Annotated in this window: 40 protein-coding genes and 1 pseudogene (1 of these 41 cut by a window edge); 17 read left to right on the top strand and 24 right to left on the bottom strand. The window is 71.3% G+C overall.

The window, feature by feature from the left end; translation table 11 throughout:
- Nucleotides 1–98: 98 nt before the first annotated feature.
- On the bottom strand, nt 99–629 hold the full coding sequence (locus AB0G11_RS11550; RefSeq protein ID WP_219509845.1) for a TetR family transcriptional regulator: 531 nt from the start codon (nt 627–629) through the stop codon (nt 99–101).
- Nucleotides 630–705: 76 nt separating this feature from the next.
- Between AB0G11_RS11550 and AB0G11_RS11545 the strand changes: the two genes are divergently transcribed.
- Nucleotides 706–2,907: an MMPL family transporter gene (locus tag AB0G11_RS11545; protein ID WP_357585418.1), complete on the top strand. Its 2,202-nt coding sequence runs from the start codon at nt 706–708 to the stop codon at nt 2,905–2,907.
- Between the two features lie 3 nt (nt 2,908–2,910).
- On the opposite strand, the gene AB0G11_RS11540 is transcribed toward AB0G11_RS11545, so the two are convergent.
- Together AB0G11_RS11540 and AB0G11_RS11535 are read right to left on the bottom strand one after the other, a co-directional pair.
- Complete coding sequence (locus AB0G11_RS11540; RefSeq protein ID WP_357585416.1) at nt 2,911–3,711, bottom strand: DUF4037 domain-containing protein; 801 nt, start codon at nt 3,709–3,711, stop codon at nt 2,911–2,913.
- A 42-nt stretch (nt 3,712–3,753) separates the two neighbouring features.
- Complete coding sequence (locus tag AB0G11_RS11535; protein WP_219509841.1) at nt 3,754–4,215, bottom strand: MarR family winged helix-turn-helix transcriptional regulator; 462 nt, start codon at nt 4,213–4,215, stop codon at nt 3,754–3,756.
- 89 nt (nt 4,216–4,304) lie between these two features.
- On the opposite strand from AB0G11_RS11535, the gene AB0G11_RS11530 reads away from it, so the two are divergent.
- A complete protein-coding gene (locus AB0G11_RS11530) occupies nt 4,305–5,147 on the top strand; it encodes an NAD(P)H-binding protein (protein ID WP_357585414.1) in 843 nt (280 codons plus the stop codon).
- 14 nt (nt 5,148–5,161) lie between these two features.
- A complete protein-coding gene (locus tag AB0G11_RS11525) occupies nt 5,162–6,544 on the top strand; it encodes an MFS transporter (RefSeq protein WP_246646008.1) in 1,383 nt (460 codons plus the stop codon).
- Here the strand turns inward: AB0G11_RS11525 and AB0G11_RS11520 are convergent.
- Nucleotides 6,541–6,834 carry a hypothetical protein gene (locus AB0G11_RS11520; protein ID WP_357585412.1) on the bottom strand — a complete coding sequence of 98 codons (294 nt, stop codon included), beginning with the start codon at nt 6,832–6,834 and terminating at the stop codon, nt 6,541–6,543. The two genes, AB0G11_RS11525 and AB0G11_RS11520, sit on opposite strands and share 4 nt — an antisense overlap.
- 144 nt (nt 6,835–6,978) lie before the next feature.
- On the opposite strand from AB0G11_RS11520, the gene gdhA reads away from it, so the two are divergent.
- Nucleotides 6,979–8,322 (top strand): NADP-specific glutamate dehydrogenase, encoded by a 1,344-nt coding sequence (gene gdhA / locus AB0G11_RS11515; protein WP_219509837.1) that lies wholly within the window; start codon nt 6,979–6,981, stop codon nt 8,320–8,322.
- Here the strand turns inward: gdhA and AB0G11_RS11510 are convergent.
- Nucleotides 8,319–8,810, bottom strand: a complete 492-nt coding sequence (locus AB0G11_RS11510; RefSeq protein WP_219509836.1) for a cupin domain-containing protein — start codon at nt 8,808–8,810, stop codon at nt 8,319–8,321. The two genes, gdhA and AB0G11_RS11510, sit on opposite strands and share 4 nt — an antisense overlap.
- A gap of 75 nt (nt 8,811–8,885) precedes the next feature.
- Nucleotides 8,886–10,739, bottom strand: a complete 1,854-nt coding sequence (locus AB0G11_RS11505; RefSeq protein WP_357585409.1) for a CHAP domain-containing protein — start codon at nt 10,737–10,739, stop codon at nt 8,886–8,888.
- Between the two features lie 303 nt (nt 10,740–11,042).
- Between AB0G11_RS11505 and AB0G11_RS11500 the strand changes: the two genes are divergently transcribed.
- A complete protein-coding gene (locus AB0G11_RS11500; protein ID WP_357585407.1) occupies nt 11,043–11,690 on the top strand; it encodes a PaaI family thioesterase in 648 nt (215 codons plus the stop codon).
- Here AB0G11_RS11500 and AB0G11_RS11495 read toward each other — a convergent pair.
- From AB0G11_RS11495 to AB0G11_RS11485, 3 genes are all read right to left on the bottom strand, one after another.
- Nucleotides 11,675–11,998: a VOC family protein gene (locus AB0G11_RS11495; protein WP_357585405.1), complete on the bottom strand. Its 324-nt coding sequence runs from the start codon at nt 11,996–11,998 to the stop codon at nt 11,675–11,677. The two genes, AB0G11_RS11500 and AB0G11_RS11495, sit on opposite strands and share 16 nt — an antisense overlap.
- A 78-nt stretch (nt 11,999–12,076) precedes the next feature.
- On the bottom strand, nt 12,077–13,795 hold the full coding sequence (locus AB0G11_RS11490; protein ID WP_357585403.1) for a serine/threonine-protein kinase: 1,719 nt from the start codon (nt 13,793–13,795) through the stop codon (nt 12,077–12,079).
- Between the two features lie 58 nt (nt 13,796–13,853).
- Nucleotides 13,854–15,062 carry a serine hydrolase domain-containing protein gene (locus AB0G11_RS11485; RefSeq protein WP_357585401.1) on the bottom strand — a complete coding sequence of 403 codons (1,209 nt, stop codon included), beginning with the start codon at nt 15,060–15,062 and terminating at the stop codon, nt 13,854–13,856.
- Nucleotides 15,063–15,184: 122 nt separating this feature from the next.
- Between AB0G11_RS11485 and AB0G11_RS11480 the strand changes: the two genes are divergently transcribed.
- Genes AB0G11_RS11480 through AB0G11_RS11465 form a run of 4 tightly spaced genes read left to right on the top strand, consistent with a single transcriptional unit; the run spans nt 15,185 to nt 19,996 of the window.
- The gene (locus tag AB0G11_RS11480; protein ID WP_308126003.1) at nt 15,185–16,120 is read left to right on the top strand and encodes a hypothetical protein; all 936 of its coding nucleotides are present in this window, start codon (nt 15,185–15,187) and stop codon (nt 16,118–16,120) included.
- Nucleotides 16,117–17,211, top strand: coding sequence for an FAD-dependent oxidoreductase (locus tag AB0G11_RS11475; RefSeq protein ID WP_219510144.1), 1,095 nt, complete (start codon nt 16,117–16,119; stop codon nt 17,209–17,211). Before AB0G11_RS11480 ends, AB0G11_RS11475 begins: the two co-directional genes overlap by 4 nt.
- Nucleotides 17,212–17,213: 2 nt before the next feature.
- Nucleotides 17,214–18,458 carry a cytochrome P450 gene (locus tag AB0G11_RS11470; RefSeq protein WP_219510145.1) on the top strand — a complete coding sequence of 415 codons (1,245 nt, stop codon included), beginning with the start codon at nt 17,214–17,216 and terminating at the stop codon, nt 18,456–18,458.
- The gene (locus AB0G11_RS11465) at nt 18,455–19,996 is read left to right on the top strand and encodes a class I adenylate-forming enzyme family protein (RefSeq protein ID WP_357585399.1); all 1,542 of its coding nucleotides are present in this window, start codon (nt 18,455–18,457) and stop codon (nt 19,994–19,996) included. The genes AB0G11_RS11470 and AB0G11_RS11465 overlap by 4 nt, the downstream gene beginning before the upstream one ends.
- A gap of 16 nt (nt 19,997–20,012) precedes the next feature.
- Here AB0G11_RS11465 and AB0G11_RS11460 read toward each other — a convergent pair whose 3' ends face one another.
- Both AB0G11_RS11460 and AB0G11_RS11455 read right to left on the bottom strand, forming a co-directional pair.
- Complete coding sequence (locus AB0G11_RS11460) at nt 20,013–21,146, bottom strand: M20 family metallopeptidase (RefSeq protein ID WP_308126004.1); 1,134 nt, start codon at nt 21,144–21,146, stop codon at nt 20,013–20,015.
- 12 nt (nt 21,147–21,158) lie between these two features.
- Nucleotides 21,159–22,667 (bottom strand): AbgT family transporter, encoded by a 1,509-nt coding sequence (locus tag AB0G11_RS11455; protein WP_219510147.1) that lies wholly within the window; start codon nt 22,665–22,667, stop codon nt 21,159–21,161.
- A 126-nt stretch (nt 22,668–22,793) separates the two neighbouring features.
- Between AB0G11_RS11455 and AB0G11_RS11450 the strand changes: the two genes are divergently transcribed.
- Together AB0G11_RS11450 and AB0G11_RS11445 are read left to right on the top strand one after the other, a co-directional pair.
- Nucleotides 22,794–23,762, top strand: coding sequence for an Lrp/AsnC family transcriptional regulator (locus tag AB0G11_RS11450; RefSeq protein WP_219510149.1), 969 nt, complete (start codon nt 22,794–22,796; stop codon nt 23,760–23,762).
- Nucleotides 23,763–23,772: 10 nt separating this feature from the next.
- Nucleotides 23,773–24,999 carry an alpha/beta fold hydrolase gene (locus AB0G11_RS11445; RefSeq protein ID WP_357585397.1) on the top strand — a complete coding sequence of 409 codons (1,227 nt, stop codon included), beginning with the start codon at nt 23,773–23,775 and terminating at the stop codon, nt 24,997–24,999.
- On the opposite strand, the gene AB0G11_RS11440 is transcribed toward AB0G11_RS11445, so the two are convergent.
- The 4 genes from AB0G11_RS11440 to AB0G11_RS11425 all read right to left on the bottom strand — a co-directional run bounded on the left by AB0G11_RS11440 (nt 24,971) and on the right by AB0G11_RS11425 (nt 29,800).
- Nucleotides 24,971–26,410: an ATP-binding protein gene (locus AB0G11_RS11440; protein WP_357585395.1), complete on the bottom strand. Its 1,440-nt coding sequence runs from the start codon at nt 26,408–26,410 to the stop codon at nt 24,971–24,973. The two genes, AB0G11_RS11445 and AB0G11_RS11440, sit on opposite strands and share 29 nt — an antisense overlap.
- Before the next feature lie 20 nt (nt 26,411–26,430).
- Nucleotides 26,431–28,080, bottom strand: a complete 1,650-nt coding sequence (locus AB0G11_RS11435; RefSeq protein WP_219510151.1) for an FAD-dependent oxidoreductase — start codon at nt 28,078–28,080, stop codon at nt 26,431–26,433.
- Nucleotides 28,081–28,166: 86 nt separating this feature from the next.
- Nucleotides 28,167–28,928, bottom strand: a complete 762-nt coding sequence (locus AB0G11_RS11430; RefSeq protein ID WP_219510152.1) for an SDR family oxidoreductase — start codon at nt 28,926–28,928, stop codon at nt 28,167–28,169.
- An 8-nt stretch (nt 28,929–28,936) separates the two neighbouring features.
- Nucleotides 28,937–29,800: an RNA polymerase sigma-70 factor gene (locus tag AB0G11_RS11425; protein WP_219510153.1), complete on the bottom strand. Its 864-nt coding sequence runs from the start codon at nt 29,798–29,800 to the stop codon at nt 28,937–28,939.
- A 124-nt stretch (nt 29,801–29,924) separates the two neighbouring features.
- Here AB0G11_RS11425 and AB0G11_RS11420 point away from each other — a divergent pair, with 124 nt between their 5' ends.
- Both AB0G11_RS11420 and AB0G11_RS11415 read left to right on the top strand, forming a co-directional pair.
- A complete protein-coding gene (locus AB0G11_RS11420) occupies nt 29,925–30,599 on the top strand; it encodes a ThuA domain-containing protein (RefSeq protein ID WP_357585393.1) in 675 nt (224 codons plus the stop codon).
- A gap of 794 nt (nt 30,600–31,393) precedes the next feature.
- Entirely contained in the window at nt 31,394–31,900 is a 507-nt protein-coding gene (locus AB0G11_RS11415) for an NUDIX domain-containing protein (RefSeq protein WP_357585391.1), read from the top strand.
- 9 nt (nt 31,901–31,909) lie between these two features.
- Here the strand turns inward: AB0G11_RS11415 and AB0G11_RS11410 are convergent, their stop codons facing one another.
- The 4 genes from AB0G11_RS11410 to AB0G11_RS11395 form a co-directional block, all read right to left on the bottom strand.
- A complete protein-coding gene (locus AB0G11_RS11410; protein ID WP_357585389.1) occupies nt 31,910–32,791 on the bottom strand; it encodes an aminoglycoside phosphotransferase family protein in 882 nt (293 codons plus the stop codon).
- An 86-nt stretch (nt 32,792–32,877) separates the two neighbouring features.
- Nucleotides 32,878–33,393, bottom strand: coding sequence for a hypothetical protein (locus AB0G11_RS11405; RefSeq protein ID WP_357585387.1), 516 nt, complete (start codon nt 33,391–33,393; stop codon nt 32,878–32,880).
- A 112-nt stretch (nt 33,394–33,505) separates the two neighbouring features.
- Nucleotides 33,506–34,039: a DinB family protein gene (locus AB0G11_RS11400; protein WP_357585385.1), complete on the bottom strand. Its 534-nt coding sequence runs from the start codon at nt 34,037–34,039 to the stop codon at nt 33,506–33,508.
- Between the two features lie 230 nt (nt 34,040–34,269).
- Nucleotides 34,270–34,623, bottom strand: a complete 354-nt coding sequence (locus AB0G11_RS11395; protein WP_219510160.1) for a helix-turn-helix domain-containing protein — start codon at nt 34,621–34,623, stop codon at nt 34,270–34,272.
- A gap of 77 nt (nt 34,624–34,700) precedes the next feature.
- Between AB0G11_RS11395 and AB0G11_RS11390 the strand changes: the two genes are divergently transcribed.
- Nucleotides 34,701–35,594 (top strand): NAD(P)-binding domain-containing protein, encoded by an 894-nt coding sequence (locus AB0G11_RS11390; RefSeq protein ID WP_357585383.1) that lies wholly within the window; start codon nt 34,701–34,703, stop codon nt 35,592–35,594.
- Here the strand turns inward: AB0G11_RS11390 and AB0G11_RS11385 are convergent.
- The 5 genes and pseudogenes from AB0G11_RS11385 to AB0G11_RS11365 form a co-directional block, all read right to left on the bottom strand.
- Nucleotides 35,569–35,961 carry a hypothetical protein gene (locus AB0G11_RS11385; RefSeq protein ID WP_357585428.1) on the bottom strand — a complete coding sequence of 131 codons (393 nt, stop codon included), beginning with the start codon at nt 35,959–35,961 and terminating at the stop codon, nt 35,569–35,571. The two genes, AB0G11_RS11390 and AB0G11_RS11385, sit on opposite strands and share 26 nt — an antisense overlap.
- Nucleotides 35,962–35,987: 26 nt before the next feature.
- Nucleotides 35,988–36,356, bottom strand: a pseudogene (locus tag AB0G11_RS11380) (class I SAM-dependent methyltransferase); the annotation flags it as partial.
- Nucleotides 36,357–36,400: 44 nt separating this feature from the next.
- Nucleotides 36,401–37,027 (bottom strand): MerR family transcriptional regulator, encoded by a 627-nt coding sequence (locus AB0G11_RS11375; protein WP_357585381.1) that lies wholly within the window; start codon nt 37,025–37,027, stop codon nt 36,401–36,403.
- 15 nt (nt 37,028–37,042) lie between these two features.
- Nucleotides 37,043–37,891, bottom strand: a complete 849-nt coding sequence (locus tag AB0G11_RS11370; RefSeq protein WP_219510164.1) for a LysR substrate-binding domain-containing protein — start codon at nt 37,889–37,891, stop codon at nt 37,043–37,045.
- 122 nt (nt 37,892–38,013) lie between these two features.
- Nucleotides 38,014–39,099, bottom strand: coding sequence for a methyltransferase domain-containing protein (locus AB0G11_RS11365; RefSeq protein ID WP_357585379.1), 1,086 nt, complete (start codon nt 39,097–39,099; stop codon nt 38,014–38,016).
- A gap of 203 nt (nt 39,100–39,302) precedes the next feature.
- Between AB0G11_RS11365 and AB0G11_RS11360 the strand changes: the two genes are divergently transcribed.
- From AB0G11_RS11360 to AB0G11_RS11350, 3 genes are all read left to right on the top strand, one after another.
- Nucleotides 39,303–39,860, top strand: a complete 558-nt coding sequence (locus AB0G11_RS11360) for a hypothetical protein (RefSeq protein ID WP_357585377.1) — start codon at nt 39,303–39,305, stop codon at nt 39,858–39,860.
- A gap of 348 nt (nt 39,861–40,208) precedes the next feature.
- Nucleotides 40,209–46,037 carry a LamG-like jellyroll fold domain-containing protein gene (locus AB0G11_RS11355; protein ID WP_357585375.1) on the top strand — a complete coding sequence of 1,943 codons (5,829 nt, stop codon included), beginning with the start codon at nt 40,209–40,211 and terminating at the stop codon, nt 46,035–46,037.
- A 178-nt stretch (nt 46,038–46,215) separates the two neighbouring features.
- Nucleotides 46,216–46,475, top strand: the beginning of a protein-coding gene (locus AB0G11_RS11350; RefSeq protein WP_357585373.1) for a hypothetical protein. The gene runs 511 nt beyond the window's last position; 260 of the gene's 771 nt are visible here — the first part of the coding sequence; it begins with the start codon at nt 46,216–46,218; its stop codon lies beyond the right edge, outside the window.

Here is a 46,475-nt window from a genome sequence, read left to right as displayed (position 1 = left end):
CCATCGACCGGACCACCTACAAAGCCACCATCAGCATCAACATGCTCCGGGCCAGCCCTTGACGCCACGACCCCAGCCCTAACTGAACGGCGTTGGCTCTAGCCGGCCAGCGTCAGCACCGCGCGCACCAGCGACCGGCGCACCCGCTCCTCCGGCAGGTCCATCGTCTGCGTGACGCCGAGCTGCAGCGCGCCCAGCACGGCCCAGCCGCGCAGCCGCGCCTCGTCGTCCGGGTCGGGGCCGGTCAGCCGGGCGAACAGCTCGTCGCGGAACGTGCGCACCGCCTCGCCGGTGGAGCCCGGCGGGGCGTCGTCGGCGCCGCCCAGGTCCTCCATGAACAGCCGGACCACCGCCCGGTGGCGCACCACGAACCCGGTCAGCGCCTCGGCGAAGGCCCGCCTGTCGCCGCCGAACTCGGTGCCGAGCAGCGTGAGCATGTCCTCCACGCACGGCGCGAGCAGCTCGGTGGCCAGCCGGTCCTTCGGGTGGAAGTGGTAGGCGACGGCGGTCTTGGTCAGGCCCACGGCGGCGGCGATGTCGGCCAGCGAGGTGCGGGCGTAGCCGCGCTCGGCGAACAGCTCCCTGGCGGCGGCCAGGATGCGGCTGCGGGTGTCGTCAGGTGTGGTCATCGTCTCATTTCCACCAGGGCGTGCCTGCTTTATCGTAAGTCCCTGTACGGGCGTACAGGACGGGGGAACAGGCGAGATGTCACGTTTTCTGGGCCGGCTGGGCGAATGGTGTGCCAGGCGTGGCCGGCTCGTCCTGGCATTATGGGTCATCGCCGCCGCCGCGCTCATGGGCGGCAGCCTCGTGTTCGGCAGCCCGGTCAGCAACGACGTGGCCATCCCCGGCACCGACAGCCAGCGGGCCCACGACCTCATGCGCGCGGGTTTCGGCCCCGGCTACGAGGTCGGCGGCACCGTACAGCTCCTGGTCTACTCGCCGGACGGGTCGCTGCTGGACGAGCCGCGCAAGGCGGCCGTCGAGCGGGCGCTCGACCGGCTGCGCGAGCAGCCGCACGTCGACGAGGTCAGCACGCCCTACAGCGCCGCCGGGATGTCGCCCAGCCTGCAGATCGGCCTGATCACCGTCCGGCTGAGCGGCCACGACAGCACCCAGCAGGCCGCCACCGCGCAGGCGCTGTCCGACGCCGCCGAGCCCGCCAGGCAGGCCGGGCTGGAGGTCGTCGCCGCCGCCAGCGGCAACCCCGCCGACAAGGAGATCAAGACCGGGCCCAGCGAGGTCATCGGCGTCGTGTGCGCGTTGCTCGTGCTGGTCTTCGCCTTCGGCACGCTCACCGCCGCCCTCGTGCCGATCTTCACCGCGCTCGTCAGCGTCGCCTCCAGCCTGGGCGTGATCGGGCTGCTCGGCCACGTCGTGGACGTGCCCAAGCAGGCCGGCATCATGGCCACGATGATCGGCCTCGGCGTGGGCATCGACTACGCGCTGTTCCTGCTGTCGCGGCACCGGCGGCTGCTCGCCACCGGGCTCACCGTCCGGCAGGCCGTGCGCGGCGCCGTGTCCAGCTCCGGCGGGGCCGTGGTGTTCGCCGGCGGGACCGTCATCATCGCGCTCAGCGCGCTCATGTTCGGCGGCTTCCCGCTGCTGCGCACGCTCGGCTGGGTCACCGGCATCTCCGTCGTCACCGCCGTGCTCACCGCCGTCACGCTCGTCCCCGCCCAGCTCGGGCTGCTCGGCCACCGGGTGAACGCGCTCAAGGTGCCGTTCCTGGGCAGGCGGCCCGAATCGTCCGGGTGGGGGTCGCTCGGCGCGTGGGTGGCCCGCCGGCCCTGGCGGGTGCTCATCGGCAGCGTGCTGCTGCTCGGCGCGCTCGCCGCCCCCGCGCTGTCGCTCCAGCTCGGGCCGCTCGACGAGGGCTACGGGGCCAAGGACGACCCGGGACGGCGCGCGTACGAGCTCATGGAGGTCGGGTTCGGGCCCGGCAGCAACGGGCCGGTCAGCGTCGTGGCGACGGTGCCGCACGCGGCGACGGACGCCGACCTGGACCGGCTCCGGGACGAGATCGAGACCGTCGACGGCGTCCGCCACGTGTCCGACGGCGAGATCGGCGAGTCCGGCACCGTGATGATGGTCCAGGTCATCCCCGACCACGCGCCCAGCGACCCGGAGGCCCTGGAGGTCGTCAAGGCCATCAGGGGGCTGGACCTGCCCGGGTTCGAGGTGCACGTGGGCGGCGAGGTGGCCGCGCTCGCCGACGCCGGTGACCGCATCTCCGAGCGCACGCCGCTGGTCATCGCCGTCGTGGTGCTGCTCAGCGCGCTGCTGCTGTTGCTGGCCTTCCGGGCGCCCATCGTGGCGATCAAGGCGGCGCTGATGAACCTGGTGTCGCTCGGCACCGCGTTCGGGGCGCTCGCGCTCGTCTTCTCCATCGGGCTCGGCAGCGGGCTCGTCGGCATGGACCCGCCGGCCGGCGCCTCGTACCTGGAGACGCTGTTCTTCAGCGTGCCGATCGAGACGTACGTGCCGTTGCTGCTGTTCGCGGTGCTGTTCGGGCTGTCGATGGACTACGAGGTGTTCCTGCTGACGGCCGTGCGGCAGGCGTACCTGAAGCATGGTGACAACCGGCGCGCCGTGGCCGAGGGGCTCGGCTCCACCGGGCGGGTGATCACCTCGGCGGCGCTCATCATGGTCGCGGTGTTCACCGCGTTCATCGCCTACCCCGACCCGATGGTCAAGACGTTCGGCGTGGGGCTGGCGGTGGCCATCGCGGTGGACGCCACGCTGATCCGCGGCTTCCTCGTCCCGGCGACCATGGTGCTGCTCGGGCGGTGGAACTGGTGGTGCCCGCGCTGGCTCGACCGGCTGCTGCCCAACCTGTCGGTGGAGGGCGAGGAGGACGAGCGGCCCGCCGAGCCCGCTCGCGAGCCCGAGCGCGTCACCGTCTGAGGCTCACTCCAGGGCGGCGCGGGTCTCGGCCACCAGGGCCCGCGCCTCCTCCACCGCCGCAGCCAGCGGCTCCGCGTCCTGGCCGAGCGCGCCCAGGATCGCCCGCACCCGCCCGGCGAACCCCTCGGGCGCGGCCGGGAGCGTCCCGGCGACCGCCAGCGCGCCCTTCTCGTTGAGGCACCAGCGCCGGTCGGCCGCGTACAGCGCCTGGGCCAGCACGCCGAACGCCCGCGACAGGCACAGCGCCACGTGCAGCCCGTCGGCGCGGGCCGCGCTCTTGGCCGCGATCCCGGTCAGGAACTCCGCCTCCCACGCGCTCGCCGTCAGCGCCAGCCGCAGCGGCTCCGGATAGACGGCGACCTCCGCGCGCAGCCGCGCCAGCTCGCCCGACGGGTCCGCGAGCACCTGGCCCAGCGCCACCTCGCCCGGATAGCACGGCGACCAGAAGCCCAGCGGATGCCCGGCCTGGATCGCCACCTCGTAGCGGCCCTCCCGGCAGTCGGCCCACACCCGCTCCACCCGGTCCAGGTCACGCAGGATCCAGTCCACCGCGACGCCGCCGACGGTCAGCCAGGCGCCGCCGTTCACCCACGGGCCCCAGCCGCCCGGCCCGGCCACCTCGACCCCCGGCCCGGCCAGCGCCCGCAGCGCGCCGAGATCCAGCTCGCCCCGGTAGTAGACGCCCAGGTCCCAGTCGGAGCCCGGCCCGTGCTCGCCGCGCGCCCGGCTCCCGCCGAGCATCACGCCCCGCACCCCGGGCACCTCGGCCAGCCTGGCCGCCATCTCTTCGACGTACGCGCGCATCGTCGGAAGTGTGCCAGCCCGATGCCGTCGCGGCCAGCGATTTTACCGAGGGTCCGGGGCCCTGCGGGCGCTGAGGGTGGCCAGGGAGTCGACGTACTTGAGCATGAGGCGGGCGAAGTCGAGCCGGTCGCGCTCGGACCAGTCGGCGGTGATGAACTCGTAGGCGGCCCGCTGGTGGCGGCGGAAGCGGGCCATGAGCTCCCGGCCCTCCGGGCTGAGGTGCAGGACGGTGCGGCGGCCGTCCTGCTGGGAGGCGGCGCGGACCAGGTAGCCGGCCTTGATGTTGTCGCTGACCATCCGGCTGGCCACCGAGGGGTCGACGCCGAGCAGGTCGGCCACCCCGCCGACGGTGACCTCCTCGCCGGGGTGCTCCAGGACGACGTTGAGCACGAGCGTCCGGCTGAGGTCCTTGGCGGAGATCGGGTTCTCGACCTCCAGCAGCGAGGTGCGCCTCAGCTTGGAGAACGCGGGACCCACGGCGTCGAGCAGCTCATCGTCCGTCATTTGTAAATCGTACCTCCGAGGGCACATGTTGACAGGATTTTATATGCATGCTGTCATGCATGTGTCTTCAGTCAACGAATGGAGTGGCCATGACCATCCTCGTCACCGGCGCCCGCGGCCAGGTCGCCCAGGCGCTCGTCGCCCGCCTCCACGCCGCCGGGCTGCCCGTCCGCGCCGCCAGCGCCCGCCCCGCCGAGCTCACCGTCCCCGCCGGGATCGAGACCGCCGAGGTCGTCCTCGACCGGCCGGAGACGTTCGGCCCGGCCCTGCACGGCGTCGAGCAGGTCTTCCTCTATCCCGACCCCGACGGCATCGACGCCTTCACCAAGGCCGCCCAGTCCGCCGGCGTCGGCCACGTCGTCCTGCTGTCGTCCTCGTCGGTGCTGGGCCCCGACGCCGAGACCGACCCCATGGCGAGCCACAGCCTCCTGGTCGAGCGGGCCCTGACCGCCTCCGGCCTGCCGAGCACGTTCCTGCGGCCGGACGCCTTCTCCGGCAACGCCCTCGGCTGGGCGTACGACATCAGCCAGGGCCGGCCGGTCCAGCTCGCCTACCCCGACGCCGAACTCGCGCCCATCCACTCCGCCGACATCGCCGACATCGCCCACGAGGCGCTGACCGGCACCCGGCTCCGGGGCCGCGCGATCACGCTCACCGGCCCCGAAGGGCTCACGTTCAGGCAGCAGCTCGCCATCCTGTCCGAGGTCGCCGGGCACGAGATCCCCGTCGTCCGGATCACCCACGAGGAGGCCGAGCGCCAGCTCGTCCGCTACATGCCGGCGGCGTCCGCCGGATCGCTCCTCGCCTGGTGGGCCACCGCCTCCCGGCAGCCCGCCGCCATCGCCGACACCACCCAGACCCTCCTCGGCACCCCCGCCCGCACCTTCCGCCAGTGGGCCGCCGAGAACGCCGCGGCCTTCACCCGGCGCTGAACGAGAGAACCCCCTTGTCCACAGCCGTGACCACCGGCCGGAGACGCTGGGCCGTCCTGGCCGTCGTCCTGTTCGCCGCCATCCTCGACCTCCTCGACGCGACGATCACCAACCTCGCCGCGCCCACCATCGCCGCCGACCTGTCCGGCGGCGAGCCCCTCATCCAATGGCTCGGCAGCGCCTACGCGCTGTCCATGGGAGTCCTGCTCGTGGTCGGCGGCCGCCTGGGCGACAAGTACGGCCGCCGCCGCCTGTTCCTCGTCGGCGTCACCGGCTTCACCCTCGCCTCCGTCGCCTGCGGCCTGGCCTGGGACCCGGTCTCGATCGTCGTCTTCCGGCTGCTCCAGGGGGCGCTCGGGGCGCTGCTGATCCCGCAGGGGTTCGGCATCCTCGGCGCCGTGTTCCCCCGCGAGGAGCTCGGCAAGGCGTTCGGCGTCTTCGCCCCCGCCCTCGGCCTGGCGTCCATCGGCGGGCCGATCCTGGCCGGCGTCCTCATCGACGCCGACCTGCTCGGCCTCGGCTGGCGCGCCATGTTCCTGATCAACATCGTGCTGGGCGGCCTGGCGGTCGTCCTCGCCGTCCGGCTGCTGCCCCGCGACGAGGGCGAGCGCGCCGTCAAGGTCGACGGCCCCGGCTCCGGCCTGCTCGCCGCCGCCATGCTCGGCCTGCTGTACGGGCTCATCGACGGCGCGGGCCACGGCTGGACGCCCCGGGCCGCCGCCTGCCTGGCGGCGGGAGCGGTGTTCTTCGTCCTGTTCGCACGGCGTCAGCGCACCGCGCCGAGCCCGCTCATCGAACCCTCACTGCTGCGCAACCGCGGCTTCGTCTCCGGGCTGACCCTCGGCCTGGTGTTCAACGCCGCGGTCTCCGGCCTGCTGTTCCTGCTCGCGCTCTTCCTCCAGGACGCGCTGCACCGCACGCCCACCCAGGCGTCCGCCAGCCTGGCGCCGCTCGCCGCCGGCATCGTCGTCGCCTCCGTCGCCTCGCACCGGCTGCTGGACCGCCTCGGCCGCCGGCTCATCCTGACCGGGCTGCTCATCACGCTCACCGGCGCGCTCTGGCTGCTCGCGCTGGGCACCGGACCGGCCGTCTGGGCGCTCGTCCCGCCCGTCCTCGTCATCGGGCTCGGCCTGGGCTCCTGCTTCGGCAGCGTCTACCAGGTCACGCTCGGCGGCGTCGACGCCAGGGAGTCGGGCAGCGCCAGCGGCGCCCTGTCGGCCAGCCAGCAACTGGCCAACAGCGTCGGCGCCGCCGCCGTCACCACCGTCTACCTCCACACCGCCGGCGGCGTCACCGCCGGGCTGACGGTGGTCGCCGCGGCCCTCGTGGCCTGCTGCGGGCTCGTCCGGCTGCTGCCAGGCCGCCGGCCCGTCGAGGGCGCCCACGCCGGGGGCTAACCGACGCGGGTGCAGTCCTGCATCAGGACCTCGCCCGGCAGTGCCGCCCGGCCGCCGCCGGTGCACCGGATGCGGATCGCGTACTGCCGGGTCTGGCCGGTCACCTCGCCGGCGAACTCACCCGAGGTGACCGCCCCAGGAGTGGCCTCGCAGGAGCCGTACAGCACGGTCGTCGCCGGGTCGCCGCGCAGGTTGTCGCAGGTGTAGGCGGGCACGTCGGTCGCCTGCGCGGGGGAGGCGGTGCCGAGCGCCGCGCCCGCGAGGGCGGCCAGGGCGAAGTCGCGGATCATCGTGTCTCCTCGTGGGGGTTCGCGTTCGCCACACAGAGTAAGAGTCCGTCACGCAGCGTGCGACCTGTTTCGGGGTCCCGGCGAGTTCTCACAAATGCGCACCTCTTAAGGTGAGGGGCGAATGCAAATGAGTGGGGAGAATCCGTGTTGCACGAGAAACTGTCGTCGATCTATGACAACGTCCTGCGCCGCAATCCTGGGGAGATCGAGTTCCACCAGGCGGTGCGCGAGGTGCTGGAAAGCATCGGCCCAGTGCTCGGCAAGCACCCTGAATACGCCGAATCGAAGATCATAGAGCGTATTTGCGAGCCCGAGCGGCAGATCATCTTCCGCGTGCCGTGGGAGGACGACCGCGGCGAGGTGCACATCAACCGCGGCTTCCGGGTCGAGTTCAACAGCGCCCTCGGCCCGTACAAAGGCGGCCTGCGCTTTCACCCGTCCGTCTACCTGGGAATCGTGAAGTTCCTCGGCTTCGAGCAGATCTTCAAGAACAGCCTCACCGGGCTGCCCATCGGCGGCGGCAAGGGCGGCTCCGACTTCGACCCCAAGGGCCGCTCGGAGCGCGAGATCATGCGCTTCTGCCAGAGCTTCATGACCGAGCTCTACCGCCACATCGGCGAGTACACCGACGTCCCCGCCGGTGACATCGGCGTTGGCGGGCGCGAGGTCGGCTTCCTGTTCGGCCAGTACAAGCGCATCACCAACCGGTACGAGTCCGGCGTCATCACCGGCAAGGGCCTCGCCTACGGCGGCGCCCAGGTACGCACCGAGGCCACCGGCTACGGGTGCGCCTTCTTCGTCGACGAGATGCTCAAGGCGCGCGGCACGTCGTTCGACGGCAAGCGGGTCGTCGTCTCCGGCTCCGGCAACGTCGCCGTCTACACCATCGAGAAGGTCCAGCAGCTCGGCGGCACGGTCGTGGCCTGCTCCGACTCCTCCGGCTACGTCCTCGACGACAAGGGCATCGACCTGGAGCTGCTCAAGCAGATCAAGCAGGTCGAGCGGGCCCGGCTCGACGTCTACGCCGAGCGCCGCGGCGAGCACGTCTCGTTCGTGCCCGGCCGCAGCGTGTGGGAGGTGCCCTGCCAGGTCGCCATGCCGTCGGCCACGCAGAACGAGATCACCGGCCGCGACGCCGCCCACCTCGTCGAAGGCGGCCTGCTGGCCGTCGGCGAGGGCGCCAACATGCCCACCACGCCAGAAGGCATCAAGATCTTCCTTGACGCGGGCGTGGCCTTCGGCCCCGGCAAGGCCGCCAACGCCGGCGGCGTCGCCACCAGCGCCCTGGAGATGCAGCAGAACGCCAGCCGCGACTCCTGGACGTTCGAGTTCTCCGAGCACCGGCTCCAGGAGATCATGCGCGACATCCACGGCCGCTGCCTGCAGACCGCCGACGAGTACGGGATGCCCGGCAACTACGTCGCCGGCTCCAACATCGACGGCTTCCGCCGCGTGGCGGACGCGATGCTCGCCCTGGGTCTCATCTAGACCATGTACTGGTCGTGGCGCAGGTAGAGGTCGGCCAGCTCCTCGGCGCTGGGCTGCCGGCCGCTCGCCATCAGCGCCACGCTCTCCTCGAAGTACGCCTCCCGCGGCGCGCCCGGCGTGAACAGGATCAGCATCGACGCCGGCTCGCCGGACTCGTTGCGGAAGGCGTGGACGCCGCCCTCGGGCACGAACAGGAAGTCGCCCGGCTTCCCGTCGATCCAGGTCGTGCCGTCGTAGAGCCGGATCGTGCCGGACAGCACGTAGAAGGACTCGGTGATGGTCCGGTGGAAGTGCGGCGCGGGGCCTGACGGCCGGGGCCCCATCTCCCACCGGTAGAGCCCGAACGCGCCGTTCGTGCTCGCGCCCGTGCCCAGGTAGTGGGCGGCGCCTCCGCCGCCCATCTGCAGGTCGGGCGGCGCGTCGGCGGGGCGCAGCACGGCGTTCCGCTCGCCGCTCTCGCCGAAATAGCGGGGTTCGGGGTAGGACATGAGACTCCTTCGCGGCTCGTGGTCCTCCCGAGCATAGGGCGGGCCCGTCGCCCGCCCTCCGGCCCGGGGGTCCGGTCAGGCGCGGTGACGGCCCCGGCGCTGGTGGGCCGTGCGGCGGGCGCCGCCGCCCCGGGAGGGGGCGGTGTCCTCCGACGACTGCCGCTGCGGCGGGCCCGTCAGCGCCATCTGCTGGTGCGCCGCCGTACGCGCCTGCTGGGCGGCCGTACGGTGGCGACGGCCACGCAGCGGCGCGTCCTGCGCGAACGGCTCCAGGTACTGCGGCGACACGCCCCCGTTGCGGTGCCGGCGCCCGCGCGGGGGAGCGTCGGCGGCGAACCCCGGCTCCTCGATCGGGTGCTCGTAGCGCCGCCGCCGCCCGGCGTAACCGTGCTGGCGGACAGGCGGCCGGGCGAACGCGTCGAACGCGTCGGCGCTACCCCCCGGCACGAGCGCGGCCCCGTCCGAGAACACCGGCCGCGCGAACTCCCCGGTCGTCGCCGGCACGCGGCCGAACTCCCCGGTCGTCGCCGGGATGGGGGCGAACTCGCCGGTGGTTTCCGGGAGGCGGGTGAAGGCGTTGAAGGGGGTCGTCGCCGGGGGGATGACGATGGGGGCGACCGAGGCGGTGACCGGGATGACGATGGGCTCGAACGGCCCTGTGGTCGCCGGTGCGGCGGTGGGGACGACGAGGGGCTCACGCGGGGTGGTGACCGGCGTGGCGGTGTCCTGGAGGGAGCGGAGCGCGCTGACGGGCTCGGCGGCGTCCAGGAGCTTGGGCGGCGCGGCCAGCTCGACGGCGTCGCGCCTGGCGGACAGGGAGACGCGCTTGCGCGGCTTGCGGCGGCGGTGGGCCGGAGCGGCGGGAGGCGCGGCGACAGCGGCGGCGGCGACGGCACGGCCGGCCGGGCGCAGGCGCAGGCTCCTGGTCTTGGCGATGGCCAGCACCGCGAGCGCCGCGACGAGGGCGGAGGTGACCAGCGTGGTGGAGTCGGCGGGCGCGGCCGGGGTGGCGATGGAGGCGTCCACGATGGCGGGCATCGGCCCGGTGGTGGCCGCGCTGGTGTCGGCGGTCGAGTGCTTCGCGTGCTTGCCGGGCTTGGGCGCGGCGGAGGCGGCCTTGCCGTCGGTGGACGGCGCTCCCACCTGGGACTGCGGCGCGGTGGCGGCCTTGGCGTCCTTGGCCGGCTTGGCGGCCGTGGCGGGGGCGTCGGGCCGCGTGCGGGACTCGGTCTTGGGCTGGGCCCGCCCTGACTCGGTCCGCCCGGAGTCGGGCGAGGCGATCTCCAGGTTCTGCAGCGAGCCGGTGCGGGCGCCGGGCGTGGGGGCGGCGAGGGGGATGCGCAGGTCGCTCTCGGCGCGCGGGATCAGCGTCGTGAGCTGCTCGGACGGCTGGTAGGTGCCGGCCTCGGCGGATCGGGTGCCGGCCTCCTTGAGGACGCGCTGGGCCTCCTTCTCGTCCAGCCGTTCCTTGATCTTCCACGGGTAGCCGTAGCCGACGACCTTGCTGGTGTCGCGTTCCTTGCGTTTGGCGACGCCGCCGTCGATGTTGCCCTCGATGGTGAAGATCCGGCCGCCCTCGACGCGGGTGACGACCCCGACGTGGTCGATGCGGTCGATGTCGTTGGTGCCGCTCCAGTCGTAGAAGACGAACGCGCCGGGCTGCGGCTTGGTGCCCCAGGCGTCCTGCCGCTTGAACCACTTGGCGTGCGCCACGGTCCAGGCGAACTGCCCCATCCACTCCTCGTACCCGAGCTTGGTGGCCGCCCAGGAGAGGAACATGTCGCACCAGGGCGCGCCGGTGTAGTCGGCGTCGAACTCGACGTTGGAGCCGTACCAGTCGCCGAACTTGGTGTACGCGCCGGCCTTCTCCGAGTAGCCGAGCTGGCTCTCGAGAAGATCGATGAACTTCTTCATCTCTGGGGTCGTCATGGAAGTGCGGGGGAACCCTTCCGAGCCGGGCCGGTTTCGGCACGAGCGTCCCGGGGTACCAGGGGTAGTCCTGGGACGGTCGTGACGAACCGGAGACCTGTGTTCGTCCGTGATGCAGGAGGCTACCGGCACGTAACGGCAGGTCAAGCACGCGCAAAGACACTGCCATCCGTTGCCCATGGCCGATACCGCAGGTCAGCTATGTTACGGAAGTGTCACGACAAAGGTGATAAAACCTCAAAAGATCTACCGAACCGGGCGTGTCGTTCCCGTTTAGAACGGAATTCGGTAGCGTGGACCATCATGACGATCGAGGCCGCCACCGACGGAGCCAGGGCCGAGGCGCTGACCGAGCTGGCCGAGCGGACCAGACGCCTCATGGACGCCGTGGCCACCACCGGCGCGCCCCCGGACGAGCTGGCCGCCGTCGCCGCCGAGCTGGAGGCCCTGACCGGGCGGCTCGGCGGATCCGGCGGCCAGGCCCCGCACCCGTACGAGATCGCCCCCGACGGCAGCCTGCGCGCCCTCGGCAACGCCGTCGTGGGCGCGGCGAACCCGTTCGCCCTCCCGCTCGTCGTCGAGCGGACAGCGGCCGGGGTGCGGGCCGAGGTGACGTTCCGGCCGCTGCACGAGGGGCCGCCCGGCGGAGTCCACGGCGGCATCAGCGCGATGGTGCTCGACCACCTGCTCGGCCAGGCCAACGCCGCCGCCGGGTTCGCGGGCGTGACCGTCTCGCTCACCATGACCTACCGGGCGATGGTCCCGTACGGCGCCCCCGTCGTCGCCACGGCCGAGCACACGCGGTCGGAGGGCCGCAAGAACTGGGCGGGCGGCCGCATCAGCGCGCCCGACGGCACGGTGCTCGTGGAGGCGGCCGGGCTGTTCGTCACCCCCGCCGCCTGGGTGCGCGACGGGCTGCCGGTCCGGGGCGCCGCTCAGAGCGGCGAATAGAGCACGAAGACGTTGCCCGACGGGTCGCGCAGCACCGCCCGGGTCTCGTGCGGCCCCGCCTCCGGCTCCCGCACCACCTCGGCGCCGCGCGCCGCCAGCTCCGCCACCGCCGCCGCCGTGTCGTCCACCCGGTACGAGGGCGCGGCCGACGCGGTGACGTGCTCGGCCGGACCGGCCAGCGCGATCGTCACCCCGCCCGCGTCCAGCGCCGCGAACCTGTCGCCGTCCCGGAACCGCACCGGCAGCCCGTAGAACGCGATCGCCTGGTCCAGATCGGTGACGGGAATCAGCACGTTGCCGAGCCTCACACTGGCCTCCCCTGAGCTGGTCGTGCTCCCAGCATCCGGCGTCCGGGCGCGCCGCCGCATCCTGCTGTGTGCCCGGCCTCAGCCGGTGGCCGGGGCAGCCTCCGGCGTCGGGTGGGTGGTGGCGGACGACGGGGACGGCGTGGCGGGGGTGCGGGTCGGGCACGGCGGGCCGTCCACGGGCACCTCGCGGATCTGGGGGCCGTTGGCGGCGGCCGGCTCCGTCATGGCGAGGATCGCCAGGTACGCCCGGTCGCCGCAGGGCACCGCCGCCGGGGTGCGGCCCACCTGGGCCGTGTACGCGGTGCGGCCCGTGAGGGTGCGCGTCTCCTGGCCCACCTCGCGGGCCTCGCCGCCGTTCTCCCGTCGCAGGTACGCGATCCGCAGGCGTACGGGGCCCGGGCCGTCGGCCAGGACGCGCACCGAGCCCGCCGAGCCGTCCCAGGCCAGGACGCCCGCCTCCCGCACCGACGGGGGCGCCGGCGGCCGGGTCGGGGGCGGGGTGGGCTCGGCTGACGGCCGCACCGTCGACGCCGTCGCCGTAGGGGCCCGGGGCGTCGGAGTTGGCGGCGGCGTGCGCTCGGGCGTCGGCGTCGGCGTGCGCGTGGCGCGGCGGTCGGCGGGGGGCGCGGTGCCGGGCGGCGGGGTGCCCGGTGGGTCGCGCCTGTCGGGGGTGGTGACCGGGTCCAGCGCGCTCGGGGTGTCGTCCGGGGGGAGCAGCACCGCGCCCGGCGGGACCCGGCCCTCGGCCATCAGCAGCGTGACCGCCACCGCCACCACCGTCGCGCCCGCCAGCCACAGATGCGTCGGCACCCCGGCCGCCCACGCCGTCCCGCGCCCCCTCCGCGCCGCACGGGAGGACCGGGGCGCGTCCCCGGTCGGGGAGGCGGCGGGGGAGCTGCGAGCCGTGGCCTCCGCGCGGGGCCGTGCGGCCGGGGCCGCGTCGGCCAGCGGGAACCGGAGGGCCAGCAGGGTGGCCAGCTCGCCCAGGTGGCGGCGTCCGCGTTTCTCCCATTCGGGCCCGTACGCGGTGAGGGCGTCACGTTCCAGCTCGGCGGCGAACCGGCGGGCCGAGGCGAACCGGGCGGCGGGGTCCTTGGCGAGGCCGAGGCGGAGCAGGTTGCGCAGGGAGTCCGGGGCGACCTCCAGCGGCACCGGCTCCACCAGGTGCCTGTCGCGCAGCGCCGGGACGCCGTCACCCCGGTAGGGCACGCGGCCCCGTACGGCCTCGAAGAGCACGCACGCCGTCGCGTACAGGTCGGCGGGCGGCCCGGCCTCGCCGCGCGTCCACAGCTCGGGCGACATGTACGGCGGGCTGCCGGGCGGGACGCCGGGCTCCTCGGCGTGCGCCACGACGCCGAAGTCGGTCAGCTTGACGGCCCCGTCGGCCTGGACGAGCACGTTGCCCGGCTGGACGTCGCGGTGCGCCAGCCCCCGCTCATGGGCGGCGGCCAGACCGCCAAGCACGGCCTTGACCAGGGCGAGCGCGGCCTCGGGGCGCACCCGGCCGTGCTCGGCCAGGATCGCGCGCAGCGACACCCCGTCGACCAGCTCGGTCACGACCGCCGCCCGGCTGCCCGTCCGCACGTACTCGTACGTCCTGGCCACGCCGGGGTCGTCGAGATCCACCAGGATCGCGGCGTCCTCGGCGAAGCGGGCCATGAAGGCGTCGTCGCGGCGCAGGGTGGCGTTCAGGTACTTGATGGCCACGTGCGCCCCGGTGGCCTGGTACGTGGAGAGGAAGACGCGGCCGGTCCGGCCCTCGCCCAGCTGGCGTACGTCGCGATAACCAGGGACCAAGTCGAACCCCCAAGGCAGCCCGTCCAGGATTTGACGTTCTCACCCGAGGTTCCGGTTGTCACGAAATATCCGGCAGCGACGCGTACACCGCCTCCGTCAGGCGGTAGGCCCGCATGCTGCCCGACACCATGTCGGCCATCCGGTTCATCACGTAGCCCACGGCCAGCTCGTGCTCCGGATCGCCCAGCCCGAGGAACCCGCCCATCCCGCTGTGCCCGAACGCCGTGCGCGACGGCATCAGGAACGTCATCGACGGCCGCATGAACCCGAGCCCGAACGAGCTGTCGACCACCAGCACCCGGTCGGGCCCCGCGACCCGGGGCCGGATCGCGTCGGCCAGCGTCGCGGGCCGCAGCAGCTCGCCCGCCACCAGCGCCCGGTAGAAGCCGGCCAGCCCGGCGGCCGTGGTGACGACGCCCGCCGCCGGCCAGCCCGCGCGCAGGATGACGGGGTGGTTCGCGCCGCCGTCGAGGAGCCGCATCGCCGGGTTGCCGAGCGCCCGGTTCATCAGGCTCTCCGGGTCCCGCGCCGCCGCGGCCATCCGGTCGACCACGTCACCCCCACCAGGGGCCTCACGGGGCGCGGCGGGCTCCGAGGCGGGCTCCGAGGCGGGCTCCGAGGCGGGCTCCGGGGCGGGCGTCGCGGGGCGGCGGGCGGGGCCCGTGATCCGGGCGGCGCGGGCGATGACGTCGTCCGGCGCGCCCATCCACAGGTCCAGCCCGAGCGGCCCGGCGATCTCCGCCGCCACCAGCTCGCCGACGGACTTGCCCGTCACCCGCCGCACGACCTCGCCGACGAGGAACCCGTACGTGAGCGCGTGATAGCCGTGCGCCGACCCGGGCTCCCACAGGGGCTCCTGGCCCGCCAGCCGGGCGGCCATCGCCGGCTGGTCGCCGAACTCCGCCACGGGCACCGGCGTCTCGATCACCGGCAGCCCGGCCTGGTGGGTGAGCAGGTGCTCGACGGTGACCGCACGGGCGGCGAACTCGGGCCACACGTCGGCCACCGGCGCGGCCAGGTCCACCAGCCCGCGCTCGGCGAGCTGGAGCAGGACGGTCGCGGTGAGCGCCTTGGTGCAGGAGTACGCGAACGCGGGGGTGTCGCGCAGCCACGGCCGTCCGGTGTGCCGGTCGGCGATCCCGTCCCACAGGTCGACGACCAGCTCGCCGCGATGGTAGACGGCGAAGGCGGCGCCGAGCTCCTGTCCGTCGGTGAACTGCCGCTCGAACACTTCGCGCACGCGGGCGAACCGGGGATCGCAGTGCATCGTCCCTCCGGGGGCAAGGAAGCGCTTACTTGGCCAGCCGAGCGTAACAACGCAAAGGACAACCAGGCACCCCTCCTGATATGTCACGATATGCATGGGTACAAATACACACTGTGACTACTGTGAGACGCGTAGAAATCGGCTGGCCCAGCTTGGGCATGGCCGTCACGGCAGAACTGGACGAGCGCAACGCCGCTCTGGCACAGAGCCTGTGGGACGCGCTGCCGTACCGCAGCCTGCAGGGCCATGCCCTGGTGGCGGGCCATCACCTCTATCACGTAGCTCCGGTCCACCAGATGCTGCACCAAGCAGCCACGCACTCGGTGGACCGGCGGACCGTGCCCGACGGCACGATCTTCTCATCCCGGCTGCAACACCTCGGGATCAAGTACGGCGAACTCACCGAGCCGATGCCGGCCACGCCCATCGGCCGCATCACCGAAGGCGACCTCGACACGCTCGTCGAAGCCGGCCAGGCCGTCTGGGAGGCGGTCTACCGCACCAAGAAACCCGTCATCGCCGAGGTCAGAAGGGCCGGTGAGAGCTTCGGGCACAGCCTGCCCCGCCTGACCGTCTCCGACCCGGAGGTCGACGCCCTGATCGCCGACCTGCACGCCGAGACCGAGCGGATCTGGCTGGTCCCGCCGCAGGAACTGGTCGACCTGCACGAAGGCCGCATCACCTCGAACGCGGGCAGCTTCGAGACCGTCCTCACGACCCTGCTGTTCGTCAACGGCGAGACCCGGCCGCTCGGCTACGCCTGCTACGGCGGACTGGTGCGGGCCGCCCACGAGCAGATGCCGATGGAGTCGCTGCACCAGATGGCCAGGGTCCTGGCCAAGACCCCGGCCGAGTTCCTCGGCTACTGCGGCCTGCAGACGCTGTGGGGGTTCACCGAGAGGCTGTTCGACGTCCTGGACCGGCTCGACGACCGCGAGGACTTCATCGCGGTCATGTCGCACATGGCCCTGTACGTCAACTGCCTCGGCGGCTGGAACCTGCACCTGTTCCCCTGGCAGGTGGGCGACCACCTGCGGCGCGTGCGAGCGCTCGGGTGAACGCGCAGGCGCAGGTCGTCGTCATCGGCGGCGGGGTCATCGGCCTGTCGATCGCCTACCACCTGGCCGAGGCCGGGGTGCGCACCGTGCTGCTGGAGCGCGGCGAGCTCGGGTCCGGCGCGTCGAGGGCCACGGCCGACGTCGTCAGGTCGTACTTCGCGGGCAACCCGGTCAGCTCCGCGATGGCCGTCCGCAGCCTGGAGGCCTACCAGGCCTTCGGGTCGCGGCCGGCCGCCCAGGTGCCGCTGCGGCAGGTCGGCTACCTGGTGCTGCTCACCGAGCCGGAACAGGTGGCGGCGATCGAGGCCGAGCTGCCCGCGCAGCGGGCGGCCGGGGTGCGGGTCGAGCTCGTCGACGCGGGAGAGGCCCGCCGGCTCAACCCGCTCGTCGGCCCCGACCTGCCGCTGCTGGCCGCCGCCTGGTCGCCCCAGGCGTACGTGTCGGACACGGCGGCGATCGTGGCCGGATACGCCGAGGGCGCCAGGCGGGCCGGGGCGAAGCTGCGCACCGGCTGCCCGGTGCTCTCCGTCGACCCCGACCGGGGCCGGGTCGAGACCACCGACGGCACGATCACGGCCGAGGCCGTGGTGTGCGCCGCCGGCGCCTGGTCCGCGCCGCTCGCCCGCTCGGCGGGCGTCGACCTGCCGCTCACCGAGCCGGTCACCCAGGAGCTGCTGCTGACCGACCCGCTGACCGAGCTGTCGCCCATTCCGTCCGTCCCGGTCACCCTGCACGCCGCGAGCGGCCTGCTCATGCGGCTGCGCGGGGACCGGATCCTGATCGGCATGGGCTACCCGGACCGGGACAGGGAGGCCTGGCGCGCCCGCGTCGCGGAGCGGCTGGCCGGCACGTACCCGCGCCTGGCCGGGGTGGCGCTGCACCCGGCGATCAGCGGCGTGCGGGACGCCAGCCCGGACAAGACGGCGTTCATCGGGCACCGGCCGGGGCCGCCCGCGTTCCTGTACGCGGCCGGGTTCTCCGGGCACGGGCTGTGCAACGCGCCCGCCGCCGGGGAGCTCGTCCGCGATCTCTACCTGGGCAAGGACCCGTGGCTCGACGTCGCGGACCTGGCCGTGGAAAGGGCCGGATGACCATGACGACCGAACAGGAGAGCCGGGAGACCGGGCGGGCCTTCGTGCTCGACCCGGCCACCCCGGACGTGCACGCCGACAACGAGCGGCTGCGGGAGGCGGGGCCGCTGGTCCCGGTCGAGGTCGAGGGGGTGCGCGCGTGGGCGGCCACCCGCTACGCGACGCTGGCGGCCGTGCTGGCCCACCCCGACCTGTCCAGGGACGTCAGCCACTGGGCTCCGGAGGGCCGGGCCGAAGTCCGCAAGGCCACGGCCGTGGAGAAGATCACCTCGGACACGTCCATGCTGAACTCCGAGGGCGAGACCCACAAGCGCCTGCGCGGGCCGCTGATCAAGGCGTTCACCGCCCGCCGGGTGCAGGGGCTGCGGCCCAAAATCGAGCGGATGGCCGCCGCGCTCGTCGACGAGCTGGCCGCACTGCCGCCCGAACCCGTCGACCTGCGGCTGCACTACGCCTACCCGCTGCCGCGCGACGTCATCTCCGAGCTGATGGGCATCCCGCCCGGCATGCGCGACGAGCTGCACGAGCTCACCGACGTGGCCGCCCGCGTCGGCGACGGCCCGGACGACGTCAGCGGCTCCCGCGACGCCCTGTACGTGCTGCTCGACAAGGTCATCGAGGTGCGGCGCGGCACGCCGGGCGAGGACGTGATCACCGACCTGATCAGCGTGCGCGAGCAGGACGGGGAGCGGCTGACGCGCTCGGAGCTGCTCGACACGATCGAGCTGCTGTTCATCGCCGGGCACGTGACGACCGTCAACCTCATCACCAACGCCATCCGGGCCATGCTCACCCAGCCGGGCCAGCTCGACCTCGTGCTCGGCGGCTCGCTGCCGTGGAGCGCGGTCGTGGAGGAGACGCTGCGCTGGGACTCGCCGGTCGCCCACTTCCCGATGCGCTACGCCGTACGGGACCTGGAGATCGACGGGGTCACGGTGCGGAAGGGGGAGGCGGTGCTGGCCTGCTTCGCCTCCGCCGGGCGCGACCCCGACCAGTACGGCGAGCGGGCCTGCCGGTTCGACGCGGCGGCGCCGCAGCCGGGGCACCTGTCGTTCGGGCACGGGCCGCACTTCTGCCTGGGGGCGCCGCTGGCCCGGATGGAGGGCGAGGTGGCGCTGGCCGCGCTGTTCTCAGCCTTTCCGGAGATGAAGCTCGCCGGGCCCGCCAGCGGCACCCGGCCGCTGGGCACGGTGCTGGGCAACAGCACCCGGTCGCTGCCGGTGCTGCTGGGCAGGCGGGCGGGATGAGCGGGACGACGGCCCGCCGGGTTCCGCCCGGCGGGCCGGACCCGTTGCGGGCCGGCCGCCGGGCCTCCGGGCGGTCCAGGCCCGCCCGGACGCCCGGGTTCGGGGAGGCGCTGGTGCGCGGGCTGACCGCGGCCGGGCCCCGGGACGCGCTGGTGTGCGGGCAGGAGCGGCTGAGCGGGGACCAGGTGCTGGCCATGACGGCCTCGGCCGCCGCCGCCCTGGAGGCGCGCGGCGTGCGCGCCGGGCAGGCGATCGCCCTGCTGTACGGCGGCCGGCCGGAGTCGCTTGCCGCCCGGCTCGTGACGCTGGCGCTCGGCTGCCCGGCCATCCTGGTGCCCGTCGGGCTGCCGCCGGAGACCGCCGCCCGCGCGATGCGCGCGACGGGCGCCACGGCCCTGCTGTACGAGGCCGGGCGGCAGGAGGACGCCGAGGCGCTGCTGCGGATCTGCCCGGTGCCCGTCCACGGCCCGCTCGACCGGCTGCTCGCCACCGCGGGCGCCGGGACGGCGACGATCCCGGCCGGCCGGGGCCTGGCGTCGGTGACGTTCACCAACGGCACGACGGGGGAGCGCAAGGCCGTCGCCTACAGCCACGCCGTCGAGGCCGCGCAGCTCGGCGCGGCCAGGGCGCTGATAGGGCCCGGAGCGTGGCGCTTCCTGGTGTGGCCGGGCTTCCACCTGCCCACGCTGACCGCGCTGTGGACGCTCGCGACCGGCGGCACGGCGGTCCTGGCGACCGGCGAGGACACCGGGCGCGAACGCGAGCTGATCGCCCGCGAGGGCGTCACCCACGTGCTGGCCGGGCCGCCGTTCGGCTTCTACGGCCTGGCCCGGCGGCTCGGCCACGTGCCCGGCGTGCGCCAGATCCTGTACGGGGGAGCCCCGGCGGTGCCGGCCCGCAGCCGGGAGGCCGTCGAGGCGCTGGGCCGCGTGGTGCGGCAGTCGTACGGGCTGACCGAGGGCGGGTTCGTCACCACCCTGTCGCCCGCCGACCACGCGCGGCCGGGGCTGCTCGCGTCGGTGGGCCGGGCCGTGGCGGGGGTGGAGCTGGAGATCCGCGACGAGCGCGGCGCCCGCGTGCCGGACGGCGAGGTGGGCGAGGTGTGGACGCGCTCGCCGCAGGTCATGACCGGCTACCTGGACGATCCCGGGCTCACCGCGGCCACGCTGCGCGACGGCTGGGTCCGCACCGGCGACCTCGGCCGCCTCACCCCGCCGGCCGAAGGCCGCCACCTGTTCCTGGTGGACCGGGCCGGGAGCGGGCTGCCGCCCGGCGTGTACGCCTATCCGGTCGAACAGGTGCTCACCGGGCACCCCGGGGTGTCCGACGCCGCCGTGTTCGCGCTGCCGGACGGGGGCGTGGGGGCGGCCGTCGCCGGGCGGGCCGATGAGCCGGAGCTGCGCGAGCTGGTGCGCGGGGCGCTCGGTCCGGCCTGTGAGCCCCGGCGGCTGTGGCTGATGGACGACCTGCCCCGCACCGGCTCCGGCAAGCCCGACAAATCCGCCCTCCGTGCCCGGTACGGCGGCCGGCCCGGCTGACCCGGCGGGTTCCGCGCTAGGCGAGCGCGGAGATCAGCCCGATCGTCAGGGCGGTGCGCTCCGGGATGTGCTCGACCAGCACGTACTCGTGCCGGGCGTGCGCGCCGTCGCCGACCGCGCCCATGCCGTCGAGCACCGGCCGGCCCAGCCCGGAGACGAAGTTGCCGTCGCTGGCCCCGCCGACCGACGCCTCCTCCAGGGTCCAGCCCTGGGCGGCGGCCGTGGCCTGTGCCTCCTTGAACAGCCGCCGCGAGGGCGGGTTCGGCGTCATCGGCGGCCGGTTCCAGGAGCCGGCCACGGACACGCTCACCCGAGGGTCGCTCGGCCGCAGGCCCGCGAACAGTGCGTCGATCCGCTCCATCTCGGCGAAGTCGCTGACCCGCACGTCGACGCCGCAGGTGGCGAGCCCGGCGGCCACGTTGCGGCCGGTGCCGCCGCTGATCAGGCCGACGTTCACGGTGGTGCCCAGCTCCGGCCTGCCCCCGGCCGCGATGACCGTGACCAGCTCGGCGAGCGCGTGCACGGCGCTCGCGCCCGCCGTCGGGTCGAGCCCGGCGTGCGCCTCGACGCCCGTCACCGTCACGTCGAACAGGCCCACGCCCTTGCGCGCCGTCTTCACCGCCCCGCGCAGCGACGCCTCGAACACCAGGCTGGCCAGCACGTCGGCGCTGGCGGCCTCGATGTGCTGCCGCGAGGCCGGGCTGCCGATCTCCTCGTCACCGTTGAACAGGAACCTGACGCCCGGATGCGGCAGCCCGAGCTCGCGCAGCCCGCGCAGCGCCCAGATCGACTGCACCAGCCCGGTCTTCATGTCGAACACGCCGGGCCCGGTCGCCTTGCCGTCGACCACGCCGAACGGCCACCCGGCCAGGGTCCCGGCAGGCCACACCGTGTCGTAGTGGCTCATCATCAGCACCTCACCGGGCGCGGTGCCCCGGTAGGTCAGCTCCAGCACGTCGCCGTGCGCGCCGCCGTCGTGCACGACCTCGTCGTCCGGCGTGCCCAGCCGCTCGACGGCCAGCGCGCGCACCGCCCGCAGCCCGGCGGCCAGCGCCGCCTTGTCGTAGCTGGGCGTCTCCAGCTCGACCAGGTTCTTGATGTCGTCGAGCATGGCCGGCAGGGCCTGCCGGCTCCAGTCGGTGATGGACAAGGGAGATCCTTCCTAGGCGACGGGCGCGCCGGGGCCGAGCGGGATGCCGAGCCACCAGAACACCAGGAACAGCAGCGTCCAGACGACGAGCAGGGTGAACGCGAGCGGGATGGTCATCGAAGCCAGTGTGCCGATCCCGGCCGAGCGGCGGTAGCGCTGCAGGAAGCCGAGCGCCATCACGAAGTACGGGCTCATCGGGGTGATGGCGTTCGTGCAGGAGTCGGCGATGCGGTAGAGCGCCTGGGTGTACTCCGGCGGGATGTCGAGCAGCATCAGCATCGGCACGAACACCGGCCCGACCAGCGCCCACTGCGCCGACCCGCTCGTCACCACCAGGTTGATCACGGTCACCACGATCAGGATGCCCAGGAACACCACCGGCCCCGACACCCCGGCCGACTTCAGCAGGTCGGCGCCGTTGATCGCGATGATCTCGCCGATGCCGGTCCACTTGAAGAAGGCCAGGAACTGCGAGATCGCGAAGAACAGCACCAGGATCGGCGCCATCTCGCGCAGCCCGTGCGCCATGAAGTCGGGGATGTCGCGGCTGCTGGTGATGCTTCCGGCGGCCTTGCCGTACGCCCAGCCGACGGCCAGGAACGCCAGCGCGAGGAAGATCGCGATGGAGCCGAGCAGCGGCGACTGGACGAGGCTGCCGCCCTCGCCGCGCAGCGGCGATCCGGCGGGCAGCACGGCCAGCACCAGCGCGACGACGAACACGACCAGCGCGATCAGCGCGGCCCGCAGGCCGCGGCGCTCCTCGGGGCGCAGGGTCAGCGAGCCGAGGTCGTCCTCCTCGGCGTCCTCGTCCACGGGCAGCGACTCGACCCGGCGGGCCAGCACCCGCTCGGTCACCACGGTGATCACGGCGGCGAGCACCACGGAGGAGGCGATCGAGAAGTAGTAGTTGGCCAGCGGCGTGACCACGTAGGCCGGGTCGATCGTCTGCGCGGCGGCGGTGGTCAGTCCGGACAGGATGGCGTCGACCGGCGTCACCAGGGGACTGGCGTCGTAACCGGCGGAGATGGACACGAACGCCACCACGATGCCGAGGATCGGGCTGCGGCCGACCGCGCGGAAGGCGAGCGCGCCGAGCGGGATCAGCACCACGTAGGCGGCGTCGGAGGCGACGTGCGACACCATGCCGGTGAAGGCCAGCGCGAACGTCACCCACCGGGGCGACACCTTGGCCACGCCCGAGCGCAGCACCGCGGCCAGCAGCCCGGACCGCTCCGCGACGGCCACGCCGAGCATCACCACGAGGATCGTGCCGAGCGGCGCGAACGACGTGTAGTTGTCGATGGCCCCGTCGATCATCGTCGTGACGCCGTCGGCGGACAGCAGGTTCTTGGCCACCACCTGCTTGCCGCTGGCCGGGTTCACCGCGGACACGCCGGCCGCGGCCAGGCCCCAGCTCACCAGTGCCAGGACTCCCGCCAGGATGACGAACAGCCAGAACGGGTGCGGCAGTTTGTTGCCGAGGCGCTCGATCCCTCCCAGGACGCGCAGCAGGCCGTTCATCGGTCAGGCTCCTTTCCCGTTAATGGTCACCCATTACAGGGGCGATGACCGATTTTGGCAAGTAAAATGTTCTGGCTGGCTGAATCAGTCGTCCAAACATGCCTGACTGGAAGATACAGTCTTGACATGCTCGACGACGCCGACCTCGACCTGGTCGCGGCGCTGCAGATCGCCCCCCGCGCCTCGGCCGCCGCCCTCGCCGACGTGCTCGGCATGTCCGCCAGCACCGCCGGGCGGCGGCTCGCCCGGATGGAGGAGCAGCGCATCCTGCGGGTGATCGGCCAGGTCGACTGGGCCGCCCGCGCCGAGGGCAACCCGCGCCACGTCTGGGTCACCACCGAGCCCGGCGCCTCCAGCCGCGTCGCGCGCGCCCTGGCCGACCTGCCCGAGGCCCAGCTCGTCGCCGAGACGTCCGGCAAGTCCGACGTCTACTGCGCCGTCCACCCCGTCGACCGGGCGCAGGCCCGCGAACTGCTCACCGCCCGCATCCCCTCGGTCCCCGGCATCGTCGCCACCCACTCCGAGCTGGTGCTGCGCGCGCTCACCAAGGCCGACTCCTGGCGGCTGCACCGCCTCGACGACGCCCAGGTCCGCGCCCTGTCGGAGCCCGCCGAACAGGCCGAGGAGCCCGCCCGCGGCGCCGACGAGCCCGGCGTGCTGCGCCTGCTGCGCAACGACGGCCGCATCACCGCCGCGCAGGCCGCCCGCGCCCTCGGCCTCAGCCAGTCCACCGCCTACCGCATGATCCAGTCACTGCTGCGGCGCGGCGTCGTCCGCCCCCGCGTCGAGATCGAGCCCGCGCTCCTCGGCTACTCGCTGGAGGTCGTCATCGCGCTGACCGTCTCGCCCGGCGCCATCCAGCCGGTCGCCGACGAGCTCGCCCGCCACCCCTCCGCCCGCTACGTCTCCATCGTCGCCGGCACCACCTCCGTCATCCACCAGGGCGTCTTCCGCCACGAGGACGACCTCGGCGACTTCCTCACCCGCGACCTCGCCCACCTGCCCGGCATCACCGCGCTCCAGGTCTCCGTAGTGCTCAAGATGCTGCGCCGCTACTGGATCTACCGGGAGGACGGCCGGTTGGTCAGCCCGTAAGGTGCTGGGCGTGAAAGTCACGATGCCCGGCCTGACGGCCGCCGACCATGTGTTCACCGTGCCGCTCGACCACGCCGACCCCGGCGGCGCCACGATCCAGGTGTTCGCCCGCGAGATCCGCGACCCCGCCCACACCGGCGACCTGCCGTGGGCGCTGTTCCTCCAGGGCGGCCCCGGCGGCAAGTCCCCCCGGCTGACCGGCCAGGCGCACTGGCGGCACGTGCTCAAGACGCACCGGGTGCTCCTGCTCGACCAGCGCGGCACCGGCCTGAGCAGCCCCGCCACCGCCACCGGCACCGACGAGGAGCTGGCCGCCCGGCTGCGCCACTACCGCGCCGACGCCATCGTGGCCGACTGCGAGCACATCAGGAAGGCCCTCGGCATCGAGCAGTGGGAGACCTGGGGGCAGAGCTACGGCGGCTTCGTCACCCTCACCTACCTGTCGCAGGCCCCCGAGGCGCTGCGCGCCTGCCACATCACCGGCGGCCTGCCCGGCCTCGACGCCACCGCCGACGACGTCTACACGCGCACGTACGAGCGCGTCCGCGCCAAGGTCGCCCGCCACCACCGCCGCTACCCCGGCGACGACGAGCGCGCCAGGCGCATCGCCGAGCACCTGGCCGGCAACGAGGTCCTGCTCCCCGACGGCGACCGGCTCACCGTCGAGCGCTTCCGCACCCTCGGCAAGAAGCTCGGCATGGGCGACGGCTCCGAACGCCTGCACTGGCAGCTCGCCGAGGCGTGGCACGGCGACCGCCTGTCCGACGAGTTCCTCTACGCGGTCATGATGGAGACCGGCTTCGTCGGCAGCCCCCTCTACGCCGTCCTGCACGAGTCCATCTACGCCCAGGGCGCCGCCACCCGCTGGTCGGCGGAGCGGCTGCGCCCCGCCGACTTCGACACGTTCGAGATGTTCACCGGCGAGATGATCTACCCGTGGATGTTCGACGACATCCGCGCGCTGCGGCCCTTCAAGGGCGCCGCCGAGATCCTCGCCGCCGTCGACGACTGGCCGCCGCTCTACGACCCGGCCCGGCTGGCCGCCAACGAGGTGCCCGTCGCCGCCGTGGTCTACCACGACGACATGTACGTCGACGCCGGGCTGTCGCTGGAGACCGCCGCCCGGGTCGGCAACGTGCGCGCCTGGGTCACCAACGAGTTCGAGCACGACGGCTTCCGCGTCGCCGCCGACCAGGTCGTGCCCCGGCTCATCCGGATGGTGACGGACCCCCCGTAGGCTCGCGCAGCGGCAGCCGCACCTCGAACCAGGTCTCGCCCGGCGCCGACCGGACCTTCAGGTCACCGCCGTGCCGGCCCGCCACGATCCGGTAGGAGATGTCCAGCCCCAGCCCGGTGCCCTGGCCGACCGACTTCGTGGTGAAGAACGGCTCGAAGATCCGGTCCCGGATCGCCTCGGGCACGCCGGGGCCGGTGTCGCCGATCTCCACGATCGCCTCGTCCTCGTCGTGCGCGGTCCGGATCGTCAGCGTGCCCTCCTCGCCCATGGCGTCGAGCGCGTTGTGGATCAGGTTCGTCCACACCTGGTTCAGCTCGCCGCCGTAGCAGGGGATCGGCGGCAGCGTCCGGTCGTAGTCGGTGGTCACCGTGATGCCCGGCGGGATCTTGCCGCGGAAGATCGCGACCGTGCTGTCGAGCAGCTCGTGCACGTCCAGCACCTGGAACGGGGCGCGGTCCATCTGCGAATACTGCTTGGCCGAGCCGATCAGCGAGGTGATCCGCTCGGTCGCCTCCGTCACCTCGCCCAGCATCTGCGAGATCTCCACCGCCTCGGCCAGCCAGCGCAGCGCGGCCGGCGCGTGCTCCTCGCCGACCTTCAGCCGCACCTTCTCCAGGTGCTCCCCGCCGAACCCGGCGTTGACCAGCGCCGGAGCCAGCTCCCAGGCGTCGTCCACGCCCAGCTCGTCCAGCGCCTCGCCGAGCTCGTCCTCGGCGTCGGAGATCTCCAGCGGCGTGCGCGCCGGCAGCGTGCCCACCGCCTCCATGCACGCCTCCTGCATCTCCACCAGCGCCCGCAGCCGCTCCGGCGGGATGCCGTTCTCCGCCAGCCTGGCCAGCTCCACCCGCGACGACCTGATCAGCGAACGCAGCTCGCTCACCGCCCGCACCGCCGCGGCGGCCGGGTTGTTCAGCTCGTGGGTGAGCCCCGCCGTGATCGTGCCCAGCGCCGTCAGCCGCTGCCGCCGGTCGATGATCTCCCGCTGCAACCGGCCGCCCGACTGCAACCCGTCCAGCAGGTGCATCGCCATCGGGAACCACTCGGTCACGATGTAGGCGAACTTGCGCGCCGGCAGGATGAACACCCGCGACGGCGCCGTCGCGCGCAACGTGTGCTGGTAGGTCTGCGGCGCCCGGTCGCCCAGGTAGGCGGAGGTCGCGCCGCCGTAGACGCCCGGCTGCCCGGTGCGCGGCATGGTGACGGTCCCGGCGCTGACGGTCTCCGAGACCATCTGCACCTCACCCTCCACCAGCACCGCGAAGCACTCCGCCGGCTCGCCCTGGCGGACGATCTCCGCGCCCTCCTCGAACTCCCGCATCCTGCCGCTGTCGGCCAGCTTGCCGAGCTGCTCGTCGGTCAGCCGCTCGAACAGGAAGAGCTTGCGCAGCTCGTCGATGTCCACAGTGCTCATCGCTTCTCCAGATACCGGGCTCATTGCTTCTCCAGATACCGGTGCACGAGCGCGACGGCCATCGCGCCCTCCCCGACGGCCGAGGCCACCCGCTTGATCGACTCGGCGCGCACGTCACCCGCCGCCAGCACGCCCGGCACGTTCGTCTCCAGGAAGTACGGCTCCCGGCGCAACGTCCAGTTACGCGGCCGCCTGCCCCCCTGCACCAGGTCGGGCCCCGTCAGCACGAACCCCTTCGCGTCCCGCTCGACCGTCTCGCCCAGCCACGAGGTGTAGGGCTCCGCGCCGATGAACACGAACAGCCACTGCGCCTCGACCGTCCGCTCCTCGCCCTTGCGCGCGATCGACAGCCTCTCCAGGTGCCCGTTGCCCGCACCGCCCGTCACCTGGCTCTCCAGGTGCACCTCGATGTTGCCGATCGCCTGGATCTGCTCGATGAGGTAGTGCGACATGGACTTCTCCAGGCCGTCACCGCGCACCAGCAGGTGCACGCGGCTGGCGTACCCCGACAGGTGGACGGCCGCCTGGCCCGCCGAGTTGGCCGCGCCCACGATGTAGACCTCGCTGTCCTTGCACGACGGCGCCTCGGTCAGGGCCGCGCCGTAGTAGACGCCCCGGCCGACGAAGTCGTCCAGGCCCGGCGCGTCCAGCCGCCGGTAGGTCACGCCGGTCGCCAGGATCACCGCGTGCGCCGCGATCTCCCCGCCGTCCTTGAACCCGATCACCCGGGCCTGGCCGCGCGGCTCCAGATGCGTCACCTTCCGCGCGGTCAGCAGCTCCGCCCCGAACTTCAGCGCCTGCCTGCGCGCCCGGTCGGCGAGCTGCTGGCCCGAGACGCCGTCGGGGAAGCCCAGGTAGTTCTCGATCCTGGAGCTCTGCCCCGCCTGCCCGCCCGACGCGTGCGCCTCCACCAGCACCGTGTTGAGCCCCTCCGACGCGCCGTAGACGGCCGCGCCCAGCCCCGCCGGGCCGCCGCCGACCACGATCAGGTCGTAGAAGTCCGTCGCCGGCGTCGTCGACAGCCCCACCGCCGAGGCCAGCGTCGACTGGTCCGGCGCCTGCAGCGACGACCCGTCGGACGTCACCACCAGCGGCAGCCGGCACTCCTGCCCCGCCGCCGCCACGAGCTGCGCCCCGTCGGGCTCCTCGGCCAGCATCCACCGGTACGGCACGTGGTTGCGCGCCAGGAAGTCACGCACCTGGTAGGACGGCGCCGACCAGCGGTCGCCCACCACGCGCAGCTCCGCCACCGGCACCCGGTCCGTCCGCTGCCAGGCGTCGAGCTGCCCGTCGATCACCGGGTAGAACTTCTCCTCCGGCGGATCCCACGGCTTGAGCAGATAATGGTCCAGATCCACGACGTTGATCGCCTGGATCGCCGCGTCGGTGTCGGCATAGGCGGTCAGCAGCACCCGTCGCGCGAACGGGTACATGTCCATCGCCTTCTCCAGGAACTCGACCCCGTTCATCTGCGGCATCCGGTAGTCCGCCAGGATGGCGGCCACCTCGTCACCACGCAGCCGCATCTCCTTGACCGCCTCGATGCCCTGCACGGCGGCCTCCGCGCGGACGATCCGGTAGTCGCGGCCGTAGCGGCGTCTGAGGTCGCGGGCCACCGCCCGCGACACACCAGGATCGTCGTCGACCGTCACGATGACCGGCTTGTCCATTCCCCTGCCTCTCACATCGTCCTTGGGAGAAGGATGTCATGCGGCAGGGAACGGACTCCGGCCAGGCGAGGCCGCCGGGGACCTCGTCAGGCGATGACGCGGCTCTCGCCGCCGTCCACCAGGATCGAGATCCCGTTCACGAACGACGCCCGCTCGCTCGCCAGGAACGCCACCACGTCGCCCACCTCCTCGGCCCGGCCGATCCGGCCCAGCGGCACGACGGCCGCCCGCTCCGCCAGCCCGTCCTCGCCGCCCGCCACCTCACGCAGCCGGTCGGTGTCGATCGGGCCCGGCATCACGTTCGTGACCAGCACCCCGTCGCCGCCCACCTCACGGGCCAGTGTGCGGACCATGCCCGCCACGGCCGACCTCGTCGAGTTGGACAGGGCCAGCCCGTCGATCGCCTCCCGCGCCGACCGGCTCGTCACCGTCACGATGCGGCCCCAGCCGCGCTCGCGCATCCCCGGCAGCGCCGCCCGCACCAGCCGCACGGTGCCGAGCAGGTTGCGCTGCACCGCCACGTCCCACTCGGCCAGGCTCGCGTCCACGAACCGGCCCGGCGGCGGCCCGCCCGCGTTGGCGACCAGGATGTCGACCGGCCCCACCACGTCCTGCGTCTCGCGCACCACCCGCTCGGCCGCCTCCGGGTCCTCCACGTCCGCGAGCACCGCGTGCACCACGCCGCCGAACTCCTGCAACTCCACCACCGCGTCCGCCAGCTTCTCCGGACTGCGGGCGCACACGCACACGTGGCACCCCTCCCTGGCGAGACTCCGGGCGGCGGCCAGCCCGATGCCCGCGCTGCCACCCGTGACGAGTGCGACCTTGCCTGCGATGCCGAGATCCATAACGGCGACTATAGAGACGACGCCCGCACCCGGGCGAGCTTGTCCGGGTTCAGCACGCCGTACATGCCCCGCACGCGCCCCTCGTGCCAGTCGAGGACGACCAGCTGATGATCGGAGCCGATCTCCATCCAGATCCCCGGATGGCCGTTCACGTCCACGACCGACAGCCCGCCGTACTCGTAGCGGGCCAGCACCCCCTCCAGGAACCGCAGCACCTTGTCGCGGCCCTCGATCGGCCGCAGCGCCGCCCGGACCCGGCCGCCGCCGTCGCTCCACATCACGACGTCCTCGTGCAGCAGATCCGTCAACGGCCCCAGATCGCCGCCCCCGGCCGCCGCGATGAACCGCGCCAGCAGCTCCTCGTGCTCCCGGGACGACGGCCGGAACCGGTCCCGGCCCTCTGCCAGCCGCACCGACGCCCGATGGTGCATCTGCCGGGCGTTCGCCACCGACGCGCCGACGATCTCCGCGATCTCGTCGTACGGCAGCTCGAACGCCTCCCGCAGCACGAACACCGCCCGCTCCGGCGGCGACAGGCGCTCCATCAGATGCAGCGTCGCGTACGCCACCGTGTCCCGCAGCTCCGCCGTGTCCAGCGGCCCCGCCTCCGCCGACGCCACCGGCTCAGGCAGCCACGGCCCCGGATACGCCTCCCGCTTCACCCGGGCCGAGCGGAGCTGGTCCAGCGCCAGCCGCGACACCACCGTGATCAGGAACGCCCGCGGCTCCCGGACCACGTCACGATCCGTGCCCTGCCAGCGCAGCCACGCCTCCTGCACCACGTCCTCGGCGTCCCACATGCTGCCCAGCAGCCGGTAGGCCAGACCGAGCAGGGCGGGACGGTGTTCCTCGAACTCAGCGGTCCCCGTCATGCCGGGCAGGGTACCCGTATCAAGCATGCCCGCTCCTTCCCTCCTCCCGAGAGGACGGTCCCGCATCACCGGATGTGACAGCCGATGGGTAGAAATACCGCGATGAGCATGATGAGCTTGGGAAATGGCGCGAAATCTCATCCTTTCCGGAGGCCTGTACCACGACTTCGACGCCACGTCGGCCGCCCTCGCCGACGCGCTCGCCGAGGTCGGCGTCGAATCCGAGACCACCGAAGACATCGCCGGCGCCCTCAGCGAACCACCCGAAGTCCAGCTCATCACCATCAACGCGCTCCGCTGGCAGATGACCCACGAACGCTTCGCCGACCAGCGCGACCAATGGCGCTTCCACCTCCCCGCCCAAGCCCGCACCACCCTCCTCGACCACCTTGACCGCGGCGGCGCCCTGCTGTGCATGCACACGGCGTCCATCTGCTTCGACGACTGGCAAGGCTGGCCCCGCGTCCTCGGCGGCTGCTGGACCTGGCCCAAGTCCCACCACCCGCCGCTCGGCTGGACCGGCGTCCGCGTCCACGTCGGCCACCCCATCGTCGACGGGCTGCGCGACTTCGACGTCGTCGACGAGGTGTACAGCGACCTCGACGTGCTGCCCGACGTCCGGCCCCTCGCCTCCTCCCACGGCCAGCCGCTCATCTGGGCCCGGCCGGTGCGGCGGGGGAGGGTCTTCTACGACGCGCTCGGGCATGACACGCGGTCGTACGAGAACGAGATCCACCGGACCCTGCTGCAACGGGCGGCGCTCTGGCTCCTGAAACGCCCCACCACGATCACCGACTAACTGCCTAATAGCTTTCGCCGGTTACGGAGTTGCGCACCTACGGTCTCGACCTTCCAAACGGCAAGGCCCTCACGGGCGGGGCGCTGCGCGCCGAGCGGGTTCGGGCGTCCTTCCAGGGCGGCTGGCGCCGCACTGCATGGCCCTCACGGGTGGGGGCGCTTCGCGCCGGGCGGTTCGGACGTCCTTCCAGGGGCGGCTGGCGCCGCAGGGCGTCGTCTTCACGTGGGGGCGCTTCGCGCCGGGCGGTTCAGCCGGTTGTTTGGGGCGGCTGGCGCCGCAGGACATCGTCCTCACATGGGGGCGCTTCGCGCCGGGCGGTTCACGCGGTCACGGTGGGCGGCCCACACCGGAACGCAAAGCCCTCACCAGCGAGGCGTTGCGTCCCGAAAGGCTTGACGATGCGAGTGGGCTGTGGCCAGGGGGCTCTTCGGTGGCATCGGGGCGTTCCGCTGCGGCGTGAGCTGCCTTGGAAGAACGTCCGAACTGCCCAACGCGAAGCGCCCCGCCCGTGAGGGCCATGCGGCGTCAGCCGCCGGGGATGGGCGGCGCGGCGTCCGCCACCTGGGATCGGCGGCGCGGCGTCAGCCGGCTCGGATGGGGGGTGGCGCGGCGCCAGCCGCCGCGGAGAGCCGGCTCGACGACCGCTGCCTGGGGTAGGGCGGCGCGGCAGGCACCACGGCAGGAGCGCGACAACGCCCACCCGCTCCCACGACGACCGGCCCCCGACCCCCAACCCACCCCCGCGTCCCCCTAGGGGTGTCGAAACTGTCACACCCATCTGAGATCGTGGCCCCGTGGACGAACGTATAGAACTGGTGAACGAGCAGGACGACGTGGTCGGTGTCGCGGATCGCGACGAGGCCACCCGGCGGGGCTGGCTGCACCGCATCGCCACCACCGTGTGCAGGGATGAGCGGGGCCGCATCCTCGTGCACCGCCGCCCCGACGACTCCCCCCGTTTCCCGGGCTACTACGACGTGCTGGTCGGCGGCGGGGTGGACATCGGCGAGTCCTACGAGGAGGCGGCCCGCCGGGAGCTGGCCGAGGAGCTGGGCGTGGGGGCGCCGGTGGAGTTCGTCGTCAAGTTCCTGTGCCGGGGCATGCTGGGCCCGTACTGGATGGGGGTGCACGAGGCGGTGATCACCGGTCCGTTGCGCCCGGACCCGGCCGAGGTGCCGTGGTACGGCTGGATGGGGGAGGCGGAGCTGCGGCTGGCGATGTGCCGCTGGCCGTTCGTGCCCGACGGTCAGGAGGCCTTTGCCCGCTACCTGGCCATGCGCGCCACCTCGATGGCTTCGTGAGAAACGGCGTCAACCAGCTCGACGCGAGGCGGCATCCGGCTGGTCGGCATCGGGGGCATCGAGGGCGGCGCGGAGCTGGGCGAGCCATTCCACGCCCAGCCGGTGCCCGTCCGGGAGCTGGTCGTCGCGGTCCCAGCGCCACGTGGTGACCATCGCCAGTACGAGGGTCCGGCAGTCGCGCAGCAGGCCCGGGTCCACGCCCGGATAGTGCTGGCCCACGTCCTCGGGCGCATGGGCGAGGTCGAACTCCACGGGTCCGCGGCAGCACGTCTCCAGGTAGATGAACAGCAGCCCGTCCTTCGTCGTCAGCACGTTGCCCGGGTGGGGTTCGCCGTGCAGCAGCTGCTGGGCGGCGCCGCCACGCTCGTCCACGGCCCGGCCCAGGGTTCGCAACGTGTCACCGAGCAGGTCCCGGTCCTCGTCGGAGAGCGCCGGGGTGCGGTCATGGCTCGCCAGGAGCCGCAGAGCCTCCTCGACCCGATCGGTGAAGTGCGGCGCGGCGACATCGAGCGTGCGCATCCCGTGGTGCAGCCGTTCGAGCGCCCGGGCGTAGGCGTCCGGCGGTGGCGCGACCGCGTCCGGCGTCACCGGCTCGTAGTACGTCCACAACGTGATCGCGAACCCGTCACGCTCGTGCACGCCCGGCTGCACCCGAGGGTCCAGCGCGGCCACCGGGCTGCCGGTCGCGGCGAGGCGTTGCGCCAGCTCGACCTCGAACGGCGCGACGTGCTCCGCCTCGGGCGCCACCCTGGCCAGCACATCACACGGGGTCAACCGCAGCGTGAGCTTGTTGGAGTCCTGGAGGACGACCGCGTCGTCGGCCGCCAGGCCGAGCGACGAGGCGACGGACCGGGCCGCCGCCACCGCACGCAGACCCTCTGACGCCCGCATGCGCCACCCGCCCCTCACACCTCGACAACCGGCACCCGACAACCGCCACACGGCAACCGGCACCCGACCACCGGGCCGCCGCCGCGTCATGGAGACCCGTTGGTCAGCAGCAGGTAGAAGACATCCCCACAGTAGAAGAACGTGGCCGTGTCCGACTCTCCACCATCAAAGTAGGCCAAGCCCGCACAAGTCGCACCTGAGTAATACCCCGTGCCACGCAGGAAGTCCGGCCGCACCTCGCAGAACGACCACCCCGCCACGTCACCCCCGAACAGCGCCTCCGGCAACGGCCCCAGCACCGCCCCGGCCGCCGCGTCGTCCAGGTGCCGCCCGTAAGGACTGAACGCCTCCCGCAACATCCAGCGCAGCCGCCGCCAGAACCCGTCCGCGCCCAGCTCCCGTACGTCCGGCCGCACCGGGCCATCCACCACCAGCGGGCCGTCGCCGTCCTGCAGGTTCCACCACCCCCGAGTCCGGTCGACGTCGAGCATCATCTCCTCGAACAGCGGATCGCGCAGGAACGCGGACAGGACCTCGGCCGGGTCGCCGCCGGTCACCGGCACGTCGGCGCGCACCTTGAGCAGGAAGGTGTTGCTGTTCATGACGGAGTCCACCGCGTCCAGGAATGCCCCGACGGCCGGCGCCGCGGGCCCGTCATACAGCTCGTTCAGCAGCGAGAGCACTCGTCGGCCACAGAGAGGGTGTACGCGGCGGTCAGCGGAGGTTCGCCCGCTGGAGGCGCAGGCTGCCGATCTCGGCGGCGTTCTTCATCAGCTCGACGTTCGCCCACGCCAGCACGTGGCCGAGGGTCAGGCCGCCCTCGGCGAACCAGCCGGTGCGGTCCGTCGCGTCGAGGTCGGCGTCGGAGAGCGCGTCCAGGGCGGCGCGCCAGCGGTCGTGGTGGCCGGTCAACGAGGTCACGGCCGAGCGCACGTCGCCCGGCCACGTGGTGGCCGCCGCCACCGCGGCCCAGTCGGCGGAGGCGCCGTCGCCGAAGCATCCGGCGTACGCGTTCTCCCACCACATGCCCATGTGCCACATCACCCATCCGATCGTCGGCAGCGGGATCGGGTCGAGCTCCTCCATGGAGAAGTCCGCGGTCCACGTGCCGTCGGGGCGCGGTCGCACGGTCCAGCAGTTCGGCACCGGCTCCCACAGGGCGTCCTCGTCGGTGAGCTGGTCAAGGTGGAGGGTCAGCAGCGACCACGTCAGGTCGAACTGCCAGCGAATGCGATCAAGTTCAGTCATGTGATCACCCTAGGGGCATGCCGGGAAGGCCCAGGGCCGTCATGGTTTCATCCCTTTTCGGCGTCCGGTTCCGCGCTTCACCGGGCGGCGTCCACGGGGGGATGCTGGCGCTCGCCGGTCAGCTACGGGGACGGGAGACGACATGACGGTACGGGGAGTGGCGGCGGCGGCAACCAGGGCCCCTGCGCCCCGGCCCAGAACCCCGGCCTGACCTGCTTCTGAGGCCGGGGCTAGGAGGCCGCCGCGTGGTCGTGGGAGGCGCGCCCGTTCAGCAGGTGCTCACGCCCCCACGCGCCGAGGGGCGCGAGCGCCGCGTTGAGCGAGACGCCGAGCGGGGTGAGGGCGTAGGTGACGCGCCGCACCGCCCCCTCGACCGCCTCCTCCCGGAAGACGATCCCGTCGGACTCCAGCTCGCGCAGGTGCGAGGTGAGCACCTTCTCGGTGACGCCGGGAATCCCGCGCCGCAGCTCGCCGAACCGGCACGGCCCGTCGTTCAGCGCCCACAGGATGAGCACCTTCCACTTCCCGCCGACCACGTCGATCGCCGCGTCGATCCCGCACACGTACGTATCCCGCCTGGTCATGAACCCACCATAAGGTAACCACCCACAATAAAGTGCGTTCTTGATCTTGATCAGGGGCGGGCGCGAGCCTGGACGGCATGAACACGTCCAAGACTCCCATCACCCTGCTCGGCCTCGGCGACATGGGCGCCGCGCTGGGCCGGTCCTGGCTCGCCGCCGGCCACCCGCTGACCGTCTGGAACCGTACCCCGGAGAAGGCCGGACCACTGGTCGAGGCGGGCGCCCGCGCGGCAGGCAGCGCCGCCGAGGCGGTGGCCGCGGCCACCGGGCCGGTGATCCTGTGCCTGCTGGACGACGACTCCGTCGGCGCGGCGCTGGACGGCGCCGACCTGGCCGGCAAGGACCTGATCAACCTGACCACCGGCACCCCCGAGCAGGGCAGGCGGCGCGCCCGCTGGGCGGAGGAACGCGGCGCCCGCTTCCTGGACGGCGGCATCATGGCCGTACCGCCGATGATCGGCGTCCCGGAGAGCGGCGGCTACATCCTCTACAGCGGCGACCAGGCCCTGTTCGAGCGGCACCGGGAGGCGCTGGAGGTCCCGGCGGGGGTGAACTACGTCGGCTCGGACGCCGGCCACGCGGCGCTGTACGACGTCGCGCTGCTCAGCGCCATGACCGCGATGCTCGCCGGCACCACCCACGCCTTCGCCCTGGTCGACGGCGAGAAGGAGGTGGACCTGTCGCGGTTCGCCACGCTGCTCGCCGGCTGGCTCGGCGCGATGTCCGGAGCCGCCCACGGCATGGCCGCCCAGCGGGAGAGCGGCGACTACACGCTCGGCGTGCACTCCAACCTGGCCATGATGTCCGCGGGCAACGCCACGTTCCTGGACACCTCGCGGGAGCAGGGCGTCGACCCCGGCCTGCTGACGCCGTTCATGGACCTGATGGCCCGGCGGGTCGCGCAGGGCCACGGCGACGAGGGCCTGGCCGGGATCGTCGGGCTGCTCAGAGAGGGCGCCGGGCGAGCGTGAGCAGGTGACCGCTCACCCCGAGCAGCGACGGCTCGGACTCCATGACCCGCTGGGCGTCGAGCAGCAGCGCCCGCCGCCCCGGGTCGTCGAGCCAGTCGTCGAGGTCCCCGTACAGCCAGAACGCCCCCTCCAGCCCGTACCTGCCGACCTCGGGGAACCCGGCGTCGGCGAACTCGCCCGGCACGTCGTCCGGATCGTGGAAGTAGGCGGTGAAGCCGCGCCCCGGCGAGAGCATGACGCCGCCGGTCGCGGCGGCGAGCGCGGCCTGCCGCTCCGGCGCGCGCACGTAGTGGCCGAGCTGGATGGTGCCGTGCACGGCCGCGTAGCGGTTGATGGTCGCGGCCGCCACCAGCCCGCCCGGCCGCACGGCGCGCCGGGCCTCCGCCAGCGCCGCACCCGGTCGGCGCGCTCGGGCAGGTGGTAGAGCGGGCCCAGCAGCAGGACCGCGTCGGCGCTCGCGTCGGGCACCGGCAGGCGGCGCGCGTCGCCCAGCCGGGCGCGCACCCCGAGCAGCCGCGCGGCCCGCTCGACGTGCAGCGGGATCGGGTCCAGCAGCTCGACCTCGTAGCCGTCGGCGCTCAGCCATTCGGCGTGCACCCCGGTGCCGCCGCCCACGTCCAGCACCCGGGCCGGGGCCGGGGGCAGCGTCCGGCGCAACACGTCCTGCGTGCGCCACAGCTCCAGCCGGTTGCGCCCTTCGCGCAGCCGTTCGTGCTCCAGGTCCTGGGCGTAGTAAGCGACGAGCTCGGGTGTCAGCGCCATACTCGATCTTGCCGAGCGGCGGGGGCCACCGGCAACCGGAATTTTCAGGAACTGCCGGACAGGCGGCGGGCCGAGGTCGACTCGTGGGCCAGGCGGCGCAGCGCGTCGAACGCCCGCCCGTACAGGACCGTCCCCAGCACCAGCGCCTCCACGGCGGCGTCACGCGGGCCGTCGTACGGGATCGTGTCGATCTCGACCTCCTCGACCAGCCTGCCGGCCGCCGCCGCGTACGGGGCCAGCTCGGGCGTGTGGCCGAGCTGGCGCATCCGCATCACCGTGTGCGCCAGCTCGTGCCGGGCGGGCGCCTCCGGCTCCACCTTCCAGCCCAGGCCGGCCAGGAACGCGTCGACCTCGGCCAGCGCGGCGTCCCACTCGGGCGTCGCCTCCGGCTCGACCCGCGGGCTGAGCGCGTAATGGGCGGTGCCGAGCATCATGTGGACCGGCAGCGACTCGTCGTCGACCGCCTCCACGACCTTCTTGATGGCCGACACCGGCAGCCTGCCCACCTCCAGCAGCGCCCGGATCAGGCGCAGCCTGCGCAGGTGGGTGGCGTCGTACTCGGCCCGGGTGGCGGACGTCTGCTCGCCCGGGTGGAGAAGGCCCTCGCGCAGGTAGTACTTGATCGTGGCGATGGGCACGCCAGACTCGGCGCTCAGTTCGGACATGCGCATCACTGGATAATATTGCTATCCAGATCGGGCCAGGTGTCGCGCCGCGCTCACCACGTCCTGCACGTCCGCCTGGCGGTTCCACAGCAGCACCACCTCGATCGGCGGCACCTCCTCCTCGATCGGCACGAACGCCAGCCGCTCCGGCACCGGAACCCCCTCGCGCACGCACAGCGCGTAACCCGCGCCCTCGCCCACCATGGCGACGACCGTGTCGTGCGTGGCCGCCGACGGCCCCAGCCGGGGATGCAGGCGATGGCGCACGAACGCCTCCAGGAACCGGCGCGCCCCCGCGACCGCCTCCGACTCCGGCATCACCAGCGGCTCGCCCGCCAGCGCCGCCAGCGGCAGCCGCACGTACGCGGCCAGCTCGTGGTCGCGCGGCAGCAGGGCGCGCACGGGGGAGCGGTGGACGAGCACACGCGCCACCCCGCGCGGCAGCGACCCCGGCGCGTAGCCGAGGCCCGCCTGGAGCGTGCCGTCCATGAGCGAGACGAGCTGCTCGGCGGTGCCCATCGGCGCCATGCGCAGCCGCGCCTGCTGGAGCTGCGCGAGCAGGCGGGCGGCCACGTCGCCCAGCCCGTCGGCCACGCCCAGCCTGGCGGTCCGCCCCTTGCCCCGGGCCGCCGTGGCCGCCCGGCCCAGCGCGTCCACCGCGACCGTCGCCTGGGCCAGGAACACCTCGCCCGCCTCGGTGAGCTGCACCCCGGACGGCGAACGGCTGAACAACTCGACGCCGAGCTCCCTCTCCAGCGCCCTGAGCTGTTCCGACAGGGTCGGCTGGGCGACGCGCAGAAGAGCCGCGGCTCGGCGCAGGCTGCCGGCACGGGCGATGGTGATCGCGTACCGGATATGGCGTAGGTCCATCCCTCACCTCGACTCTGTCTTACAGAAATTGACATGCGCCGTGAAGGGCCCCGGTGAAATGTCCGTGCTTCTACGGATATGTAGGGATGTCCGATAGACCGCGGACAGAGCAGATCGGCCGACTACAGTGGCCGCCCCGGGTCGTCCAGCCACACCCGTTGCCCGTCGGCCGTGACCGTCATCCCGAACCGTTCACGACCCGGCTCACCCCAGCTCACCCACCGGAAGTAGGCGTCGGTCACCTCGTCCCACAGCGGCCGGTCGCCCACCTGGAAGACCTCGTACTCCTCGGCGTCCGGCCGCCAGTCCACGACCGCCCACGACCCCGGCTCCTCCGGGTCCGACAGCCACATCCGATACAGATCCCCGTCCTCGTCGGGTTCGGCGCTGCCGTGACAGGCCACGCCGGTCAGCGCCGCGACGGCCAGATCCGCCCCCGCCGGGGCGTGCGCGATCGTCCGGGGATCGACGCGGGTGGTCAGATGGCGCCTGTCCTCGGGCCCGCGCGGCGGCCGGACCGGGCGGGGCCGCTGGGGGCGCATCATCATGTACGAGGCGAACCCCGGGAACCGGCCGTACGCGGTGCCGTCCCGGGTGGTGACCAGCCGGAGGCCGTGGCTGGTGCCGAACCCCGGGCTGTAGGGCAGCACGATCACCGCCCCCGGACGGGCCTGGCGGACCCAGGCGTACGGGATCGTCCGGACGCCGCACGTGACGTGCACCCGGTCGAACGGCGCGCGCTCCGCGCACCCGTCCGCCCCGTCCCCCACGACCAGATGGGGACGGAGCTCCGCCTCCGCGAGCCTCCACGCCGCCTGGCCCGCCACCACGGGGTCGATCTCGATCGAGGTCACGTTCGCCGCGCCCACCAGGTGGCAGAGCAGGGCGGCCGTCCAGCCGGTGCCGGTGCCCACCTCCAGGACCCGCTGCCCGCGCTCGGCGCCGAGCCACCGCAGCAACTCGACCACGGTGCTGGGCGCCGAGGCGGACGAGGTGTAGTCGCCGTCCAGATCCTCGACGGCGCTCCTGCCGTCGTCCAACTGGGTCACGATGCTGGTGTCGGTGTAGACGGCCGCCATCCAGTCAGCCGGATCGGCGTCCCGGTCGATGAGGCGAACCGTGTCGTCGGGCGCATGAGCCAGCCCGACGGGCGGGACGAACCGGTGCCGATGCACCGCGCGCAGCGCCGAGGCGATCGGGCCGTCCACCGGGCCGATCTCCGCGATCAGCGCTTCAACCCCGGGGACTATTTCCGCCCCATTCAACTTTCCTCCCCGCGTTTCACTGACGCGCATTTGTCGCAATGGGGACTGTAACCATAAAACGGATAGTAAGCTTACAGATACTCTGAGTAATTTATAGAGTGGGCGTCACCAGACCCGGTCCCTCTTTATCGGGAGGTCAGCCCCTCATGCACGCCCTCATCCGTGCAGCCGCGCTCACCGCCACAGCCGCCGCCCTGGCCATCGGCGGCACCGTCACGGCCCCCGCCTCTACGGCCGCCGCCGTCGCCCAGCTCCACCCGATGCCGTCCGGCATCTCCTACCTGCCCGCCCGGGTCAACCTGCAGCCGACCGCCTCCGGCACCTGGGTCGACACCCGGCTCGCGGTCACCCTGCCCGAAGCCGGCACCTACTCGCTCGACCTGAACGTCCGCACCAGGCTCTCGGGGGTTCCCCCGGTCAACACGTACATCGTCGGCCGCCTCCGCAACGCCACGGCCAACACCGTCCTGCCGCGCAGCGCGCGGATACTCAACCAGATCGCCGACCACACCCGCGCCGGGAACGGCGCCGGTCACATCGGCCAGAACACCACCAGCCCGATCAGCGAGCGCATCACCGTCGACGAGCCGACCAGAATCGTGCTGGAGGTGCGCCGCATCAACAGCCTCGGCCATTCGACCGCCGCCGACGTCTGGAACGACGGCAACGGCCTGACGTCGTTCCGCTTCACCAAGACCGCCTGACGCCCGACGAATCCGACAGGTCCCGTACGCCCTCCCGTACGGGACCTGTCGGCGTCATTTCTTGGTGCCGCTGCCACCGGCGTGCTTTCCGTCGCCCCCTTTTCTGGCGTCCGGCTGAGGCTTGGCTGGGGTGAACGGTTTGTCCTTCTTCGGATCCCGCTCATGCTTGCCCACGGCGCCTCCAGTGCGCTCGTTCCAGTGCTGGCTGTGACCTTACGATCACGCCCTGAAGGCGGCAACCGATCCACCGGAAAAGGGAAACTCGAATTTCCTCTTGCCGGGTAGCCGCACCCGTCTGGAATCGTCGGCGACAGGGCAAAAGTTACGGGTTTTTATGTTGATTTTATTGTGATCTACGCCATATTGATCGAATTGGCCTACCGCTCGATGATCAAACCTGACAATCCAGACTCACGGGGATTGAAGGTGTTTGTGAACGAGTTAGGAAGAAGGACCCGGCTCCTCAGGAAACCGGGCCGAAGTCTCGTGTCGGCGACGGTGCTCACGGTGGCAGCATCGTTGCTGGTCGCAGGACCGGTCAGGCAGGCAGCGGCCGAGCCCGACCCGCAGGAACCCTCAAGTCCGTCGGTCACCACGTTCCCCCGCCCGGAGGACCCTGACGCGGCCCTGCGCGCGGCGGTGGCGGAGGCGAAGCAGCAGAACAAGCCGGTCGCGGTCGAGGCGGCCTACACCGAGACCTCCCGGACATGGGCCTACCCCGATGGGCACCTCACCACAGAGTCCTACTCCGGCCCGAGCCAGCTCAAGCAAGGGGACGGCTCCTGGGCATGGATCGACACGTCCCTCGTCGAGCAGAACGGCGTCCTGAAGCCCAAGCTCGCCAAGGCCAAGCTGCGCCTGTCAACGGGTGGGACCAGCCCGTTCGCGACCATGGTGCTGGGCCGGGAGCAGTCGTTCGGGCTGTCCTGGCCGACGTCGTTGCCCGCCCCGCAGATCAAGGGCAACGTGGCGACGTACGTGGGAGTCGCCGGGCCGTCGGGCGACCTGGTGGTGACGGCGCTGCCGACCGGGTTCCGGCACGACGTCGTGCTGCGGGAGCGCCCCACCGGGCCGGTGGAGTTCCGCATCCCGGTGCAGGCCAAGGGCCTCAAGCTGTCGATGACCAAGTCCGGCGGGCTCAAGCTGAAGGGCGCCGAGGGCAAGAAGGTGGCCTCAGCCCCGGCACCGCTGATGTGGGATGCCGCAGCTGACAAGCCCAGTGCGGACCAGCCGGGCCGGCAGAAGAAAATCAAGACCAGCGTGGAATCGGAGAACGGTTCCTCCGTTCTGGTGCTGAAGCCGGATGCGGCCTGGCTGGCCGATCCGGCGACGAAGTACCCGGTCACCGTTGATCCCACGACCACTCTCGGGATCACGCAGGAGGTCGCTGTCCACTCCCCGAACTCCCAGCGATCGCCGGGCATCGTCGGCAGGTGGAACTATGGCAGCGGCTGTCCGCTCAAGTGCGTCTACACGGAATCGTTCTTCCGCACCCTGATGGCCTTCGACACCGCCCCAATCGCCGGGAAGCAGGTGAGCAAGGCCACTATGCAATTGCAGTTGCGCGCAGATGTGACCAACTGCAGCGAGTTCCAGGGCATCACGGCTCAGCGGATCACCGAGGCGTGGGTGGCCGACGACACCTTCTGGAGCAACCAGCCCGCCACCACGGAGGAAGGCCGCTCCTCGATCGATCCGTGCTCGCTGCCGGGCAGCAACGGTTCGATCTGGAGCTGGAACCTGACCGCGATGGCGCGGCTGTGGGCCTCGGGCACCGCCAACCACGGGTTGCTGCTGAAGCTGAACAACGAGGGGTCGACACCGCAGGGCTACGGCGAGGAGTTCCTGTTCTGGCCGCAGATGTTCACCGGCGGTGTGAAGCCGAAGCTGAGCGTGGACTGGCTTCTGCCGCCGGAGATCCCCACCGTGACCGCCGAGTCCATCGACTCCATGGACGGCAACGACGCGATCGCCCGCAGCACCAACGTCAAGGTGACCTACAAGTCCAGCGTGCCCGAGGCGAAGCCGCTCAACTACACGGTGACGGTCAACGACTCGACCATGCCTCCGCCTGCCGCCCAGCTGCCTACGGGCGAGGCCGCGTTCTGGAAGCTGGACGAAGCCTCCGGCGCCACCGTCACCGACTCCTCCGGCAACAACCGGGCCGCTACCCTGAGCGGAGCCCACACGCGGGTGCCCGGCCAGCTCGGCCAGGCGGTGACGTTCAGCGGCGGCCACGCCGAGACGAGCGGCCCGGTCATCAACACTGACCAGAGCTTCACGGCTACGGCCTGGGTGCGACTCAACAACAGCACCGAGGAACAGAACGTCCTGTCGCAGATGGGCGTCCATCAGCCGGGCTTCACGCTGTCGTACCGGACGTCCACAGCGCCTGAGTACGACCAGCGCTGGCTGTTGTCAATGATCACCCAGGACCGTGCGGACCGAATCTACGAGACGCCCATCCAGTCGGCGAACTTGGCGAAGATCGGCGAGTGGACCCACCTGGCCGCCCAGTACGACAAGACCGCGGGCAAGATCCGTCTGTATGTGGACGGAGTGCTGGCCGGCGAACGTGACCACACCGTCAGTTGGAACGCCCAGGGTGCCTTTGAGCTCGGCCGCGCACGCTCTCTGGGAGGGGCCCTCGACGGATCTGTGGACGATGTCCACGTCTACCAGCGGGTACTGAGCTCTGACGAGATCCGTGCCCTGGTCGGTGTCCCCGGGACGACCACGCACAACAACATCCCGTCCGGGCAGACGCTGGACAAGGTGTTCACGCTGGACAACCCGGCGAGCTTCAAGTTCGTGGTCAAGGCGTGCCGCGCTGGCGTCACCCCGCCATCGTGCAATGAGAGCCCGGCGTATCGCATCACGTCCGACGCCCCCGTCCTGCCCAGCGACACTCAGACGGGAATGGCGGACCCGACGCAGCCGATTCTCTCGGGCATGGTCAACCGGCCATCGGGAGGACCGGTCACGGCCAAGTACTACCTGTACGACAGCACAGGGGCACCCGTCGGGGCTGTGCCGCTGGGCAGTCGCACGGTCAACGGTGGAGAGCGGGCCTCATTCCAGGTGCCAGTCAACACGGTGCAGCCGGGCAGTACCTACAAGTGGCAGATGACGGCCTGCGTCACCGCGCCAGAGGGACAGACCTCACCACCCGACCCTGACCCGACGCCTACACCGACCCCCACACCCACACCGACCCCCACGCCAACCCCAACGCCCACGCCTTCGGGCCTGGTAGCCGCCTATGGCATGAATGAAGGCGCCGGGACCACCATCGGGGATGTCACAGGTACCAATAACGGCATCGCCAGTGACGCCTCCTGGGTCAACGGCAAGTTCGGAAAGGGCCTGTCCTTCGACGGCGTTTCGAGCTGGGTGAGCGTCAACCACTCCCCGTCTCTGACGATGAACAACGAATTCACGCTGTCTGCGTGGGTGAACCCCAGCGATGTCGCTGGCTGGCGTACGGTCATTGGTAAGGACAACGAGACGATATGGGATCTGTCCTACGGCCTGTACGCCTCGAATGGCACCCGTCCTTCCGGCCTGGTCATAACGGAGAACAGCGGAGGAAGTGCCTCTGGTGCCGCTCCCCTTCCGGTTGACACCTGGAGCCACCTCGCCGTCACCTACAATGGCACGACAGTGCGCCTGTTCCTCAACGGGAAACAGGTCGGCGAAAACACGGTCGCTGGCAACGTCGCCGACGACGGTGGCGCGGTTCACATCGGCAGAAACTCTCTTTATGGGGAGTACTTCGAGGGCATCATCGACGAAGTCCGCATTTACAATCGCACTCAATCAGCGGCCGAGATTGCTGATGACATGATTAGCCCGCTCGGTAGAAGTACGTCCACTGCTAAGGCAGTCCTGTCGGCCACTCCAAAGGTGACAGAGGTCTCAGCCGATGATTCAGGAAGCGAGGTATGCACCTCAAAAACCGCACCCACGTCCTTCACTACTCCTGGTACGCCTCCAGCGGCTCCTGTGGAGGATGTGAGAAATCTCGCGCTGGGCAAGGAAAGTTTCGTCATTAAATCTGCTAAAATCGATCCCACCGCATGCGATGGCTCGCCCTGTGCGGTGACCAACGATACGGTAATCCGGATCGGAAGCACCGGAGTAGACAAGATCGCTGCAGTGGTCGGTCTGCAATTAGATGAACTTCCTGACGGGGCAGCCATTTCAGAAGCCATCCTGAATCTTGGCGCTCCTACGTGCCCAGCTGATTACTGTCCAACAGATCTAGTGATCACTGCGACACCTCTTAACGGGAATGTTAATAGCGATCTCACGGGCCCAGAATTAGCTGGCATGGCTGATGCAAGCGTCGAGCCATTCTCGCTTCCGCTAGCTGCCCCTCAGGCAGATGTCGCTGGAAGCGAATATCAATGGCTCATGCTGACTTCAAACCGGGATGAGTTAATCACCTTCGCTGAATCTGCAGCGGTAGAGCCACCCACAATCACGCTAACCTATCTGCCCGTTGGGCCGCCGAGTAAGGTGCTGAATCTCGTGGTGTCTGGGGGGGACGCCAGCGCAATTGCTAGTTGGGGGATACCTGAGACTAGCGGCGGATCCGCCATGATCTACGGCTATGACGTCGAAGTTTTGGACAACGGCGATGGCATAGTCAAAACACAAGAGGCTAGGGATCCGTGGGTTGTGATCAACGGCCTCGACAACGGTCAATCGTACACGATTAAAGTGCGAGCCAAGACTGCCTATGGCGTGAGTGACTGGGAAAGCGTCCGTGTCACTGCAAACGCCGTTCCGCCACCAACAACCCCCGGCAGTGCTAGCTCGTGCCTGCCCTATCTGGACGAGTCTCCGTCTGCTGATGCTAGCGTTAGTAATCAGTCCGATATATCAGCCTATCAAATCTATGTCGATCGGGTTAAGGCGTACTACCAGGCGCAGGATGCAGTTCTAGAAGGGCGCGCCAACACCATATGGGATGTACCGGGCGTTACGCCTGGGGCGCCGAGTACGGCTAAGCTGTCCCTACTCAATACCACATTGCGAGATGAACGAGCGGCACTGCAACGAGTCGGTCAGGTACGAACCGGGTCCACCGTAGTACTCGACAATGCCGCAGTTCAAAGCCAAGCCAACGGTGAGATTCGAGTGACAGCAGTAGTCACAAGGTCCTGGGAGACCACAGAATCGGACTCCAGAACAAGCGCCGGACGAGTGACTTCTGACTCTCCTGGCCAGGTGGAGCCTGATCGGTCAACTATATCCATATTCGCGTTCGATCGTTGCGGCAACGTGACAATCACCGAAGCACCGAACCCAGCGTATGAAGACCCCACAGACTCCATCGACGATACTGCAGCAGGCGCTGGCGGAAGCTCAGGACCTCCGCAGCTCTGTAATGCAAAGTTGCCGGCCACGACCGAGTATCACTACCACGGAGCGTCACCCAGCTTCAATTGCGTAGGTAAGTCGCTCGTAGAGAAGCTCGTAAAAGGCTGGTGGATATCCACAAGGTTCAGCACCTATTGGGATCCCACCGACGTCGAGGTAGCCAGAAATCTGCGAGGGGATCAGCGCTGGGATGTGGAAAACATCGTCAGCTACATGAGGGTCAACACTACAAACAACAGCAAGAAGCAAAAAGACTGGAACAAATATATGTGGTCGCACATAAAGCCGAAGCTGACGGCTCAGGTGTGCTTCGTCAACGAGAAGAGCACGACCGAGGTAACCCAGAATGCATCGATGGGTATATCGGTGGACGGCTCGACTACTCCCAATGCATCCCTCTCAGCAAACGTGGGGGTCTCGAAGAAAATCAATTACGAGATCGGAGAGCTCTGCAAGCCGTACCCTGCACAGAAGGTCGCTCAGGGGATATATATGGCGACACGTCCGGAGGCCGTCAACGAATGTCTGGTCGCACATGTTGACCATTGCTCGATCTCTCGGCTGGGGCTATATTTCGAGAGCGAACTGTACATGAAATTCAAGTACAAAGGTAAGTGGTATACGCCTACAGTCCATCATATTGGACACGCCTATGTGGCGCGCAAGTTCACTGACGCTATAGGTGACCCGGATGACCCAAATCGCCTGTGGGTCACCTGGGAAGGGACCGGAAAACTGAAGTCGGATAGAGATTATCTACCGCCCTGGATCTTGGGCGAGGCTGAGTAGGGAGTAACAGAAAGCGGGGCCGTATTGGTGCGACCCCGTTTTTCTGTCGATATGTATTGGCGGATTTTAGCGTACAGTGATTGAGTTGATGGTGAATTCAAGGCGTCCGGTGCGATCAATATTCGCTCTGGCATGCCTACTTTTGACAGGAGTTGTTGTAGCGTCGTCTGCGAGAAATGTGACTTCTGAAAGCCGGCGCAATGGTGGAAGATTCGATCTGGTCGCAGCGAACTCTCTAGCTGTTGTCAACCCGGATTATGAGATCGACTTCGACCTCACCGTTTCGGTGGCGCGAATCACGAATAACGGTCGAGAGGTGCCTTTGACTGTGGAGGTTCAAGCAGGTGGCCAGGGTGCCACTCAATACGGCTGGCAAGACAAGCTGACTCTTTCGCAATCGGGTGAAGTTCGATATCCCACACTGTTTCACTCACTGGC

The sequence above is a fragment of the Nonomuraea sp. NPDC023979 genome (genome assembly GCF_040639085.1).
Classification (GTDB): Bacteria; Actinomycetota; Actinomycetes; order Streptosporangiales; family Streptosporangiaceae; genus Nonomuraea; species Nonomuraea ceibae.
Note: the sequence above shows the minus strand (reverse complement) of the source record. Positions and strands in the feature narration are given on the sequence as shown.

Bases quoted from the DNA above. Each gene is read 5' to 3' on its own strand.
- AB0G11_RS11550 (WP_219509845.1), bottom strand. From the start codon at position 629: ATGACCACACCTGACGACACCCGCAGCCGCATCCTGGCCGCCGCCAGG.
- AB0G11_RS11545 (WP_357585418.1), top strand. From the start codon at position 706: ATGTCACGTTTTCTGGGCCGGCTGGGCGAATGGTGTGCCAGGCGTGGC.
- AB0G11_RS11540 (WP_357585416.1), bottom strand. From the start codon at position 3,711: ATGCGCGCGTACGTCGAAGAGATGGCGGCCAGGCTGGCCGAGGTGCCC.
- AB0G11_RS11535 (WP_219509841.1), bottom strand. From the start codon at position 4,215: ATGACGGACGATGAGCTGCTCGACGCCGTGGGTCCCGCGTTCTCCAAG.
- AB0G11_RS11530 (WP_357585414.1), top strand. From the start codon at position 4,305: ATGACCATCCTCGTCACCGGCGCCCGCGGCCAGGTCGCCCAGGCGCTC.
- AB0G11_RS11520 (WP_357585412.1), bottom strand. From the start codon at position 6,834: ATGATCCGCGACTTCGCCCTGGCCGCCCTCGCGGGCGCGGCGCTCGGC.
- AB0G11_RS11510 (WP_219509836.1), bottom strand. From the start codon at position 8,810: ATGTCCTACCCCGAACCCCGCTATTTCGGCGAGAGCGGCGAGCGGAAC.
- AB0G11_RS11505 (WP_357585409.1), bottom strand. From the start codon at position 10,739: ATGACGACCCCAGAGATGAAGAAGTTCATCGATCTTCTCGAGAGCCAG.
- AB0G11_RS11500 (WP_357585407.1), top strand. From the start codon at position 11,043: ATGACGATCGAGGCCGCCACCGACGGAGCCAGGGCCGAGGCGCTGACC.
- AB0G11_RS11485 (WP_357585401.1), bottom strand. From the start codon at position 15,062: ATGCACTGCGATCCCCGGTTCGCCCGCGTGCGCGAAGTGTTCGAGCGG.
- AB0G11_RS11470 (WP_219510145.1), top strand. From the start codon at position 17,214: ATGACGACCGAACAGGAGAGCCGGGAGACCGGGCGGGCCTTCGTGCTC.
- AB0G11_RS11465 (WP_357585399.1), top strand. From the start codon at position 18,455: ATGAGCGGGACGACGGCCCGCCGGGTTCCGCCCGGCGGGCCGGACCCG.
- AB0G11_RS11455 (WP_219510147.1), bottom strand. From the start codon at position 22,667: ATGAACGGCCTGCTGCGCGTCCTGGGAGGGATCGAGCGCCTCGGCAAC.
- AB0G11_RS11450 (WP_219510149.1), top strand. From the start codon at position 22,794: ATGCTCGACGACGCCGACCTCGACCTGGTCGCGGCGCTGCAGATCGCC.
- AB0G11_RS11440 (WP_357585395.1), bottom strand. From the start codon at position 26,410: ATGAGCACTGTGGACATCGACGAGCTGCGCAAGCTCTTCCTGTTCGAG.
- AB0G11_RS11435 (WP_219510151.1), bottom strand. From the start codon at position 28,080: ATGGACAAGCCGGTCATCGTGACGGTCGACGACGATCCTGGTGTGTCG.
- AB0G11_RS11430 (WP_219510152.1), bottom strand. From the start codon at position 28,928: ATGGATCTCGGCATCGCAGGCAAGGTCGCACTCGTCACGGGTGGCAGC.
- AB0G11_RS11425 (WP_219510153.1), bottom strand. From the start codon at position 29,800: ATGACGGGGACCGCTGAGTTCGAGGAACACCGTCCCGCCCTGCTCGGT.
- AB0G11_RS11420 (WP_357585393.1), top strand. From the start codon at position 29,925: ATGGCGCGAAATCTCATCCTTTCCGGAGGCCTGTACCACGACTTCGAC.
- AB0G11_RS11410 (WP_357585389.1), bottom strand. From the start codon at position 32,791: ATGCGGGCGTCAGAGGGTCTGCGTGCGGTGGCGGCGGCCCGGTCCGTC.
- AB0G11_RS11405 (WP_357585387.1), bottom strand. From the start codon at position 33,393: ATGAACAGCAACACCTTCCTGCTCAAGGTGCGCGCCGACGTGCCGGTG.
- AB0G11_RS11400 (WP_357585385.1), bottom strand. From the start codon at position 34,039: ATGACTGAACTTGATCGCATTCGCTGGCAGTTCGACCTGACGTGGTCG.
- AB0G11_RS11395 (WP_219510160.1), bottom strand. From the start codon at position 34,623: ATGACCAGGCGGGATACGTACGTGTGCGGGATCGACGCGGCGATCGAC.
- AB0G11_RS11390 (WP_357585383.1), top strand. From the start codon at position 34,701: ATGAACACGTCCAAGACTCCCATCACCCTGCTCGGCCTCGGCGACATG.
- AB0G11_RS11375 (WP_357585381.1), bottom strand. From the start codon at position 37,027: ATGCGCATGTCCGAACTGAGCGCCGAGTCTGGCGTGCCCATCGCCACG.
- AB0G11_RS11370 (WP_219510164.1), bottom strand. From the start codon at position 37,891: ATGGACCTACGCCATATCCGGTACGCGATCACCATCGCCCGTGCCGGC.
- AB0G11_RS11360 (WP_357585377.1), top strand. From the start codon at position 39,303: ATGCACGCCCTCATCCGTGCAGCCGCGCTCACCGCCACAGCCGCCGCC.